The 54,504-nt window shown below is 66.4% G+C and carries 57 protein-coding genes (2 of these 57 cut by a window edge); 27 read left to right on the top strand and 30 right to left on the bottom strand.

The window, feature by feature from the left end; translation table 11 throughout:
• Positions 1 to 381, bottom strand: the 5' portion of a protein-coding gene (locus ACGLHS_RS02465; protein ID WP_394476520.1) for a sulfite exporter TauE/SafE family protein. The gene continues 372 nt to the left of window position 1, outside the view; only the first 381 of its 753 coding nucleotides appear in the window; it begins with the start codon at positions 379 to 381; its stop codon lies off the left edge, out of view.
• A gap of 51 nt (positions 382 to 432) precedes the next feature.
• Positions 433 to 1,683: an MFS transporter gene (locus ACGLHS_RS02460; RefSeq protein ID WP_394476518.1), complete on the bottom strand. Its 1,251-nt coding sequence runs from the start codon at positions 1,681 to 1,683 to the stop codon at positions 433 to 435.
• An 89-nt stretch (positions 1,684 to 1,772) separates the two neighbouring features.
• Here ACGLHS_RS02460 and ACGLHS_RS02455 point away from each other — a divergent pair, with 89 nt between their 5' ends.
• The 4 genes from ACGLHS_RS02455 to ACGLHS_RS02440 all read left to right on the top strand — a co-directional run bounded on the left by ACGLHS_RS02455 (position 1,773) and on the right by ACGLHS_RS02440 (position 5,006).
• Entirely contained in the window at positions 1,773 to 2,657 is an 885-nt protein-coding gene (locus tag ACGLHS_RS02455; protein WP_394476516.1) for an AraC family transcriptional regulator, read from the top strand.
• 52 nt (positions 2,658 to 2,709) lie between these two features.
• A complete protein-coding gene (locus ACGLHS_RS02450; protein ID WP_394476514.1) occupies positions 2,710 to 3,420 on the top strand; it encodes a phosphatase PAP2 family protein in 711 nt (236 codons plus the stop codon).
• A 114-nt stretch (positions 3,421 to 3,534) separates the two neighbouring features.
• Complete coding sequence (locus ACGLHS_RS02445) at positions 3,535 to 3,789, top strand: acyl carrier protein (protein ID WP_093237036.1); 255 nt, start codon at positions 3,535 to 3,537, stop codon at positions 3,787 to 3,789.
• The gene (locus tag ACGLHS_RS02440) at positions 3,786 to 5,006 is read left to right on the top strand and encodes a beta-ketoacyl-[acyl-carrier-protein] synthase family protein (protein WP_394476512.1); all 1,221 of its coding nucleotides are present in this window, start codon (positions 3,786 to 3,788) and stop codon (positions 5,004 to 5,006) included. Before ACGLHS_RS02445 ends, ACGLHS_RS02440 begins: the two co-directional genes overlap by 4 nt.
• Positions 5,007 to 5,014: 8 nt before the next feature.
• Here ACGLHS_RS02440 and ACGLHS_RS02435 read toward each other — a convergent pair whose 3' ends face one another.
• The gene (locus tag ACGLHS_RS02435; protein WP_394478149.1) at positions 5,015 to 5,926 is read right to left on the bottom strand and encodes a LysR substrate-binding domain-containing protein; all 912 of its coding nucleotides are present in this window, start codon (positions 5,924 to 5,926) and stop codon (positions 5,015 to 5,017) included.
• 154 nt (positions 5,927 to 6,080) lie between these two features.
• Here ACGLHS_RS02435 and ACGLHS_RS02430 point away from each other — a divergent pair, with 154 nt between their 5' ends.
• The 4 genes from ACGLHS_RS02430 (at position 6,081) to ACGLHS_RS02415 (ending at position 10,773) form a co-directional block, all read left to right on the top strand.
• Positions 6,081 to 7,436 carry a M20/M25/M40 family metallo-hydrolase gene (locus tag ACGLHS_RS02430; protein WP_394476510.1) on the top strand — a complete coding sequence of 452 codons (1,356 nt, stop codon included), beginning with the start codon at positions 6,081 to 6,083 and terminating at the stop codon, positions 7,434 to 7,436.
• Between the two features lie 91 nt (positions 7,437 to 7,527).
• Positions 7,528 to 7,983, top strand: coding sequence for a DUF2501 domain-containing protein (locus ACGLHS_RS02425; protein WP_394476508.1), 456 nt, complete (start codon positions 7,528 to 7,530; stop codon positions 7,981 to 7,983).
• 167 nt (positions 7,984 to 8,150) lie between these two features.
• On the top strand, positions 8,151 to 9,878 hold the full coding sequence (locus ACGLHS_RS02420; protein ID WP_093237032.1) for a SulP family inorganic anion transporter: 1,728 nt from the start codon (positions 8,151 to 8,153) through the stop codon (positions 9,876 to 9,878).
• Positions 9,879 to 9,888: 10 nt separating this feature from the next.
• Complete coding sequence (locus ACGLHS_RS02415) at positions 9,889 to 10,773, top strand: LysR substrate-binding domain-containing protein (protein WP_394476506.1); 885 nt, start codon at positions 9,889 to 9,891, stop codon at positions 10,771 to 10,773.
• 33 nt (positions 10,774 to 10,806) lie between these two features.
• Here the strand turns inward: ACGLHS_RS02415 and ACGLHS_RS02410 are convergent, their stop codons facing one another.
• The 5 genes from ACGLHS_RS02410 to clpB form a co-directional block, all read right to left on the bottom strand.
• Positions 10,807 to 11,385 carry a DUF3299 domain-containing protein gene (locus tag ACGLHS_RS02410; RefSeq protein WP_394476505.1) on the bottom strand — a complete coding sequence of 193 codons (579 nt, stop codon included), beginning with the start codon at positions 11,383 to 11,385 and terminating at the stop codon, positions 10,807 to 10,809.
• 25 nt (positions 11,386 to 11,410) lie between these two features.
• Positions 11,411 to 11,818 carry an alternative ribosome rescue aminoacyl-tRNA hydrolase ArfB gene (arfB, locus tag ACGLHS_RS02405; RefSeq protein ID WP_093237029.1) on the bottom strand — a complete coding sequence of 136 codons (408 nt, stop codon included), beginning with the start codon at positions 11,816 to 11,818 and terminating at the stop codon, positions 11,411 to 11,413.
• A 16-nt stretch (positions 11,819 to 11,834) separates the two neighbouring features.
• Positions 11,835 to 13,019 carry an acetyl-CoA C-acyltransferase family protein gene (locus ACGLHS_RS02400; RefSeq protein WP_062472956.1) on the bottom strand — a complete coding sequence of 395 codons (1,185 nt, stop codon included), beginning with the start codon at positions 13,017 to 13,019 and terminating at the stop codon, positions 11,835 to 11,837.
• Between the two features lie 126 nt (positions 13,020 to 13,145).
• A complete protein-coding gene (locus ACGLHS_RS02395; RefSeq protein WP_256327146.1) occupies positions 13,146 to 13,487 on the bottom strand; it encodes a hypothetical protein in 342 nt (113 codons plus the stop codon).
• Between the two features lie 9 nt (positions 13,488 to 13,496).
• Positions 13,497 to 16,118, bottom strand: coding sequence for an ATP-dependent chaperone ClpB (gene clpB, locus ACGLHS_RS02390; protein ID WP_394476502.1), 2,622 nt, complete (start codon positions 16,116 to 16,118; stop codon positions 13,497 to 13,499).
• A gap of 141 nt (positions 16,119 to 16,259) precedes the next feature.
• Between clpB and ACGLHS_RS02385 the strand changes: the two genes are divergently transcribed.
• Positions 16,260 to 17,255, top strand: a complete 996-nt coding sequence (locus tag ACGLHS_RS02385; protein WP_394476500.1) for a Bug family tripartite tricarboxylate transporter substrate binding protein — start codon at positions 16,260 to 16,262, stop codon at positions 17,253 to 17,255.
• A 121-nt stretch (positions 17,256 to 17,376) separates the two neighbouring features.
• Positions 17,377 to 18,228, top strand: a complete 852-nt coding sequence (locus tag ACGLHS_RS02380) for a phosphatase PAP2 family protein (RefSeq protein WP_394476498.1) — start codon at positions 17,377 to 17,379, stop codon at positions 18,226 to 18,228.
• Positions 18,229 to 18,249: 21 nt separating this feature from the next.
• Here the strand turns inward: ACGLHS_RS02380 and ACGLHS_RS02375 are convergent, their stop codons facing one another.
• The gene (locus ACGLHS_RS02375; protein WP_394476496.1) at positions 18,250 to 18,732 is read right to left on the bottom strand and encodes a molybdenum cofactor biosynthesis protein MoaE; all 483 of its coding nucleotides are present in this window, start codon (positions 18,730 to 18,732) and stop codon (positions 18,250 to 18,252) included.
• Positions 18,733 to 18,983: 251 nt separating this feature from the next.
• Here ACGLHS_RS02375 and dapA point away from each other — a divergent pair, with 251 nt between their 5' ends.
• A complete protein-coding gene (dapA, locus tag ACGLHS_RS02370; RefSeq protein WP_394476494.1) occupies positions 18,984 to 19,880 on the top strand; it encodes a 4-hydroxy-tetrahydrodipicolinate synthase in 897 nt (298 codons plus the stop codon).
• Here dapA and ACGLHS_RS02365 read toward each other — a convergent pair.
• The 7 genes from ACGLHS_RS02365 to ACGLHS_RS02335 form a co-directional block, all read right to left on the bottom strand.
• Entirely contained in the window at positions 19,867 to 20,118 is a 252-nt protein-coding gene (locus tag ACGLHS_RS02365; protein ID WP_394476492.1) for a MoaD/ThiS family protein, read from the bottom strand. The genes dapA and ACGLHS_RS02365 overlap by 14 nt on opposite strands.
• Positions 20,119 to 20,123: 5 nt before the next feature.
• Positions 20,124 to 21,410, bottom strand: a complete 1,287-nt coding sequence (gene glp, locus ACGLHS_RS02360) for a gephyrin-like molybdotransferase Glp (protein ID WP_394476490.1) — start codon at positions 21,408 to 21,410, stop codon at positions 20,124 to 20,126.
• Entirely contained in the window at positions 21,403 to 21,948 is a 546-nt protein-coding gene (gene mobB, locus ACGLHS_RS02355) for a molybdopterin-guanine dinucleotide biosynthesis protein B (RefSeq protein ID WP_093237019.1), read from the bottom strand. Before mobB ends, glp begins: the two co-directional genes overlap by 8 nt.
• 18 nt (positions 21,949 to 21,966) lie before the next feature.
• Positions 21,967 to 23,382, bottom strand: a complete 1,416-nt coding sequence (gene thrC, locus ACGLHS_RS02350) for a threonine synthase (protein ID WP_394476488.1) — start codon at positions 23,380 to 23,382, stop codon at positions 21,967 to 21,969.
• Between the two features lie 68 nt (positions 23,383 to 23,450).
• Positions 23,451 to 24,773: a homoserine dehydrogenase gene (locus tag ACGLHS_RS02345; protein WP_394476486.1), complete on the bottom strand. Its 1,323-nt coding sequence runs from the start codon at positions 24,771 to 24,773 to the stop codon at positions 23,451 to 23,453.
• 14 nt (positions 24,774 to 24,787) lie between these two features.
• Entirely contained in the window at positions 24,788 to 25,819 is a 1,032-nt protein-coding gene (locus ACGLHS_RS02340; RefSeq protein WP_394476484.1) for a DUF1176 domain-containing protein, read from the bottom strand.
• Positions 25,816 to 27,048, bottom strand: a complete 1,233-nt coding sequence (locus tag ACGLHS_RS02335) for a pyridoxal phosphate-dependent aminotransferase (RefSeq protein WP_093237015.1) — start codon at positions 27,046 to 27,048, stop codon at positions 25,816 to 25,818. The genes ACGLHS_RS02340 and ACGLHS_RS02335 overlap by 4 nt, the downstream gene beginning before the upstream one ends.
• Before the next feature lie 111 nt (positions 27,049 to 27,159).
• Between ACGLHS_RS02335 and ACGLHS_RS02330 the strand changes: the two genes are divergently transcribed.
• From ACGLHS_RS02330 to ACGLHS_RS02295, 8 genes are all read left to right on the top strand, one after another.
• Positions 27,160 to 27,543 carry an Mth938-like domain-containing protein gene (locus tag ACGLHS_RS02330; RefSeq protein WP_394476481.1) on the top strand — a complete coding sequence of 128 codons (384 nt, stop codon included), beginning with the start codon at positions 27,160 to 27,162 and terminating at the stop codon, positions 27,541 to 27,543.
• A gap of 144 nt (positions 27,544 to 27,687) precedes the next feature.
• Positions 27,688 to 28,164, top strand: a complete 477-nt coding sequence (locus ACGLHS_RS02325; protein ID WP_007830801.1) for a peroxiredoxin — start codon at positions 27,688 to 27,690, stop codon at positions 28,162 to 28,164.
• A gap of 212 nt (positions 28,165 to 28,376) precedes the next feature.
• Positions 28,377 to 30,167 carry a PhoH family protein gene (locus ACGLHS_RS02320; protein WP_394476479.1) on the top strand — a complete coding sequence of 597 codons (1,791 nt, stop codon included), beginning with the start codon at positions 28,377 to 28,379 and terminating at the stop codon, positions 30,165 to 30,167.
• Positions 30,168 to 30,316: 149 nt separating this feature from the next.
• On the top strand, positions 30,317 to 30,688 hold the full coding sequence (locus ACGLHS_RS02315) for a VOC family protein (RefSeq protein WP_394476477.1): 372 nt from the start codon (positions 30,317 to 30,319) through the stop codon (positions 30,686 to 30,688).
• Between the two features lie 6 nt (positions 30,689 to 30,694).
• On the top strand, positions 30,695 to 31,144 hold the full coding sequence (locus ACGLHS_RS02310; RefSeq protein WP_394476475.1) for an EVE domain-containing protein: 450 nt from the start codon (positions 30,695 to 30,697) through the stop codon (positions 31,142 to 31,144).
• 42 nt (positions 31,145 to 31,186) lie between these two features.
• Positions 31,187 to 31,636 (top strand): GyrI-like domain-containing protein, encoded by a 450-nt coding sequence (locus tag ACGLHS_RS02305; protein ID WP_093237010.1) that lies wholly within the window; start codon positions 31,187 to 31,189, stop codon positions 31,634 to 31,636.
• A complete protein-coding gene (locus ACGLHS_RS02300) occupies positions 31,633 to 32,100 on the top strand; it encodes an MGMT family protein (RefSeq protein WP_394476473.1) in 468 nt (155 codons plus the stop codon). Before ACGLHS_RS02305 ends, ACGLHS_RS02300 begins: the two co-directional genes overlap by 4 nt.
• Positions 32,100 to 32,813, top strand: a complete 714-nt coding sequence (locus ACGLHS_RS02295) for a helix-turn-helix transcriptional regulator (RefSeq protein WP_394476471.1) — start codon at positions 32,100 to 32,102, stop codon at positions 32,811 to 32,813. Before ACGLHS_RS02300 ends, ACGLHS_RS02295 begins: the two co-directional genes overlap by 1 nt.
• Positions 32,814 to 32,844: 31 nt before the next feature.
• On the opposite strand, the gene dnaB is transcribed toward ACGLHS_RS02295, so the two are convergent.
• The 7 genes from dnaB to ppsA all read right to left on the bottom strand — a co-directional run bounded on the left by dnaB (position 32,845) and on the right by ppsA (position 39,088).
• A complete protein-coding gene (gene dnaB / locus ACGLHS_RS02290; protein ID WP_093237007.1) occupies positions 32,845 to 34,251 on the bottom strand; it encodes a replicative DNA helicase in 1,407 nt (468 codons plus the stop codon).
• Positions 34,252 to 34,422: 171 nt separating this feature from the next.
• Positions 34,423 to 34,875, bottom strand: coding sequence for a 50S ribosomal protein L9 (gene rplI, locus ACGLHS_RS02285; RefSeq protein ID WP_093237006.1), 453 nt, complete (start codon positions 34,873 to 34,875; stop codon positions 34,423 to 34,425).
• Between the two features lie 12 nt (positions 34,876 to 34,887).
• Positions 34,888 to 35,169 carry a 30S ribosomal protein S18 gene (gene rpsR, locus ACGLHS_RS02280; RefSeq protein WP_007830781.1) on the bottom strand — a complete coding sequence of 94 codons (282 nt, stop codon included), beginning with the start codon at positions 35,167 to 35,169 and terminating at the stop codon, positions 34,888 to 34,890.
• Between the two features lie 21 nt (positions 35,170 to 35,190).
• Positions 35,191 to 35,505: a primosomal replication protein N gene (priB, locus tag ACGLHS_RS02275; protein ID WP_394476468.1), complete on the bottom strand. Its 315-nt coding sequence runs from the start codon at positions 35,503 to 35,505 to the stop codon at positions 35,191 to 35,193.
• A 4-nt stretch (positions 35,506 to 35,509) separates the two neighbouring features.
• Positions 35,510 to 35,884: a 30S ribosomal protein S6 gene (gene rpsF / locus ACGLHS_RS02270; RefSeq protein WP_093125029.1), complete on the bottom strand. Its 375-nt coding sequence runs from the start codon at positions 35,882 to 35,884 to the stop codon at positions 35,510 to 35,512.
• A 115-nt stretch (positions 35,885 to 35,999) separates the two neighbouring features.
• Entirely contained in the window at positions 36,000 to 36,479 is a 480-nt protein-coding gene (locus tag ACGLHS_RS02265; RefSeq protein WP_394476465.1) for a hypothetical protein, read from the bottom strand.
• 215 nt (positions 36,480 to 36,694) lie between these two features.
• Positions 36,695 to 39,088: a phosphoenolpyruvate synthase gene (gene ppsA / locus ACGLHS_RS02260; protein WP_093237003.1), complete on the bottom strand. Its 2,394-nt coding sequence runs from the start codon at positions 39,086 to 39,088 to the stop codon at positions 36,695 to 36,697.
• 188 nt (positions 39,089 to 39,276) lie between these two features.
• Here ppsA and ACGLHS_RS02255 point away from each other — a divergent pair, with 188 nt between their 5' ends.
• Positions 39,277 to 40,098 carry a pyruvate, water dikinase regulatory protein gene (locus tag ACGLHS_RS02255; RefSeq protein ID WP_093237002.1) on the top strand — a complete coding sequence of 274 codons (822 nt, stop codon included), beginning with the start codon at positions 39,277 to 39,279 and terminating at the stop codon, positions 40,096 to 40,098.
• Between the two features lie 63 nt (positions 40,099 to 40,161).
• On the opposite strand, the gene ACGLHS_RS02250 is transcribed toward ACGLHS_RS02255, so the two are convergent.
• From ACGLHS_RS02250 to ahpC, 7 genes are all read right to left on the bottom strand, one after another.
• Positions 40,162 to 40,959, bottom strand: a complete 798-nt coding sequence (locus ACGLHS_RS02250; RefSeq protein ID WP_394476463.1) for a heme ABC transporter ATP-binding protein — start codon at positions 40,957 to 40,959, stop codon at positions 40,162 to 40,164.
• A gap of 8 nt (positions 40,960 to 40,967) precedes the next feature.
• The gene (locus ACGLHS_RS02245) at positions 40,968 to 42,005 is read right to left on the bottom strand and encodes a FecCD family ABC transporter permease (protein ID WP_394476461.1); all 1,038 of its coding nucleotides are present in this window, start codon (positions 42,003 to 42,005) and stop codon (positions 40,968 to 40,970) included.
• The gene (locus ACGLHS_RS02240) at positions 42,002 to 42,898 is read right to left on the bottom strand and encodes a hemin ABC transporter substrate-binding protein (RefSeq protein ID WP_394476459.1); all 897 of its coding nucleotides are present in this window, start codon (positions 42,896 to 42,898) and stop codon (positions 42,002 to 42,004) included. The genes ACGLHS_RS02245 and ACGLHS_RS02240 overlap by 4 nt, the downstream gene beginning before the upstream one ends.
• Before the next feature lie 5 nt (positions 42,899 to 42,903).
• Complete coding sequence (locus ACGLHS_RS02235) at positions 42,904 to 44,001, bottom strand: hemin-degrading factor (RefSeq protein WP_394476457.1); 1,098 nt, start codon at positions 43,999 to 44,001, stop codon at positions 42,904 to 42,906.
• Positions 44,002 to 44,049: 48 nt separating this feature from the next.
• Positions 44,050 to 46,260: a TonB-dependent hemoglobin/transferrin/lactoferrin family receptor gene (locus ACGLHS_RS02230; RefSeq protein ID WP_394476455.1), complete on the bottom strand. Its 2,211-nt coding sequence runs from the start codon at positions 46,258 to 46,260 to the stop codon at positions 44,050 to 44,052.
• Positions 46,261 to 46,431: 171 nt separating this feature from the next.
• Positions 46,432 to 47,988 carry an alkyl hydroperoxide reductase subunit F gene (ahpF, locus tag ACGLHS_RS02225; RefSeq protein ID WP_394476453.1) on the bottom strand — a complete coding sequence of 519 codons (1,557 nt, stop codon included), beginning with the start codon at positions 47,986 to 47,988 and terminating at the stop codon, positions 46,432 to 46,434.
• Positions 47,989 to 48,079: 91 nt separating this feature from the next.
• The gene (gene ahpC, locus ACGLHS_RS02220) at positions 48,080 to 48,643 is read right to left on the bottom strand and encodes an alkyl hydroperoxide reductase subunit C (protein WP_028258851.1); all 564 of its coding nucleotides are present in this window, start codon (positions 48,641 to 48,643) and stop codon (positions 48,080 to 48,082) included.
• A gap of 259 nt (positions 48,644 to 48,902) precedes the next feature.
• Here ahpC and bfr point away from each other — a divergent pair, with 259 nt between their 5' ends.
• The 7 genes from bfr to ACGLHS_RS02185 form a co-directional block, all read left to right on the top strand.
• Positions 48,903 to 49,379, top strand: coding sequence for a bacterioferritin (bfr, locus tag ACGLHS_RS02215; RefSeq protein ID WP_081270476.1), 477 nt, complete (start codon positions 48,903 to 48,905; stop codon positions 49,377 to 49,379).
• A 135-nt stretch (positions 49,380 to 49,514) separates the two neighbouring features.
• Positions 49,515 to 50,159, top strand: coding sequence for a PepSY-associated TM helix domain-containing protein (locus ACGLHS_RS02210; protein ID WP_394476450.1), 645 nt, complete (start codon positions 49,515 to 49,517; stop codon positions 50,157 to 50,159).
• Positions 50,160 to 50,223: 64 nt separating this feature from the next.
• Positions 50,224 to 50,724, top strand: a complete 501-nt coding sequence (locus tag ACGLHS_RS02205) for a DUF2271 domain-containing protein (RefSeq protein WP_394478147.1) — start codon at positions 50,224 to 50,226, stop codon at positions 50,722 to 50,724.
• Between the two features lie 55 nt (positions 50,725 to 50,779).
• Positions 50,780 to 51,589 carry a DUF4198 domain-containing protein gene (locus ACGLHS_RS02200; RefSeq protein ID WP_394476448.1) on the top strand — a complete coding sequence of 270 codons (810 nt, stop codon included), beginning with the start codon at positions 50,780 to 50,782 and terminating at the stop codon, positions 51,587 to 51,589.
• A 13-nt stretch (positions 51,590 to 51,602) separates the two neighbouring features.
• A complete protein-coding gene (locus ACGLHS_RS02195; RefSeq protein WP_394476446.1) occupies positions 51,603 to 52,610 on the top strand; it encodes an FAD:protein FMN transferase in 1,008 nt (335 codons plus the stop codon).
• A complete protein-coding gene (locus ACGLHS_RS02190) occupies positions 52,607 to 53,974 on the top strand; it encodes a sulfite reductase subunit alpha (RefSeq protein ID WP_394476444.1) in 1,368 nt (455 codons plus the stop codon). Before ACGLHS_RS02195 ends, ACGLHS_RS02190 begins: the two co-directional genes overlap by 4 nt.
• 74 nt (positions 53,975 to 54,048) lie before the next feature.
• A protein-coding gene (locus ACGLHS_RS02185) for a Fe2+-dependent dioxygenase (RefSeq protein WP_394476442.1) crosses the window boundary here: on the top strand, positions 54,049 to 54,504 show its 5' portion. It continues 225 nt past the right edge of the window; 456 of the gene's 681 nt are visible here — the first part of the coding sequence; the start codon lies at positions 54,049 to 54,051; its stop codon lies beyond the right edge, outside the window.

Below are 54,504 nucleotides of genomic sequence, written 5' to 3'. Positions count from 1 at the left end.
CATGCGGCCACCGAAGGCGATCTTCGGCAGGTGCTGCGACATGAGCATCGCCGGGCACCACAGCACCAGCAGCACGCCAAGGCACAGTTTGAAGACGACAAGGTCGAGGTGCGGCAGCAGCCAGACACCGAACGGCACGCCGACCAATCCTCCGAGCACGAAGGGCCAGAGGATGCGTTTGTCGAAAGCGCGACGCACCGTGAGTGCGGCGATCACCTGGCCGGTGAGTGCGCCGAACAAGGCAAGCAGCGCGGCCAGTTGCGGCTCCAGTGTCCAGGCCCAGACCGACATCGCGACCAGTCCGAACGCAAAGCCCGACAGGCCCTGCACAAAACCCGCCAGCACGGCGCCGGCGATCACAGACACATACAAGGCTTGCATGCGGCCGATGATATCGGCCGCCCTGCGACGGCGAGCCCCCTCAGGCCGAGGTCAGGCCGAGGCCGGCACCAGCGCCGTGCGACGCACGCGGCGCACGTTGAAGGCGCTGGCGATCAGCACGCCCTGCACCAGCGCCAGGCCGACGATCACGCTCGTGTACTGGCCCGCGTCCATCAGGCGGCCGAACACGAGCGGCGCCACGGCCTGCCCGATGTCGAGGCCGGCATACACCACGCCGTACACGCGGCCGGTGGCATTGGGCGGGGTCGATTTCTTGACCAGCAGATCGCGCGACGGCCCGGCAATGCCCGAGACGAAGCCCATCGCGCCGAACAGCACCGGCACCATGATCGGCGGGAAATCGGCGAAGGCCAGGATCAACGCCAACGTGGCCGCAATGCCGAAGCCCGCGCCCACGATGCGCTCGCAGCGCGACGGGTCCGACGCGAGAAAACCGCCCACCACCATGCCGACCGCGCTGGCCACCATGTAGACCGTGAGGCACACCGCCACCACCGCGACCGGCACCGCATGCAGATGGCCGGCGGCCACCGGCGCGAAGGTCTGCACCACGCTGATGACCGCGGCATAGAAGAAGAAGAAACCGAAGCACATCCACACGGCCGGGATGCGCAGGAAGTCGAACTCGCCACCGACCGGTGCGTGCTCGCCCTGCCCCGTGGCCTTGTGCACGGCGGCCGCGTCGAGCGACAGCACACTGCGATAGACCCACAGGATCAGCAGCACCACGATGGCCACCGCGCCGGCCGAGGCCAGCGCCACGCGCCACGAAAAGGCAATGGCGATCGGCACCACGAAGGCCGGCGCCAGCGCCCAGCCCAGGCTGCCTGTGATGCCGTGCACGCTGTAGGCATGGCCCAGCCGGGTCGGCGCGACCTTGCGGTTGAACAGGGTGTAGTCGACCGGATGGAACACGCCGTTGCCGATGCCGCCGATCACCGCGCACAGCAGCAGCATCCAGTAGCTCTGCGCCATCGCATAGCCGAAGGCTGCCAGCCCCAGCGCGCCCAGGCCGACGAACAGCACCGGCCGCGGGCCCAGCTTGTCGACGATGAAGCCCGAGGCCGCCTGCACGATGCACGAGACCACGAAGAACACCGTGAGCACCGCGCCCAACTCGGTGTAGCTCACGTTGAACGCGTCCTTGAGCCACGGGAACAGCGGCGCCAGGATGAGCTGGCTGAAATGGCTGACCGCGTGGGCCAGGCCGACCAGCCCGATCAGCTTGGCGTCGGTGCGCAAGGTGGTGGCGGGAGTGGCGGTCGAGGAAGTGGAGGACATGGATTGCTACAAAAAACCGGGGCGGGCTCCGATGCTATGCCGCGCCGACGCGGCAGAATGGCGATACAGCGACAACATTTGTCGAAACCATGCCAAGCGCCGCCTTCCCCCCTTCAGAGAACGCCGCCCCCGCCAAGCCACGTGGTGGCGCGGCCAACGCGCCGGCGAACAGCGTCGGTCCGCTCACGCCGCACCTGTACGCGCCCGACGCGGTGCGGCCCCTGCGCGCCAAGGAACATTTCCTGAGCGCCGACACGCTGGTCGAGCTGCACGAGCATCCGTGGCCGCAGCTCACCTTCTCGACGCGTGGCGTGATCCGGCTCAGCACGCAGGACGGCAGCTACATCGTGCCGCCCTCGCGCGCGCTCTGGGTGCCGGCCAACATGCCGCACAGCATCACGCTGATCGAAGACGCGGAGCTGCGCACCGTGTACCTGCATGCCTGGCTCGCGCCCACCTGGGAGAAGTGCGAGGTGCTCGAAATCAGCCCGCTGTTGCGCGCGCTGATGCTGGCGCTCGACACCACGCCCGACGGCCTGCCGCCGGCCGACCCGCAGGCGCCGCAGCGCGAACGCATGATCGCGCCGCTGCTGGTGGACGAGGTCGAGCGCGCCACGCAGATCCGCATCGACGTGCCGCTGCCCACCGACAAGCGCCTGCGCCAGCTGTGCGAGACGCTGCTGCGCAACCCGGCCGACCGCGCCACGCTGGCCGAGCGCGCCGCCACCATCGGCGCCAGCGAGCGCACGGTGGCGCGGCTCTTTCGCGACCAGCTCGGCATGAGCTGGCAGCAATGGCGCCAGCAGGCCGTGATGGCGCACGCGCTGCCGCTGCTGGCGCGCGGCATGGCGGTGAGCCAGGTGGCCGCCGCGAGCGGCTACGCCACCGACAGCGCCTTCTGCGCGATGTTCAAGGCGGCCACCGGCCGCTCGCCGACTTCGTTCCAGCACCGAAAGCGCCCTGCCGCCACGTGAGGTTGCCGGGGTGGCCGTTCACGGCGCTCTGGCAAGATCGGCGACCGACACCATGCATTCACCGATCCCCCTGCACATGGCGCCCATCGCCGGGCCGCGAACGTGGACCGCCGACATCGGCCTGCGCATTCGCCGCCATTTCCTGCTGAAGGCGGTCGGCACCACGGTCTTTACGTGGCTGTTCTTCATCGGGTACTTCCACCTGCTGCGCAACCCGGCCTTTCCGGTCACGGTGATGCCGTTGACGGCGCTCGACCATCTCATTCCGTTCCAGCCGTACACGCTGGTCGCCTACCTGTCGCTCTGGGTGTACGTCGGCATCGCGCCGGGGCTGCAGCTGAGTTTTCGCGAACTGGTGGTGTATGGGCTGTGGATCGGCGCGTTGTGCATCAGCGGCCTGAGCCTCTTTTACTTCTGGCCGACCCAGATACCCCCTTTGGCCATCGACGTCTCGGGCTTCCCCGGTTTCGCGATGCTGCAGGGGGTGGACGCGGCGGGCAATGCCTGCCCGTCGATGCACGTGGCGGTGGCGATCTTCACCGCCATCCGCATCGAGCACGTGCTGCGCGAAGCCCGCACGCCCGCCCTGCTGCGGGTGCTCAACTGGGCCTGGTTTGCCGCCATTGCCTATTCGACGCTGGCCGTCAAGCAGCACGTGGTGCTGGACGTGCTGGCCGGCGCCCTGCACGGTATGGCGTTCGCACTACCCTCGCTGCGCTGGCGGCCGGACAGGCGTTTTCGCGGGGATGCCCCTGCCATCTGAGCGGATATCATTCGCCATCATTGACCACAGCCCGAAGAGGAACGATCGATCCATGGCATGCCCGACAAGGGTGGCAATCGGTCAGCGGCAGCACATGACGACAGGCATCGCACGATGAGTTCGCTGAAGGAATTGCAGGACCTGATCCACGAGAAGTACGGCATCGAACCGTCGAAGCTCGATCCCCACGCATCGATGCGCGAAACCGGCGGACTCGACTCGCTGGCCCTCGCCGAATTCCTCTTTGCCATCGAAGACCACTTCGGCATCACCATGCCCGACGAAGACGCGAACATCGACACGCTGGCCGACCTTGCGAAGCTGGTCGACAAGGTCGTAGCCGCGAAGGCTGCAAAGAAAGCCGCGTGAACCACGAAGTCGCCGTCACCGGACTGGGCGTCGTGGCGCCGCACGGCGACGAGCCCGGCGCCCTGTTCGATGCCTTGCTGCAGGGCCGTTCGGCCATCCAGCCCGTCTTTCCCGAATTGCCCAAGCCGGCCGCCGCGGCGACCGCGGCTTTCGACGAAACGCGCTGGTTCACCAAGCTGCAGCTCGCGGGCGTCGATCGTGTCAGCCAGCTGGCTGTGGCCGCCGCCGACCTCGCGATGCGCGACGCGGGCATCCAGACAGGCGATGCCGCCCCCGACGTCGACCCCGAACGCATCGGCGTCTTTGGCGGTTGCGGCATGGGCGGTGCCGCCGCGCTCGAAGCGGCCTATCGCGGCAACGGCCGCGTGTCGCCGCTCACCATTCCCGCCTTCATGCCGAACGCGCCCGCCGCCCATGTGGCGATGCGCCTGGGTGTGCAGGGCCCGGTGCTCACCTATTCCGTGGCCTGCGCCTCGTCGTCGGTCGCCATCGCCGAAGCGGCCAAGGCGGTGCAGCGCGGCGAGGTCGACATCGCCATCGCCGGCGGCAGCGAAGCGCTGATCGTGCCGGGTGTGGTGCTGGCCTGGCAGGCGATGCAGACGCTGGCCACCTTCCAGCCCGGCGAAGCGGCCAGCGCGGTGCGCCCCTTCGCCACCGACCGCAGCGGCTTCGTGCTGGGCGAAGGCGCGGCCTTCCTGGTGCTCGAATCCGCCGAACGCGCACGCCGCCGCGGCGCCCGCAGCTACGCCACCCTGGCCGGCTGGGGCCTGAGCAGCGACGCCACCCATCTCACCAAGCCCGACGCACCCGGCCAGGCACGCGCACTGCGCACCGCCTTGCGCCAGGCCGGGCTGCAGCCGCGCGACGTGGGCTACTGCAATGCGCACGGCACGGCCACGCGCATCGGCGATGTGGTCGAGTGCAATGCGCTGGCGCAGGTGTGGGGCAACGACCTCGACCTGCTGCGCGTCAGCTCGACCAAGGCGCTGCATGGTCACATGCTGGGCGCGGCGGGTGCGCTCGAAGCGCTCATCACCGTGCTCGCGCTGCACAACCGGCAACTGCCGCCCAACGCGCACTGCAACGAGATCGACCCGGCCTGCGGCCTGCACCTCGTGACGCAGGGCGACACGGCCGCGCCCGCGCTCGAAGCCGCCATCAGCAATTCATTCGCCTTCGGCGGCACGAACTCGGTGCTGCTCTTTCGCCGCGCCTGACGCGCAGGCTACGCCGGCACTTCCTGCGGCGCCTCGGCGGCTGCCGCACAGAGCCATGTCACGAAGGCGCCGACCAGCGCGTCGTCGGTCCGGCTCGGCGCCACGAACACGCTGTAGCCCCGGCTCGACGGCGCCCGGTGCGGGCAGGCCAACACCAGTTCTCCGGAACGCAATTCGCGCTCGACGTAATAGTGCGGAACCAGCCCGACACCCAGGTCCGCGCGCACGGCAGCAACCAGCGACGAGAACAGATCGAAGCGGTGCCCCGCCACGAGGTTCTCGGGCGGGCGCGCATGCGCCACCTGGCCGAACCACTCCTGCCACGCGCCCATCCGCGTGCGAAGCTGCAACAACGGCGCGGCACTGAAATCGCCGAGCGCCATCGCAGCCCGCCCCTTGGCATGCGGCGAACACACCGCCACGCAGAACTCGCCCATCAACGGCCGTGCATTGGCACCGGGCCACACCGCGTCGTCGTACTGCACGCCCACGTCGAAGGGCATGTCTTCCATGTAGAGATGCGTCGGAAACACCTGCAGGTGCAGGCTGCAGCCCGGATGCAGCGCGATGAAGCGAGGCAGCAGCGGCGTGAGCCAGCCCTCGGCCAGCACGGGCACCGCGCCCACCAGCAAGCGCAGGCCGTCGGCGCGTTGGGCCATCGCTTCGAGCGTGTGGTTCTGCAAGCGCAGCAGGTCGCCAGACACCTGGCCGTGATAGCGCCGGCCCGCCTCGGTGAGTTCGGTACCGCGCGCCGTGCGCTGCACCAGCCGCACGCCGATCTGCGATTCGAGCAGCCGCAGTTGCTGGCTGACGGCGCTGTGCGTGAGGCACAGCTCTTCTGCCGCCTTGCCGACGCCATGGTGGCGTGCCACGGCATCGAAGATCAACAATGCACGGGTGCTGGGAATGTGGCGACGCATGCCGGCCATGGAAGCTCGCTCGTTAGAAAAACTGACAACGCCAAAGATTAAACCAGAGCGGCCGCCTAGCACAGCCGCAAGAATCGCTGACGACGCCGCGTCAGCGGCGCCTGCCTGCCCTCGTTCTTTTTTCTTTCAAGGACATCCCCGCACCATGCCCCGCTCCGTGTCTTTCCGCCTCGCCCCGCTCGTGCTCGCCTTGGCGTGCGCCACTGCCGGCATTGCCCACGCCCAGAACGCCGCCGTCGCGGCCACGCCCGCGCAGGTGCGGCCTGAAGTGGACAAGGCCTACACGCAGCTGATGGCCTCGCCTGCAATCCAGAAACTGCTCGAATCCGTCAAGGACGATCACGCGCGCTCGGTCGAAGACCTGAAGATGCTCACCGAGATCGAGGCGCCGCCTTTCAAGGAGCAAAAACGCGCCGAGGCCTTCCTCGCACGCATGAAGGCGCTGGGCCTTTCCGACGCGAAGATCGACGCCGAAGGCAACGTGGTCGGCCTGCGCAAGGGCACGGGCAACGGGCCCAAGCTGCTGATCTCGGCCCACCTCGACACCGTGTTCCCCGCCGGCACCGACGTGAAGGTGAAGGAGCGCGACGGCAAGCTCTACGCACCCGGCATCTCGGACGACACGCGCGGGCTGTCGGTGCTGCTCTCGTGGATCAAGGTGCTCAACGACAACAAGATCCAGACCGTGGGCGACCTGCTCATCGTGGGCAACGTGGGCGAGGAAGAGCTGGGCAACCTGCGCGGCATCAAGGCGATCTTTCGCGACAACCTCGACATCGACGGCATGGTCGGCCTGGAGCCCGCGCCCGAAGGCACGGTGCTGATGCTGGGCACGGGCAGCCACCGCTACGAAGTGAACTTCAAGGGCCCGGGCGGCCACAGCTTCGGGGCCTTCGGCCAGGTGCCGAGCGCGATCCACGGCATGGGCCGCGCCATCGCCAAGATCGCGGAGATCCGCACGCCGAGCTTCCCCAAGACCACCTTCACCGTCGGCACCGTGGGCGGCGGCACATCGGTCAACACCATCGCACCCGATGCCCGCATGGCCGTGGACATCCGCTCGGATGAAATGGCGCCGCTGCTCGAAACCGAAAAGAAGATCCTCGCGGCCATCGACGAAGCCGTGGTCGAAGAGAACAAGCGCTGGAACGTGAACACGCTGAGCGTGAGCACGAAGCTGATCGGCGACCGTCCGGGCGGTCGCACGCAGTCCGACACGGTGATCGTCGAGGCGGCCACGCGCTCGAACGCGGCCTTCGGCCACAAGACGCTGCTGACCGGCGCGAGCACCGACGCCAACGTGCCGATGGCACTGGGCATCCCGGCCATCATCATCGGCGGCGGCGGCAAGACCGGCGGCTTCCATGCGCTGAGCGAGTGGATCGACGTGACCGACGGCTGGAAAGGCGCGCAGAACTCGCTGGTGACGGTGCTGGGCCTGGTCGGGGTGCAGGGTACGAGCACGCCGTTGCTCGAAAAGCGCCCGCCCCGCAAGAGCTAGGCACCAGGCGCGAGCCTCGAAGACTGCGCCCTCGGAAGTCTCCGGTATGCTGGTGGCCGCTTTCCACCATGCTCACCGACAGGAGGCCACCATGCACGCTCGCTCCACCCTCATCGCCCTGGCACTGCTTGCAGCGGGCGCCTCGGCGCAAGCCAACAACCTGCTCGACCAACTGAAGGAAAAAGCCGGCGAGGCGGCCAGCGCCAACACGCAGCAGGGCGGTGCCGGTGGCTCCGCGCTCGGCAGTCTCGGCAACAACCTCGGCTTCAAGATGCCCGCCATCGGCTCCAACACCATCGGCAACGCGGCCGGCGTGCTGCAGTACTGCGTGAAGAACAACTACCTGGGTGGCGATGCGGCTTCGGTCAAGGACAAGCTGCTCGCCAAGATCACCGGCCAGAAGCCGCAAGAGACCGGCTTCGCCAACGGTGCCAAGGGCCTGCTCAAGGGCGGCGACGGCCAGACGCTCAACTTCAAGGTCCTGTCGTCGAAGCTCAAGACCAAGGCCTGCGACTACGTGCTCAAGAACGCGACCTCGCTGATCTGACGCACGCCCCCATGCTTCGCGCACTGCGTGTCGCTTCGCACTCCCCCTCGCCGGGAGCAACGCCTGCGGCCCGGCAAAGCCGGTTCCGCGGCATTCCCCGACCGGCCGCGTAAGTTCTCCGCACCCGCCCAGCGACTCCGCGCCGCTGCGGGTGCCATCCGTCACTCATGAATCCGGCCACTCCCACCTCTTCCCTGCGCCAGCGCTTCGCGCGCTGGGTTCCCTGCCTCGCCTGGCCTCGTCCGTCCGCCGCACTGTTGCGCAACGAGGCGATGGCCGGCATCACGGTGGCGCTGATGGTCATCCCGCAAGGCGTGGCGTATGCGGCGCTGGCCGGCATGCCGCTGGTGACGGGCGTGTACGCGGCGCTGTTCCCGGCGTTGATCGCGGTGATGTTCAGTTCGTCGCAGCGGCTGTCGGTGGGGCCCACGGCGCTCACCAGCCTGCTGGTCGGCGCCTCGCTCGCGCCGCTCGCGGTTGCGGGCAGTGCCGAATGGGTGGCGATGGCCGTGTGGCTCACGCTGATGTCGGGCACGATCCAGATCGTGCTGGGCGGGGGGCGCTTCGGCTGGCTGCTGCGGCTGGTCAATTCGCCGGTACTGATCGGCTTCACGCAGGGCGCGGCGGTGCTGATCGCCATCTCGCAACTGCCGGCGTTGCTGGGCTTCACGGGCCGCACCATTCCGCAGGTGCTGCGGGGCGGGCCGCTGCCCGACCTCGTGGCCATCGCCTTCGGGCTCGGCAGCATCGCGGTGCTGTTCCTGGGCAAGCGCATGCTGCCGCGCTTTCCGACCACGATGGCGCTGGTGGCCGGCGCGGCCGCGATCAGCTGGGTGATCGACTACGCGCTGCAGGGCGGCGCGGTGGTGGGCAGCCTGCCTTCGGGCCTGCCGTCTTTCTACTGGCCCGGCCTGCTGCCGCTGGGCACGCTCGGTGCGCTGGTGCTGCCCGCGCTGATGATCACGCTGGTGAGCTTTCTTGAAACCGCATCGAGCGCCAAGGTCGACAACGCGCGTGCCGGCACGCTCTGGAACGAAAACCAGGACCTGATCGGCCAGGGCCTGGCCAAGCTGGCCTCGGGCTTCTCGGGCGCCTTCCCGACCAGCTCGTCGTTCTCGCGTTCGGCGATCACGCTCTATGCGGGCGCGCAGACCGGCTGGGCCACGCTCTTCAGCGTCGTGGTGGTGGCGGGCGCGCTGCTGTGGCTGATGCCGCTGCTGTACCACGTGCCGCAGGCGGTGCTGGCGGCGGTGGTGGTCACGGCCATCCTCGGGCTGGTGAAGCCCGCGAGCTTCAGCGCGCTGTGGCGCATCTCGCGCATCGAAGCTGGCATTGCCTTCGGCACCTTCGTGCTGACCATCGCGACCGCGCCCAGCATCTACTGGGGCGTGCTCGGCGGGCTGCTCGCGAGCCTGGCGCACTACATGTACCGCCACCTGCATCCGCGCATCATCGAAGTGGGCCTGCACCCCGACGGCAGCCTGCGCGACCGCAACCTCTGGAAGCTGCCGCCGTTGGCGCCACAGCTCTACGCGCTGCGCATGGACGCCGAACTCGACTTCGCCTCGGCCTCCACGCTGGAACGCGCGCTCACCGTCGCGCTGGCCGAGCGGCCCGAACTGACCGACGTGTGCCTGTTCGCGCAGCCCATCAACCGCATCGACATCACCGGCGCCGAGGTGTTCGGTTCGATCCGGCGAATGATGGAATCGAAAGGCATCCGCCTGCACCTGAGCGGCATGAAGCTGCCGGCGATGCAGGTGCTGGAGCGCGCGGGCCTGCTGGCCCCGGGGCCGATGCTCTTCAGCTACCGCACCGACGGCGAGGCGCTGGCGGCGCTGATGCCGCGCATCGACGCGCCCGTCGACGCAGCGCCGGCGGAAGCCGCGACCTGAACCTTCGCCCATGAAGACCACCATCGAAGAACTGGTCGCGTTCCGCGCCGTGGTGGACACCGGCTCGATCACCGCCGCGGCCGAGCAGCTCGGGCAAACGGTCTCGGGCATCAGCCGTGCGCTGAGCCGGCTCGAACAGAAGCTGGCCACCACCCTCCTCCGCCGCACCACGCGGCGGCTGGAACTCACCGAAGAAGGCGCAGCCTTTTTGCAGCGCACCCGCGCCATCCTCGATGCGATCGACGACGCGGAAGAGCAGCTGGCCGCGCGCCGGGAGCAACCCGCCGGGCGCCTGCGGGTGAATGCGGCCTCGCCTTTCATGCTGCACGCCATCGTGCCGCTGATGCCGGAGTTTCGCCGGCTGTATCCGCAGATCGACCTCGAACTCGACACCGACGACCTGCCCATCGACCTGCTGGAGCGGCGCACCGACATCGCCATCCGCATCGGCCCGCTGCGCGACTCCACGCTGCACGCGCGCCCGCTCGGCACGCACCGGCTGCGCGTGCTGGCCAGCCCGGCTTATCTCGAAGCGCATGGCAAGCCGCGCAAGGTGGCCGAACTGGCCGACCACGCACTGCTGGGCTTCACCCAGCCCGAATCGCTGAACCGCTGGCCCTTGCGCGGCGTGCATGGCGACGAATGGCCGATCACGCCGACGGTGGCCGCATCGAGTGGCGAAACGCTGCGCCAGCTGGCACTGGCGGGTGTCGGCATTGCGTGCCTTGCGGACTTCATGACGCATGCCGACCGCGCGAGCGGCACGCTGGTGCAGGTGCTGGCCAAAGAGACGCTGGACGTGCGCCAGCCCGTCAACGCGGTGTACTACCGCAACACGCAGCTGGCGGCGCGGATCACGTCTTTTCTGGACTTCCTCACGCAGCGCATGACCTGACGCGCGACGCGCGGATGCGTGCAGACGGCATCGTCAATCGCCAGCCGCGACGAAGCGCTCGACCGAAGCGCCCGTGATCTCGTAGCCGCTCACGCCCATGTCCGTCGACGCATAGCGCGCCGCCTTCAGCACGCCGCTGACCTTGACGGTGTCCATCGCGTGCAGGCCCTTGAAGGTCTCGCCCGCCACCACGTGCACGATCTGGTTGGCCGGCGGCGGCGGCGTGTGGATGCAGGCGCCGAAGTACGGCACCAGCAAGAACTCACGGATGCCGCCCTGCGTGTTGTCCAGCGGCACCACGAAGCCCGACAGCTTTGCGGCCGAGCCGTCGAGCGCCACGTTGATCGGCGCGTTGTCCCAGACGGCACGCATCTCGTCGAGCATCTGGATCGCGCGCGGATCGTTGTCGCGCAATGCCTCGAGGCTGATGTTGCGGTAGCGCTTGGTCGGGTCCCAGCCCTTGGGGATCAGCTCTTCCCACTTCAGCTCCGGCGCGGCGGCGGCATTCGCGTTCGCCGGGCTCTGCGATGCCGGTCCGCAGCCACTCAGGAAGGCGGCCGCCAGCGACAGAAGAAGCACGACGCCCAGGGCGCGCGGAAAGAAGCCTTTCATGGGAGCCGATTGTGCGCGCCGGGTGTCAGTCCCGCACCGGTCCGCGCAGGTTCTTGATCTGCGAGCGCTGGCTCTTGCCCTCGAGCCGGCGCTGCTTCGAGCCGTAGGTGGGCTTGGTCGCGCGCCGCGTGCGCGGCGGCGTTGCCACGCTATCGATCACCGCCTGCAGCCGCGCGAACGCATCGGCGCGGTTCATCTCCTGCGTGCGGTGCTGCTGGGCCTTGAGCACCAGCACGCCTTCTTGGGTGATGCGGCTGTCGCGCAGGGCGAGCAGCCGCTCTTTCACATCGTCGGGCAGCGAGCTGGCGGGAATGTCGTAGCGCAGGTGCACCGCGCTCGACACCTTGTTGACGTTCTGCCCGCCCGCCCCTTGCGCACGGATGGCGCTGATCTCGACTTCGTCGGGGTTGATCAGGAGGGGCGGTCTAAGCATGCAGGCGAGTGTGCCTTCAAACCCGCTCGAAGACGGCCGCGATGCCCTGCCCGCCGCCGATGCACATCGTGACCAGCGCATAGCGCCCGCCCGTGCGGTGCAGCTCGGCAATCGCCTTCGTCGTGATGATCGCGCCGGTCGCGCCCACCGGGTGCCCGAGCGAAATGCCCGAGCCGTTCGGGTTCACCTTGGCGGGGTCGAAGCCCAACTCCTTGATGACCGCGCAGGCCTGCGCCGCGAAGGCTTCGTTCGACTCGATCACGTCGAAGTCGCTCACCTTCAGGCCGGTGCGCTCGAGCACCTTGCGCGTGGCCGGCACCGGGCCGATGCCCATGTACGCGGGCTCGACGCCGGCATGCGCGTAGCCGACGAGGCGCGCGAGCGGCTTGAGGCCCAGCGCCTTCACGCGCCCGCCTTCGGCCAGCACCACGGCGGCAGCACCGTCGTTGATGCCCGAGGCGTTGCCCGCGGTGACGAGGCCGTCTTTCTTGAACGCCGGCTTCATCTTCGACAGCGTGTCGACGGTGGTGTCGGCGCGCACATGCTCGTCGGTGTCGAACAGCACGACGCCCTTGCGCGTCTTCACCTCGACCGGAACGATCTGCTCCTTGAAGCGGCCCGCCGCAATCGCCGCCGCCGCGCGCTGCTGGCTGGTCACGGCCAGCTCGTCCATCTGCTCGCGCGTGATGCCGTAGCGCGCCGCCACGTTCTCGGCCGTGATGCCCATGTGGATCTTCTCCCACGGGTCGTGCAGGATGCCGAGCATGTAGTCGACCAGCACCGCGTCGCCCATGCGGGCGCCGTAGCGTGCCGAGGTGTCGAAGTACGGGCCACGGCTCATCGATTCCGAACCGCCGCCGATGGCGATGTCGCAGTCGCCCAGCGCAATGGCCTGCGCCGCCGACACGATGGCCTGCAGGCCCGAACCGCACAGGCGGTTGACGTTGAAGGCCGGCGTCTCGATGGGGCAGCCCGCGTCGATGGCGGCCACACGGCTCAGGTAAGCGTCTTTCACGTCGGTCGGGATCACATTGCCCATGACCACATGGCCGATGGCATCTGCCGCCACGCCGCTGCGTTCGATGGCCGCCTTGACGGCGGTGGTGGCCAGTTGGGTGTTGGGCACGTCCTTCAGCGCGCCGCCGAAGGTGCCGATGGCGGTGCGGGCGGTGCCGACCACGAAGATGTCGCGTTGGGTCATGGAAATGTCGCTCCTGGATGAAAGCGCAAGCCGCCGACAGCGGCGGGCGCAGGAGGACGATTTTGACGGCGAACGGCGCAGGAGGCTGTCGCCTTCGGCATGCCGCCGCCGTTCAGCGGCGGCAGGTCAGCCGCGCGAGACCGATTTGGGCGAAACGTCGGTCACGTCGCTGGCGCTGCCACGGATGCGCTCCGGGCTGCGCACCGACTCGCCACGGGCGCGGGCGCTGACCACGTCGGCAGCCGTGGGTTCGGCCGGCGATGCCGCATTGCGAAACCGGTCGAAGCCCGAGCGCGGGTTGAAGCGCCCGCCCATCGAGGCAACCCAGGGCGTCACGGGCTTGCCCGTGAGACGCCCCCAGGCGTAGCGCACACCCCACACGGCCGCCAGCAGCATGACCGCCACGGCCAGGCTGGCCGCGAAGACCAGCCCCAGGAGCAGAAGAATGACGCGAAGAATAAAGTTCATCATCCGACTTTAGGCCGAAGCGGCCGCCGTTGGTTCCCCGCTCTTGCCGAACGAGAACTGGCCCGGCGACTGGATCGGGTCGGTGGTGACCTCGATCGTGTCCTTCGGCCCGAAGCTCCCGTCGAGCAGCAGCTTCGAGAGCGGGTTCTCGATGCGCTGCTGGATGGCGCGCTTGAGCGGACGCGCACCGAACACCGGGTCGAAGCCGACCTTGGCGATCTCGGCCAGCGCCGCGGGCGACACCTCCAGGCCCAGGTCCATCTTGGCCAGGCGCGCCTTCAGCACCTTCAGCTGGATCGCGGCGATCGATTCGATGTTCTTCGCGTCGAGCGCATGGAACACGACCGTCTCGTCGATGCGGTTCAGGAACTCGGGGCGGAAGTAGTTCTTCAGCTCGTCCCACACCGCTTCCTTGATCTCTTCGGAAGGCTTGCCCACCATGGCCTGGATGATGGGCGAGCCGATGTTGCTCGTCATCACGATCACAGTGTTCTTGAAGTCCACCGTACGGCCCTGGCCGTCGGTCAGGCGACCATCGTCGAGCACCTGCAGCAGCACATTGAACACGTCGGGGTGGGCCTTCTCGACCTCATCGAGCAGCACCACGCTGTAGGGCTTGCGGCGCACGGCCTCGGTAAGGTAGCCGCCCTCTTCGTAGCCCACGTAGCCCGGCGGCGCGCCGATGAGGCGCGCGACCGAATGCTTCTCCATGAACTCGCTCATGTCGATGCGGATGAGGTGGTCTTCGCTGTCGAACAGGAAGCCCGCGAGCGCCTTGCACAGCTCGGTCTTGCCCACGCCCGTGGGGCCGAGGAACAGGAACGAGCCCGTGGGGCGGTTCGGATCGGACAGGCCCGAGCGCGAACGGCGGATCGCATTGGCGACCGCACCGATGGCCTCGTCCTGGCCGACCACGCGCTCGTGCAGCTTGTCTTCCATCACGAGCAGCTTGTCGCGCTCGCCCTGCATCAGCTTGGCGACCGGAATGCCGGTGGCACGCGCCACGACCTCGGCGATTTCCTCGGCGCCGACCTGCGTGCGCAGCAACGTGGGCGCGCTCGACTTGCCCTTGCTCGCCTCGCTGGCCTCGGCTTCCTTCAGGCGCTTTTCGAGCGCGGGCAGTTGGCCGTATTGCAGCTCGGCGACCTTGTTGAAGTCGCCCTTGCGCTTCCATTCCTCGATCTGGAACTTGATCTTGTCGACGTCTTCGCGCACCTGCGCGCTGCCCTGGGCCAGGGCCTTTTCGGCCTGCCAGATTTCGTCGTAGTCGGCGATCTCCTTTTGCAGCTTGCCGATCTCGTCCTCGATCAGGCCGAAGCGCTTCTGCGAGGCTTCGTCTTTTTCGCGGCGCACGGCTTCGCGCTCGATCTGCAGCTGGATCAGGCGGCGGTCGAGGCGGTCCATGACCTCGGGCTTGGAGTCCATCTCGATCTTGATCTTGGCCGCGGCTTCATCGATCAGGTCGATGGCCTTGTCGGGCAGGAAGCGGTCGGTGATGTAGCGGTCAGACAACTCGGCCGCGGCCACGATGGCCGGGTCGGTGATCTGCACGCCATGGTGCACTTCGTATTTTTCCTGCAGGCCGCGCAGGATGGCGATGGTGGCTTCGACGCTCGGCTCGCCCACGATGATCTTCTGGAAGCGGCGCTCCAGCGCGGCATCTTTCTCGATGTACTTGCGATATTCGTCGAGCGTGGTCGCGCCCACGCAATGCAACTCGCCGCGCGCGAGCGCGGGCTTGAGCATGTTGCCCGCGTCCATCGCGCCTTCGGCCTTGCCGGCGCCGACCATGGTGTGCAGCTCGTCGATGAAGACGATGGTCTGGCCTTCGTCTTTCGCGAGTTCGTTGAGCACGGTCTTCAGGCGCTCTTCGAATTCACCGCGGAACTTGGCACCGGCCAGCAGCGCAGCCATGTCGAGCGACAACACCCTTTTGCCCTTGAGCGAATCGGGCACCTCGCCCGCGACGATGCGCTGCGCAAGGCCTTCGACGATGGCGGTCTTGCCCACGCCGGGTTCGCCGATGAGCACGGGGTTGTTCTTGGTGCGGCGTTGCAGCACCTGGATGGCACGGCGGATTTCTTCGTCGCGGCCGATGACGGGGTCGAGCTTGCCGAGACGCGCGCGCTCGGTCAGGTCGAGGGTGTATTTCTTGAGGGCTTCGCGCTGGCCTTCGGCGTCGGCGCTGTTCACGCCCTGCCCGCCGCGCACGGCATCGATGGCCGATTCGAGCGACTTGCGGCTCAGGCCATTTTCTTTCGCGATCTTGCCGATGTCGGACTTGCTGTCGGCCACGGCCAGCAGGAAGAGTTCGCCGGCAATGAACTGGTCATTGCGCTTGATGGCTTCCTTCTCGGTGGCCTGCAGCAGCTTGCCCAGCTCGGGGCCGACCTGCACGATGTCGTGGCCCTGCACCTGCGGCAGCTTCTTGATGGCGGCCTCGGCCGCCTGCACGAGGCCCTGCACGTTGACGCCCGCACGCTCCATCAGCGCGCGGGGGCCGTCGTCCTGCCGCAGCATCGCAACCAGCAGGTGGGCCGGTTCGATGTAGGCGTTGTCGTTGCCGAGCGCCAGCGTCTGGGCGTCGCTCAGTGCTTCCTGAAATTTGGTTGTGAGTTTGTCTTGTCGCATGGTGGTATTCCTGCATCCAAAATAGGGCCGTTCGGGCACGATTCAAGGCTGCCGGCCACGCCGGCGCCCTGGGCATGGGTATTGCACGAGATCCTTCTTTTTGCCCGCGGGCATTTTTCTCTCTCTCGAATGGAGTCGATCATGGTTTTTTCAACGCAGCACGTTCAACCGGTGCGCCGGGCGATCAGTGCGGGCCTGTTCCTGGCCGCTATGGGCCTGTCGGGCCTTGCGCAAGCGCAAAGCGGCACGCCCATCCGCCTGCTCGTGGGGTTCCCGGCCGGTGCCGGCACGGACGCCATTGCACGCACGCTGGGCGAAAAACTCAAGGACGTGCTGGGCGCGCCGGTGGTGGTCGAGAACCGCGCCGGCGCGGGCGGACAGATCGCGGCCACGGTGCTGAAGTCGTCGCCGGCCGATGGCCACACGCTGTTCCTGTCGCATGACCACACCATATCGATCCTGCCGCAGGTGGTCAAAAATCCCGGCTTCAATCCCGCCACCGACTTCGTGCCCGTGGCCGGCTTCGCCACCTTCGCCAACGTGCTGGCCGTCTCGGGCGGCACGCCGGCCAAGAACATCGACGAGTACGTGAAGTGGGTCCGCACCGCGAAGGGCGGCAAGGAGACCATCGGCATTCCGGCGCCGGCGTCGATCCCCGAGTTCCTCGTGAAGATGATCTCGGACAAGTACAAGATCGACGTGCAGCCCGCCCCCTACCGCGGCAGCGCCCCCATGACGGCCGACATGCTGGGCAACCAGATCACGGCGGGCATCGCCTCGGTGCCGGACTTCATCGAGAACCACAAGGCGGGCAAGGTGCGCATCGTGGCCTCCCTCGGCGCCAAGCGCCAGGCCGTGCTGCCGAACGTGCCGACCTTCACCGAACTGGGTTTTGCGAACCTGGAAGACCTGCCCTACTACGGCATCTTCGCGCCGGTAGGCACGCCGCAGCCGATCATCGACAAGTACGGCGATGCGCTGCAGAAGGTGCTGGCCATGCCCGACGTGAAGCAGAAGCTCACGACGATGGGGTTGACGGTCGGCTACGAATCGCAGGGCCAGTTCGCCGGCCGCGTGCGCACGTACACGCAGACCTGGGAGCGGATCATCCAGGCGAGCGGCTTCAAGCCGCTGTAAACGAGCGGAATGGGTGAGGCGGGCACGGTGCGAGGCCCGCCCCGTCACCTGCGTGCCACTTCGAGCCAGTGAGGTGCCTCTACGATGGCACTTCACCGACACGAAGAAGCAGGAGACACCCATGCAATCCACCACCCTCGCCGCCGCGCTGGCCGCCACATTGCTGCTCGGCGCCTGCGGCACCACGGCACCGCGCGTGGCCGCCCCCACCTCACCTGCCGAGGTAGGCGAACTGCGCGCAGGCTCGGGCTACCTCAAGGGCTACCTGCCCGCCGCCGATCTGCCCGACAGCCTCGCGCTGCTGCCGGCGCCCCCGGCCACAGGTTCGGCCGCGTTGGCCGCCGACGGCGCGACCTTCCGCACGCTCACCGCCCTGCAGGGGACGCCGCGCGGCGCGCTGGCCGCGCAGGACGCCAACCTGAAATTCCCGAAGGCGGCCGAAGTGTTCTCGTGCGCGCTCGGCATGCCCATCTCGGAAGAAGCCACGCCGAACCTGAACATGCTGCTTCGCCGCACGCTGGCCGATGCCGGCAGTGCCACCTACAAGGCCAAGAACAGGTACGAACGCACGCGGCCGTTCGTGGTATTCAAGGCCCGCAGCTGCACCCCGGGCGAAGAGGCCGAACTGGCCAAGGACGGCTCTTACCCCTCCGGCCACTCGGCCGTGGGCTGGGCCTGGGCACTCGTGCTGTCGGAGATCGCCCCTGACCGCGGCAATGCGCTGCTGCAGCGCGGCCGCGCCTTTTCGCAGAGCCGCGCCATCTGCGGCGTGCATTGGCAAAGCGACATCGAGAACGGCCGCCTGATCGGCGCGGCGACAGTGGCGAAGCTGCACGCCAACCCGGTGTTCCAGGCACAGATGGCGGCGGCGCAGGCAGAGATCGCCAAGGCGCGCGCCACAGGTGCCGTGCCCACGCGGGATTGCGGTGCGGAAGCCAAGGCACTGGCAACCTCGGAACTGATCGCGCCCTGAGCAGCGCGTGGCTGGGGCCCGTCAGGCCGTGGTGTTCGAAGCCGCGATGCCCCAGCGCGCCAGCGCCGCGTCATCGGCCACGCGCGCATCGACCCAGCGTGCGCCTTCGGGCGTCTGTTCCTTTTTCCAGAACGGCGCCTGGGTCTTCAGGTAGTCCATCAGGAACTCGCAGGCCTCGAAGCTCTGGCCGCGATGGGCCGAGACCACGGCCACCATCATGATCTGGTCGAGGGGCTGCAAGAGGCCCACGCGGTGGATCACGCGCGCGCCGAGGATGTCGAAGCGCTTGTGCGCCTCGTCGATCATGGCCTCGATGGCCTTCTCGGTCATGCCGGGGTAGTGCTCCAGCTCCATCGATGCGATGGTGCTGCCGTCATTGCGATCGCGCACGGTGCCGACGAAGCTGCAGACGGCACCCACGCGTTTGTCGTCGGCACGCAACGCGGCGACCTCTTCGGAGAGATCGAAATCGGCCGTCTGGATCGAAACACGCGCAACGCTCATGTCTGAATTGTGGCATCGCGCTAGACTGCTGCAATGCCTTGTCTCGCCACGTTCTCCCCGGTGCTTTCGCACCCCGAGAGCCGTTGCGCGTGCCAAAGCAGCAAAGCCAAAAAACCAAAGCTCGTCTGACCGGAGCCGAGGTTCCGTCGTCGGATGAGCGACGGAACCTGCCAAGGCTTTGGCCCCTCATGGGTTGCGCGTGCATCGGACGGTGGTTCTTTCCATCGGTCGATTCCTGAAAGGAAGCCTGCGTGCCACAACAACCCACCACCGCCCTCACCCCAGATTTTTCGGGCCTCTGGATTCCGCTCGTCACCCCGTTCCGCGATGGCGCGGTCGATCACGCCGCGCTCGCCGCATTGACCCGCCGCCTCGCCGGCGATGGCGTGGCCGGCTTCGTGGTCTGCGGCTCGACCGGCGAAGCCGCCGCGCTCGACGAGGCGGAGCAACTGGCCTCGCTCGATACCGTGCAAGCCGCCGCCGGTGGCCTGCCCATCGTCATGGGCCTCTCGGGCTATCACCTGGGCAAGACGACGGCCTGGGTGCGCAAGCTCGCGGAGCGCCCGCTGGCGGCCCTGCTGGTGCCCGCGCCGCACTACATCCGCCCCTCGCAGGCCGGCCTGCTCGAATGGTTCCGCGCCATCGCCGACGCGAGCGCGGTGCCGGTGCTGGTCTACGACATTCCCTACCGCACCGGCGCGACGCTTGCGCGCGAGACGCTGCTGGCGCTGGCCGACCACCCGCGCATCCGCGGCATCAAGGACTGCGGCGGCGACATGGCCAAGACGCGCGCCGTGATCGCCGATGGGCGGCTGCAGGTGCTGTCGGGTGAAGACCACCAGATCTTCAGCACGGTGGCCGAAGGTGGCGTGGGCGCCATCGCGGCCAGCGGGCATGTGCAGACGCGGCGCTTCGTGCAGGTGCTGCGCCTGCTGGCCGACAATCGCATGGCCGAGGCGCGCGCCGAATGGCAACCGCTGCAGCCGCTGGTCGAGATGCTGTTTGCCGAGTCGAACCCGGGGCCGCTGAAGGCACTGCTGGCGCACCAGGGCGCGATGCACGACGAGCTGCGCTCGCCGATGACTCGCGCATCCGATGGCCTGCGCGAGCGCCTCGTTGCGCTCGACGCCCGGCTCAGCCGCCCGTAACCGGCGGGAAAAAAGCGACTTCGCAGCCTTCGTGAAGGGCTGCGGCTTCGTCGCTCATGACCTGGTCGAGCGCCATGCGCACGGCCTTGCCGCGTGCCAGCGCGATGGCGTGCGCGCCGCCACGGGCGATGAGTTCGTCGCGCAGCGCGGCCAGCGTCTGCACCTTCGTCTCGACGGTTTCGCCGCTGCTCGACAGCGCCTCGCGCACCGACGCGAAATAACGGATCTGTACCTTCATGCGATTCAGGACAGCAGCGAGGCGAAGGGAATGAAGTTCACCGTGTCGCCCGAGCGGATCGTGTGACCCGCGGGGTTGTCGACCACGCCGTCGCCCCAGACCATCGACGTGAGCACGCCCGAACTCTGGTTGCCGAACAGTTCGAGCCCACCGGCCGCGTTGCGCCGCGCGCGCAGGAACTCGCGACGCTTGTCGGCGCGCAGCCAATCGAAGTCGGCGCGCATCTGCACGGGCTCGGGCGTCACGCGCGTGGCGCCCTGCAAGGTCAGCAGGAAGGGCCGCACGAGCATCAGGAATGTCAGGAAGCTGGACACCGGGTTGCCGGGCAGCCCCGTCACGTGGCAGTGGCCCTGTCCGCCGCTGCGCGCGATGGAGCCATAGGCGAAAGGCTTGCCGGGCTTCATCGACAGCGACCACAACTGCAACTCGCCCAGCGACTGCAGCGCGGCGCGGATGTGGTCTTCTTCGCCGACCGACACGCCACCGGTGGTGATGATCAGGTCGCTGGTCTCGGCCGCGTGGCGCAAGGCCTCGATGGTCGCGTCGCGGTTGTCGGGCACGATGCCCAGGTCGTTCACCTCGCAGCCCAGCCGGTGCAGCAAGGCGCGCATGAAGAAGCGGTTGGAGTTGTAGATCGCGCCGGGCTTCATGGCGTCTGGCGCCACGTCGCCGGGCATGACCAGTTCGTCACCGGTGGACAGCATGGCCACGCGCGGCTTGCGCGCGACCTGCAACTTGTGGAAGCCAACGCTGGCCGCAAGGCCCAATGCGGCGGGCGTGAGGCGCTCGCCCTGCTTGAGCACCACGTCGCCCGAAGCCACGTCTTCGCCCGCACGGCGCACCCACTGCCCCGCGGCGGGAACGATGGCGATGCGCACCGAGCCCAGGCCGCCTTCCTGCGGCATGGCGGTGGTGTCTTCCTGCATCACGACGGCATCGGCGCCTTCGGGAATCTGCGCGCCGGTGAAGATGCGCGCGGCAGTACCGGCTGCGAGCGGCGTGCCGACGGTGCCTGCGGGAATGCGCTGCGCCACCACCAGCTCGGCGCCGGGCGCGGCGCAATCGGCCACGCGCACCGCATAGCCGTCCATCGCGCTGTTGTCGCGCGGCGGCACGGTCAGGCCGGAGACGAGGTCTTGCGCCAGCACGCGGCCATCGGCCTCGAAGGTGACGACGCTTTCCGCGGGCAGCTTTGGTTCGGCCTTTGCGAGAAGCACGGTGATGGCCTCGTCGAGCGGCATCAGTGGCGGACGCGAGGACGAGGCGGCGAAGGGAACGGGGGAATCAGCCATGGTGTTCCGGGTTGTACTCGAAGCGGTCGCCGCTGGCGATCAGCCATTGCGCGATGGCCTCGGCGTCATTGAGGTCGAACAGCGGGCGCTCGGTGGGCGACGGCAGGCTGGACGGCGCATCGGTGGCGATGGCGGTCACGAACGGGTCGTCGGTGTACAGCACCGGGCGCGAAGGCTGGCCGTCTTCGGGCAGGCGCCAGACTTCGATCTTGAGCACGTCGCTGTGCCGGAAGCCTTCGACCAGCACCCAGTCGGCGGCGGGATGCAGTTCGGCCAGCAACTGGTGCACCGACAACTCGACCGGCGTCTCGAACTCGCGCATCACGGCCAGCCGCTTGTCGGAGGCCACAACCACCTCGAAGGCGCCCGCCTCCCGGTGGCGGTACGTGTCCTTGCCCGGATGGTCGATGTCGAACTTGTGGTGCGCGTGCTTGACCACCGAAACGCGCTGGCCCAGCCGCTTGAGCACCGGGATCAGTCGCTCGACCAGCGTGGTCTTGCCCGCGCCCGAATAGCCGGCGAAGCCGACGACTTTCATGACGGGGCCCGACCGGGGTCAGTCACAGTTCTGCGCGATGTAGGCCTTCACGGCTTCCGCATCGGCGGGGAGCTTGACCACGCGCTTGGGCAGCGCCTCGATGCCCTCGAACTTCTTCGGGCGCGCGGGTTCTTCGCCCAGCGCTTCGACCAGCGTCTCGGCGAACTTGATTGGCAATGCGGTTTCGAGCACCACCATCGGCACGCCCGGCGCGAGGGACTCGCGCGCGGCCTTGAGGCCGTCGGCCGTGTGCGGATCGACCAGCGTGGCAAAGCGCTTGTCGGTGTCGCGGATGGTGGCAAGGCGGTCGGCGTGCGTGCTGCGGCTGCTCTTGAAGCCGAAGCGTTCGGCGGCATCCTTGAAGGCCGGGTCGACGCTCAGGTCGAAGCGGCCTTCGAGGCCCAGGTCGTCCACGAACAGCTTGCGCAGCTTGGCGGCATCGCGGCCGACCAGGTCGAACACGAAGCGCTCGAAATTGCTGGCCTTGCTGATGTCCATCGACGGGCTCGATGTCTCGTGCGTATCGACGGCCGCGCGCACGCGGTAGACGCCGGTGCGGAAGAACTCGTCGAGCACATCGTTCTCGTTGGTGGCGACCACCAGCGTCTGGATCGGCAGGCCCATCATGCGCGCCACATGGCCCGCGCAGACGTTGCCGAAATTGCCCGAGGGCACGGTGAAGCTGACGGGCTTGTCGTTGCTCGCCGTGGCCTGGAAATAGCCGGCGAAGTAGTAGACGACCTGCGCCAGCAGGCGCGCCCAGTTGATCGAGTTGACCGTGCCGATGCGGTACTTGCGCTTGAAGCCCAGGTCGTTCGACACCGCCTTCACGATGTCCTGGCAGTCGTCGAACACGCCGGTGATGGCGATGTTGTGGATGTTCGCGTCCTGCAGGCTGAACATCTGCGCCTGCTGGAACGGGCTCATGCGGCCGTCGGGCGAGGTCATGAAGACGCGCACGCCCTTCTTGCCGCGCATGGCGTATTCGGCCGCGCTGCCGGTGTCGCCACTGGTGGCGCCCAGGATGTTGAGCTCGGCGCCGCGGCGGGCCAGTTCGTACTCGAACAGATTGCCCAACAGCTGCATCGCCATGTCCTTGAAGGCCAGCGTGGGGCCGTTGGACAGGGCTTCGAGGTACACGCCGTCTTCGAGTTCGCGCAGCGGCACGATCTCATCGGTACCGAACACTTCAGCGGTGTAGGTCTTGGCGCAGATCGCCTTCAGGTCGGCCGGCGGAATGTCGTCGATGTAGAGCGAGAGGATCTCGAAGGCCAGCTCGGCGTACGGCAGGTCGCGCCATTTCGCGAGCGTGGCGGTGTCGATCTTCGGGTACTGCTCGGGCAGGTAAAGGCCGCCATCGGGCGCGAGGCCTTCAAGGAGGATGTCGCAAAAGCGCTTGCGGTCGGGGTGGCCGCGGGTGCTCAGGTAGTTCACGGGAGGGTCCTGTCGTACCGGTTCGTTCAATGTCTTGCTTGCTTGCTTGCGTGCGCGGGCGCCGCCCCTCAGGACAGCTCTTCCTTGCGGATGCGCACGATCGGCTGCAACACGGTGGGCAGCGCCTGCAGCTCGGCCAGCACGTCGTTGACGGTGCCTTCGCGCGCATCGTGCGTGAGGATGATGAGGTCGGTCTGCGTCGAGCCTTCGCCGCCCACTTCGTCGGCTTCGCGCTGCAGCACGGCGTCGATGCTGATGCCGGCGGTGGCGAGCAGGCCCGTCACCTTGGCGAGCACGCCGGCCTGGTCGGCCACGCGCAGACGCAGGTAGTAGCTGGTGACGACCTCGGCCATCGGCAGCACCTTCAGGTCGCTCATCGCGTCGGGGTGGAAGGCCAGGTGCGGCACGCGGTGTGCGGTGTCGGCCGTGTGCAGGCGCGTGATGTCGACCAGGTCGGCGATGACGGCGCTGGCGGTGGGCTCGCTGCCGGCGCCCTTGCCGTAGTAGAGCGTGGTGCCGACGGCGTCGCCATGCACGACCACGGCGTTCATCGCGCCTTCGACATTGGCCAGCAGGCGCTTGGACGGCACCAGCGACGGATGCACGCGCAGCTCGATGCCCTGCGCCGTGCGCTTGGTGATGCCCAGCAGCTTGATGCGGTAGCCGAGCTGCTCGGCGTACTTGATGTCCTGCGCGGCCAGCTTGGTGATGCCTTCGATGTGCGCCTTGTCGAACTGCACCGGGATGCCGAACGCGATGGCGCTCATCAGCGTGACCTTGTGGCCGGCGTCCACGCCTTCGATGTCGAAGGTCGGGTCGGCTTCGGCGTAGCCCAGGCGCTGCGCCTCCTTGAGCACGGTGGCGAAGTCCAGGCCCTTGTCGCGCATCTCGGACAGGATGAAGTTGGTCGTGCCGTTGATGATGCCGGCCAGCCACTGGATGCTGTTGGCCGTGAGGCCTTCGCGCAGCGCCTTGATGATCGGGATGCCACCGGCCACCGCCGCCTCGAAGGCCACCATCACGCCCTTGGCATGCGCAGCCGCGAAGATCTCGGTGCCGTGCACCGCGAGCAGTGCCTTGTTGGCCGTGACCACGTGCTTGCCTGCCGCGATGGCTTCGAGCACGAGCTGCTTCGCGATGCCGTAGCCGCCGATCAGCTCGATGACGATGTCGATGTCGGGGTTGGCGATGACTTCGCGCGCATCGCTCACCACCTTGACGCCCTCGCCGGCCACTTCGCGGGCACGGGCGGTGTCGAGGTCGGCCACCATGGTGATCTCGATGCCGCGGCCGGCGCGGCGCTTGATTTCTTCCTGGTTGCGCTGGAGCACCTTGAAGGTGCCGCTGCCGACCGTGCCTGCGCCGAGCAGGCCTACTTGGATGGGTTTCATTGGGAGAGTCGCGTTCATGGTTTGGATGGGGTGGTGGACGATGCGCCCACGATGCGGCTGACGTAGCGGGGCAAGGACCAGGCGCCGCCGGGGAAGCCGCGGCACATGCTGTCCATCGTTGCGCTGGTGCGCACGAAGTCCTTGCCGTTGAAGTGCCAGGTCTCGACCGACATGCAGTCGCCGATGCCCCGGGTCTTCATGGTGGAGGTGACGCTGGCGTCCTTGCCGTCGTAATCGCCGCTTGCATCGATGGCCACCGGCGCATAGGGCGGCTTGTCGTTGGCGATCCAGAGCAGGCTCGTGGAGTTATATGCACCGACGTCGCAACCGAGCGACAGCAGCACCTTGCTGTCGCTCAGGCGGTCGACCTGCACTGATGTCGCATCCACCTTGTCCGTGCTGTTGCACAGGCTCTGGGCATCGTTCAGGTTGAGAGCTGGAAAGATGCGCGCGGCCAATGCGTCGTCGCCGGGGTGCTTCTTCGGCGGTGTGATCGTGTGCACGACGGGCATCGGTACCGACGGCAATACGGAAGACTCGGGATTGCTGCCGCGGCGCACCAGCGCGCCGGGGGTGCCGATGCGGCCCTGGGCTTCGTCCATCTTCAGCAGCACGGCGTTGAGGCCGGCAAGCGAGAGAGCCCATTTCCTGCCGCCGCCGGCAGTGACGGTGGCTTCGTCGCTCTTGAGCAGTTCGGGGAGGATCGTGCGGACCTGGCCGGCATCGAGCTCGGAGTCGCTTCCCTGGAGCCCCGAAATGCTGGCCTTGCCGACCTTGAGGCGGACGGCACCCTTGACGTCGCTCTCGCCGCCAAGCTGGAGCTGAATCTCGATTGCCGTCGCCGGGCCCGCGGCGCGGGTGATCAGCATCGACACCGGTGCCGAGTCGCCGCGGTCAACCTGGTAGCCCGCCGCGCGGCAGGTGCGCGTGTTGTCGCAGACGATCTCCCAGTCGTTGTGCGAGAACGCCACCGGGTCCTTGCCTGCGGCTGCCACGGACAGCGCGGCAAGCGACAGCGCCGCAGCGGCGATGCACGCGGATTTCATGGCTCCGTCTTGCGGCGCACGCGGTACTGCTCCAGGAACTTCGCGATGCGGTTGATGGCCTCGCGCAGATCGTCTTCATGGGGCAGGAACACGATGCGGAAATGGTCGGGCGTGGCCCAGTTGAAGCCGGTGCCCTGCACCAGCATCACGCGAGTTTCTTTCAGCAGCTCGAGGAAGAACTGGCGGTCGTCCTTGATGGGATAGACCTCGGGGTCGAGCTTGGGGAACATGTAGAGCGCGGCGCTGGGCTTGACGCAGCTCACGCCCGGAATGGCGGTGATCAACTCGTAGGCCAGATCGCGCTGGCGGCGCAGGCGACCGCCTTCGCACACGAGGTCGTTGATGCTCTGGTAGCCACCGAGCGCCGTCTGGATGGCCCATTGGCCCGGCACGTTGGCGCACAAGCGCATGTTCGAGAGCATGTTCAGGCCCTCGATGTAGTCCTGGGCAGCGCGCTTGTCGCCCGACACCACGAGCCAGCCGGCGCGGTAGCCGCACGAACGGTAGCTCTTGGACAGCGAGTTGAAGGTGAGCGTGAGCACGTCGGTCGACAGGCTGGCGATGGCGGTGTGCTTGACGCCGTCGTACAGCACCTTGTCGTAGACCTCGTCGGCAAAGATCACGAGGCCATGCTCGCGCGCGATGGCCACGATGCTTTTGAGCAGGTCGTCGGAATACAGCGCGCCGGTCGGGTTGTTCGGGTTGATGACCACGATGCCCTTGGTGCGGGGCGTGATCTTGGCGCGGATGTCGTCCAGGTTGGGCATCCAGCCATTGGCTTCGTCGCACAGGTAGTGCACCGGCGTGCCGCCCGACAAGCTCGAGGAGGCGGTCCACAGGGGGTAATCGGGGGCCGGCAGCAACATTTCGTCGCCGTCGTTGAGCAGCGCGTTCGTGGCCATGGCGATCAGTTCGCTGGCGCCGTTGCCAAGATAGATGTCGTCGAGGGTGACGCCCGCAATGCCCTGCTTCTGGGTCTCGTGCATCACGGCCTTGCGCGCGGCGAAGACGCCCTTGCTGTCCGAGTAGCCCGCCGAGGTCGGCAGGTTGCGGATCATGTCCTGCTGGATTTCTTCGGGTGCATCGAAGCCGAACACGGCGAGATTGCCGATGTTGAGCTTGATGATCTTCTGGCCGTCCTCTTCCATCTGCTTGGCGGCGTCCATGATGGGACCGCGGATGTCATAGAGAACGTTGGCCAGCTTGGCCGATTTCTTGAGCTGCTTCAAAGGGCCCTCCCGGGCGCGGAGTTGGTGGGTTCTTACTCGAAGTCAAAGGCCCTTGCGAGCCCCGTGGCACTAGGGAAAACCTATAATTTGACCACAGTTCCCAGCGCACCGATGAAGCTCCAGCCCGACAAATCCGACGCCCAGTCCCTCACCGCACACGGCCCTGGCTGGGTGGCAATCAACAACGAGAAGGTCGAGGGCAGCGTGGTGGTAGGTTCGCGCGGCGAACGCTTCGAATGGAGCTGCGCCCGCTTCGAAGAGCTCGGCCCCGAGCATTTCGCGCAGCTTGCGTCGCTAGGTGCGGAATTGATCATTTTCGGCAGCGGAAAGCGCATCCGCTTCCCCCAGCCCGCCTGGCTCCAGCCCCTGATGGCCAAGCGCACCGGCGTCGAGACCATGGACACCGCGGCGGCTTGCCGGACCTACAACATCCTGGCCGGCGAAGGCAGGCACGTGATTGCCGCTCTGCTGGTCGAGAGCCCCGACCCTGACTGAGAGAGGTCTTTTCGGGGTAAAATACCGGGTTGCGAACAGGCCAGCTACCCAAAGTTAGCAACGACCAATCCTCCATTCATCGAGCAAGCCCGAAAAAGGCTGAGAGGGCTCGAAGAGCGGAATCTAACGGAGAAAACAAGTTTCATGGCGATCGTTGTCAACAAACCCATTCCTGAATTCGACGCCAACGCCACGGGCGGCCTCAAGGTCTCGAATACCTCGCATCTCGGCCACGTGCTGGTCATGTATTTTTACCCGAAAGATAACACTCCGGGTTGCACAACCGAAGCCATGCAGTTTCGCGACCGCTACAAGGACTTCGAAAAGGCCGGCGCCACCGTCTTCGGCGTCTCCCGCGACAACATGAAGTCGCACGACGAATTCAAGGCCAAGCTCGAGCTGCCCTTCGAACTGATCGCCGACACCGAAGAAAAAATGTGCCACATGTTCGGCGTGGTCAAGAACAAGATCATGTACGGCAAGAAGGTCAAGGGCATCGAACGCAGCACCTTCCTGATTGGCGCTGACGGCATCCTGAAGGCCGAATGGCGCGGGCTCAAGGTTCCGGGCCACGTCGACGACGTGCTCAAAGCCGTCAAGGCGCTCAAGAAAGCCGCCTGATAGCCACACTGGCCGCCGGGTTTGCGCTTTTGCACCGCTGCGTGGGGAATGCCCAACGCAACGCGCCAATGAGCAGCCGGCGTGTCATCTGCGGTGTGCATAATGGCTCCATGCCGTTGAGCTCCACGACCGCATCCCCCGAACAAAGCCGCCTTGGTCTTCAGGCGGCTTTTTCGTTTTCTGGTTCCCACTTCCTGCCAGCGATCTGACACATGCCACTGCCTCCCGCCCCCACGAAACGCGCCGCATTGCTCTCGCCGGACGCGCTCGATGCGCCTGCCCGGTCTTCGCACCGGGGTTCGCGCCGCTCCGGCGACCAGCGGGCCGACGAAACCACCGCGCGCAGCCCGCAGCCCCTGGAACTGTTCGACAGCCTCGGCACCGAGGGTGCCGGCGGCGCCGATACCGCACGCCCGCCTCGCCGGACCAAGGCGAAAACCGCCACCCCAAAGCCGGCGAGCGCTCCGCAACAACAACCGCAGCAGCCCCAGGCCCTCGTGCAGGTCGAGACGAAAGTCCAGCCTGCTGCAGCCGCGCCGGCTCCCACCCCGGCACCGCAGGCACCCGTGCGCGCCAAGCGCAAGTCCACCGGCCCGGCCAAGCTGTTCGTGCTCGACACGAACGTGCTGCTGCACGACCCGATGTGCCTGTTCCGCTTTGAAGAGCACGACATCTTCCTGCCGATGATCGTGCTGGAAGAGCTCGACGGCCACAAGAAAGGCACGACCGAAGTCGCGCGCAACGGCCGCCAGACCAGCCGCACGCTCGACGCGCTCGCCGCCGCGCAAGGCGCCGACATTGCCAAGGGCCTGAAGCTCGACACCACCGGCCACCGCGAGGCCGGCGGCAAGCTGTTCTTCCAGACCGCGCCGCTCGACTACTCGCTGCCGCTGAGCCTGCCGCAAGGCAAGGCCGACAACCAGATCCTCGGCGTGGTGCAGGCACTGCGCGACCAGTACGCCAAGGACCAGCCCGACCATCCAAAACAGGAAGTGGTGCTGGTGTCGAAAGACATCAACATGCGCGTCAAGGCGCGCGCGCTGGGCCTGGCAGCCGACGACTACCAGAACGACAAGACGCTCGAAGACGGCGACCTGCTCTACGCCGGCTCGCTGGCGCTGCCGCCCGATTTCTGGACCCGCCAGAGCAAGACGGTCGAGAGCTGGCAGAGCGGCAGCAACACCTTCTACCGGATCAGCGGCCCGCTGGTGCCCAACCTCTACATCAACCAGTTCGTCTACTTCGAGGCGCCCGGCGAGCCGAGCATGTATGCCCGCGTCACCGAAATCCGCGACAAGACCGCAGTGCTCAAGACGCTCAAGGACTACAGCTCGGGCAAGAACGCGGTGTGGGGCGTGAACACGCGCAACCGCGAGCAGAACTTCGCGATGAACCTGCTGATGGACCCGGAGATCGACTTCGTCACGCTGACCGGCACCGCCGGCACCGGCAAGACCCTGATGGCACTGGCCTCCGGCCTCACGCAGGTGCTCGACGACCGCCGCTACACCGAAATCATCATGACCCGCGCGACTGTGAGCGTGGGCGAAGACATCGGCTTCCTGCCAGGCACCGAGGAAGAAAAGATGGGCCCCTGGATGGGCGCCCTGGACGACAACCTCGAGTTCCTGGCCAAGGGCGATGGCGGCGGCGCCGGCGAGTGGGGCCGCGCGGCCACCAACGAGCTGATCCGCAGCCGCATCAAGGTCAAGAGCATGAACTTCATGCGCGGACGCACCTTCCTGAACAAGTACGTGATCATCGACGAGGCGCAGAACCTCACGCCCAAGCAGATGAAGACGCTGATCACCCGCGCGGGCCCGGGCACCAAGATCATCTGCATGGGCAACCTCGCGCAGATCGACACGCCGTACCTGACGGAAGGCTCCTCGGGCCTGACCTTCGCGGTCGACAAGTTCAAGGGCTGGCCGCACGGCGGACACATCACGCTGGCACGCGGCGAGCGCTCGCGCCTAGCCGATTTCGCGAGCGACGTGCTCTAAGCCCTCCCCAGCCCCCCAAAGCCCGCGCTGGCCTTCATCGGTCTGCGCGGGCTTTTTTACGCCCGCAGTGACAGGCTCCTGACAAGACGCTGTCAGGAGGCCAGCCGCACCATCGCGGCTCCCTTCAACGACACAAAGAGAGCCCCGAAATGCAAAACGCCATCAGCTGGTTCGAGATCCCGGTGACCGACATGGACCGTGCCCAGGCCTTCTACGAAACCGTTCTGGCCCGCAAACTGCGCCGCGAGAATTTCGGCGGAGACACGCTGGCCGTGTTCCCCCACGACAAACCCGCCACGGGCGGCGCACTGCAGGCAGGCGCGAATGCCAGCGCACGCGCCGGCAGCGGCATCCGCATCTACCTCGACTGCATGCCCAGCATCGATGCCGCACTCGCGCGGGTCGAAGCGGCCGGCGGGCAGATCGTGGGCCCCAAGTCCGCATTACCACCGGGCATGGGCTTCATCGCCTATTTGCGCGACACCGAAGGCAACGAAGTCGGCCTTCATTCGCTGGAGTGATTCGCCATGGCACCGCGCAACTGGATCGCCGTCGCAAGCGCCGAGCACGCACGGCGCGGTCGCGACCACCGGCCGCTCGGCTTCATGCAGGTGGGCCACGGCAAGCACGCGCCGCTCAAGCGGCTCGCCGCCGGCGACCGCGTGGCCTACTACTCGCCGGCCACAGTGTTCGGCGGCACGGACAAGCTGCAGAGCTTCGTGTCGATCGGCGTCGTGCAGGCGGGCGAGCCCTACGAGTTCGACATGGGCCAGGGCTTCGTCCCATGGCGCCGCGACGTGGCCTACGCCGCCGCGCACGAAGCATCGATCGCCCCGCTGATCGAGCGCCTCGCTTTCATCGAAAAACCCCAGCAATGGGGCTATAAATTCCGCTTCGGGCTGTTCGACGTCACCGACGCCGACATTGCACTGATCGCCCGGACCATGCAAGCCGACCTGAAGGCGCTCGCCCTCTGAGCGCCGCCCTCATCCAATCATCAACACAAGGAGAAGAATCCAATGGAACCCGTTCGCCAGCACCATGACGCCTTCCGCGTTGCAGGCCCCACGATCCGCACGACCAACCGCGAGGAAAACACGCCCGCCACCGCCCGCATCGGCGCGCTCTGGAGAAGTTTCTTCGACGAGCAGATGCCTCGCTTGATGCCTCGCCGCACGAGCGACGCCCGCATCTTCGGCGTCTACTCGGCCTACGAATCGGATGCCCAGGGCGCCTTCGACGTGACGGCCGGCTTGGCCGTCGCTGGCGGCGAAGACAGCGTGGCCATCGAGGCCGGCAACTACCTCGTGTTCAACGGCCAGGGAGAAATGCCGCACATGGTGATCGCCACCTGGCAGCGCATCTGGCAGTATTTCGAGGCGCATCCCGAAGTCGCGCGCCGCTACCGCAGCGATTTCGAAGCCTACGAAGGGCCAGACAAGGTGGCGATCCACATCGGTATTGCATGAGCACAAAAAAGAGCTGGCACGACCGGCTCGCAAGCTACCCTCACCTGCCGAGCGTCAAGGAGATCCCCGTCGCCATGCGCGCTCGCCATGGCGAAGGCACCATCGCCACGCCATCGCCGCAAGAGGTCGAGGCCGCCATGCGCAGCATTCCGGAAGGCCGGCTCGCCACGGTCATGGGCATCGGCGAAGACATCGCGGTGCGCCATGGCACGACCATCGGCTGCACGGTGACCACGGCGATCTTTGCGCACATGGTGGCGCATGCGGCCGAAGAGGCGCCGAAGCCCGAGGGCCAGACGCCCTGGTGGCGCACGCTCAAGGTCGGCGGCGAACTCAATCCCAAGTACCCCGGCGGCATCGAGGCGCAAATGACGAAGCTGGAAGCCGAAGGGCACACGGTCGTGCAACGCGGCAAGCGCTACTTCGTCGAAGACTTCGCGAAGAAGCTCACAGGAACGCACTGATGCGACGCGCCGACCGCCTGTTCCAGCTCGTGCAGCTCATCCGTGGGCGCCGGCTCACCACCGCCGCCTTCCTGGCGCAGCGCCTTGAAGTATCGGAACGCACGGTGTACCGCGACGTGGCCGACCTTCAGCACCAGGGCGTGCCCATCGAAGGCGAGGCCGGCGTGGGCTACAGGTTGGGCGCGGGCTTCGAACTTCCGCCGCTGATGTTCACGCAGGACGAAGCCTCGGCACTCGTGGCGGCTGCGCGGCTCGCCCAGAGCTGGGTCGATCCGGCGATGGCGCGAGACATCGAAACGGGGCTGGGCAAGATCCTTTCCGTGCTGCCGCCCGCGGCACGCGTCTCGGCCGAGGCTCTGGCACTCTACGCACCCGCGCTGGGCCTGGACGACGCCCTGCGCGCGCGGCTGCAGACATTGAGAGAGGCGGTGCAGTCGCACAACAAGCTGCGCCTGGACTACCGCGACGTGTCGGGCGACGCCAGCACGCGCACGGTGCGGCCGCTTGGCTGCTTCTATTGGGGCAAGGTCTGGACGCTGTCGACCTGGTGCGAACTGCGCAACGACTTCCGCGGCTTTCGCCTCGACCGCATGGACGCCATCGCGGTGCTGCCAGAGCGCTTTCGCGACGAGCCGGGCAAGACGCTGGCCGACCTGCTGCGGCAGGTGAAGGTCGAAACGGTCCAGGGCAAGGTGGTGCCGCAAAAGCCGTAGCCTCTCTGCGCGGCGCCTTGCGCGCGAGGCATCAGTACTCTTCGTTGTGGCTGTAGCTGGCCAGGTTCTCGAACTTGGTGATCGGCTTCAGGAAAGCCAGCTTGACGGTGCCGGTCGGGCCGTTCCGGTGCTTGCTGATTATCACCTCGGCCACGCCCGGCTCCTTGCTGTTCTTGTCGTAGTAGTCGTCGCGGTAGATGAACATGATGATGTCCGCGTCCTGCTCGATGGCGCCCGATTCACGCAAGTCACTCATCATGGGACGCTTGTCGGTCCGGCTTTCCACGCCGCGGCTGAGCTGCGACAGCGCAATCACCGGGCACTTGAGTTCCTTGGCCAGCATCTTCAGGCCGCGCGAGATTTCGCCCACGGCCGTCGCACGGTTCTCGTCGCCCGAACTGCTGGTCGACATGAGCTGCAGGTAGTCGACCACGATCAGGCCGAGGCGCCCGTACTGGCGCGCCAGGCGACGCGCATTGGCGCGCAGTTCGCTGGTGGACAGACCCGGCGTTTCGTCGATGTGCAGCGACACGGTGCGCAGCTTCTCGATGGCCTCGGTCAGGCGCGGCCACTCTTCGTCGCTGAGCTTGCCCGTGCGCAGGTGACCCTGGTCGATGCGGCCAATCGAGCCCACGATACGCACCGCGAGCTGCGAGGCGCCCATTTCCATCGAGAACACCGCCACCGGCAGCCCCTCTTCGAGTGCCACGTGCTCGGCGATGTTGATCGCGAGCGAGGTCTTGCCCATCGACGGACGCGCAGCCAGCACGATCATGTCGCCGGGCTGCAGGCCCGAAGTCATCTTGTCGAAGTCGTGAAAGCCGGTGCGAATGCCCGTGATGTCGTTCGGGTTCTCGGCCATCTCGGTCACGCGGTCGAGCAGTTCGACCACCAGGGCATCCATGCTCTGGAAGCCCTGCTTCATCCGCGTGCCTTCTTCGCCGATGTTGAAGATCTTCTGCTCGGCCTCGTCGAGGATCTTGTCGACCTGCTTGCCCTGCGGGTTGAAGGCCTGCGTCGCGATCTCGTCGGCGGCGGACACCAGCTTTCGCAGGATCGATCGCTCGCGCACGATCTCGGCGTAGCGCCGGATGTTGCTCGCGCTCGGCACGTACTGCGCCAGCGAATTCAGGTAGACCAACCCGCCGATCTCGTCGGCCTTGCCAAGGTTCTGCAGCTGCTCGTAGACCGTGATCACGTCAGCGGGCTTGGTCGCATTGATCAACCCGCCGATGGCGGCGTAGATCAGCTTGTGTTCGTGGCGGTAGAAGTCGCCATCGACCAGCAGGTCGCCCATGCGGTCCCAGGCGCCGTTGTCGAGCAGCAGGCCGCCGAGCACGCTCGATTCAGCCTCGATGGAGTGAGGCGGAATGCGCAGTTGGGCGATCTGGCGGTCGGCCGACGGATCATTGTCGGCATAGGAGAAAACGGCGGACATGGACTTCCCTTGCAACCCTGCATGCTAAGCCGCGCACGCTGCTGCGTGTGTGGACAAGGTTGTGAATAAACAGTGATCTTCCGGTGCAATACGCTGGAGAACTTCGGTCGCGGAAAAACAAAAGCCGCCCGAAGGCGGCTTTTTCAACAGCGCACGAGGCGCCGTTCGGGATCAGGCGGTTTCGCCGTAGACCGTGACGGTGATGTCGACCACCACGTCGGTGTGCAGCGCAACGCTCACGGTGCTGTCGCCGACGACCTTGATCGGGCCGTTGGGCAGGCGCACTTGCGACTTGGCAACCTTGTAGCCTTGCTTGCCCAGCTCTTCGGCGATGTCGCCGTTGGTGACCGAGCCGAACAGACGGCCGTCCACGCCAGCCTTTTGCGTCAGCTTGATGGTCGTGCCACCGAGCTTTTCGCCTTGAGCTTGCGATTCAGCCAGCTTGGCGGCCGCAGCCTTTTCGAGTTCGGCGCGCTTGGCTTCGAATTCGGCCTTGTTGGCGGCGGTGGCGCGGCGTGCGCGGCCCGACGGAATCAGGAAGTTGCGTGCGTAGCCGTCCTTGACCTTGACGATATCGCCCAGGGCACCGACGTTGACAACCTTGTCCAGAAGAATGATTTGCATGGTGTCGACTCCTTAGACGCGGTGCTGGTCGCTGTACGGCACCATGGCCAGGAAGCGAGCGCGCTTGATCGCGGTGTTCAGCTGGCGTTGGTAGATCGCGCGCGTGCCGGTCAGGCGTGCGGGGATGATCTTGCCGTTTTCGCTGATGAAGTCACGCAGCGTGTCGATGTCCTTGTAGTCGATCTCTTCGACGCCAGCGACGGTGAAGCGGCAGAAGCGCTTGCGCTTGAACAGCAGCGACTGGGTGTTGCGCTTCGGGCGCTTGTCTTTGTTGAATTTCTTGAACGTGGCCATTTGGGGACCTCTTGTCGAAAATTAATCTTGCTGAAAATCCTGGATGTGCAGGACCGGATGCTTGCCGTTGCCCGGTGTCGCGAGAAAGCCCTGAAAACGCCAGAGACTTCCCATCGACTGCGTTGCGAGCCGTTCGGCGATGGCGCCGAAGGCAATGGCCTTGAGGGCCGTCTTCACCTGCCTGGGCTTTCCCGCCTCCTGGAGCGTCGACTCGTGTTCGAGCTTCAGGTCGATGGCGGGCAAGCCGGCTGGCGTGAATCGCAAGGCTCCGAGTTCGGCAACGGAGGCGGACAGCAGAAGCTGGTTGACCCCGGTTGCCGCAGCGGCAGCAGTCACGCCATCAGTTGTTGTTGGCGGCGTATTCGGCCTGCTGGGCCTTGCGAGCCTCTTCGCGCTCGACCGTCTTCATCATCGACGAAGGACCGGTGTCGGCCTTCTTCTTCTGAACGGTCAGGTGGCGCAGCACGGCGTCGTTGAACTTGAACGCGTGTTCGAGTTCGCCCATCACGGCTTGTTCAGCTTCAATGTTGACGCACAGGTAGTGGGCCTTGTTGAGCTTGTTGATCTGGTAAGCCAGCTGACGGCGGCCCCAGTCTTCAACGCGGTGGATCTTGCCGCCGCCGGCCGTGATCAGGCCCTTGTAGCGCTCCAGCATGGCCGGAACTTGTTCGCTCTGATCCGGGTGGATCAGCAAAATGATTTCGTAGTGACGCATGGCACTCCTTGTGGATTCTTCCGAAGAAGAGGAAAAGCCACCTGCAGCGTCGGGCGCAGTGTGGCAAGGCAAAGCCGGTGATTATAGCCCTGCAATTGCGAATCCGACAAGGCGCTCAGTCGTTCAGGGCCTTGTCGAGGGCTGCAGCCCTCTCCGCGCCGACCGCTGCACGGATCTTGGGTGCCAGCGCCAGCAGGTCGTCGTAGCTCGCCGTGCCCTCGACCTGCAGGTTGAGCCGGAATCCCATCAAACCCAGGCTGCCGGTCAGTTGGGTCGCGATGGGGTAGGCGTCTTTATAGCGCTGCTGCTTGCTGCGGCCGGAAGGCGGCGGCACGGCCTGCGCGGCCGGTTTGGCGCCCTCGGTGGATGCATCGCCCGCCGCTGGCGAGGCTGGCTGCCCGCCCACGGGCTCCAGCACGCCCAGCGCGATCATCTGGTCGATGTCTTCGCGTGCAATGCCCATACCGGCGGCAAGCACATCGTCGACCGAGCGCTTGCCGTCGAACAGGATGAAGGCCGAGCGCTGGCGCGGTGACAGCGGCACCGAACGGTCTTTCAGGGCCTGATGGCCCGCTTCCGTCTTGACAAGAATCATGGTGGTCTCCCGCGAGGTACTGGCAGATCGCCGCGGCGACCGAGATCGCCTCAGGCTGGTTGCCAGGATGCGCCGCCCTGTGAATTGTCACAAGTCTGACACCAGAAACACACTTTGATTCAAAGACACGAAGCCGATACGGGAAATCCCCCGACGGGGATTCCCGCAGCTTGCCGCTCGGCGGGCACCAGATGCCCGCCGCCGGAAGGGCCGGGTCAGCGCTTGGCCAGCTGCTGCCAGGTGTCGATCACGCTGTCGGGGTTCAGCGAGATCGATTCGATGCCCTGCTCCGCCAGCCAGAGCGCGAAGTCCGGGTGGTCGCTGGGGCCCTGGCCGCAGATGCCGACGTACTTGCCCTGTGCCTTGCAGGCCTTGATGGCGCGGCTCAGCATGGCCTTGACGGCCGGGTCGCGCTCGTCAAAGTCGGCTGCCAGCAACTCGAGGCCCGAGTCGCGGTCCAGGCCCAGCGTGAGCTGGGTCAGGTCGTTCGAGCCGATCGAGAAGCCGTCGAAGAACTGCAGGAACTCATCGGCCAGGATGGCGTTGCTGGGCACCTCGCACATCATGATCAGCTTGAGCTCGTTTTCGCCACGCTTGAGGCCATGCTCGCCGAGCAGGCCGGTCACGCGCTCGGCCTGGCCCAGCGTGCGCACGAAGGGCACCATGATCTGCACGTTGGTGAGGCCCATGTCGTTGCGCACGCGCTTCAAGGCCTCGCATTCCATCGCGAAGGCTTCGCCGAAGTCGGCGCTCAGGTAGCGCGCGGCACCACGGAAGCCGAGCATCGGGTTTTCTTCTTCGGGCTCGTAGCGGCTGCCGCCGATGAGCTTGCGGTACTCGTTCGACTTGAAGTCCGACAGTCGCACGATCACCGGCTTGGGCCAGAAAGCAGCCGCGATGGTCGCAATGCCTTCCGCCACCTTGTCGACGTAGAAGGCACGCGGCGAGGCGTGGCCGCGGGCCACCGATTCGACGGCTTTCTTCAGGTCGTTGTCGACGTTCGGATAGTCGAGGATCGCCTTCGGGTGCACGCCGATGTTGTTGTTGATGATGAACTCGAGCCGCGCCAGGCCCACGCCGTGGTTCGGCAGCTGCGCGAAGTCGAAGGCGAGCTGCGGGTTGCCCACGTTCATCATGATCTTCAGGTCGACTTCGGGCATCACGCCGCGCTGCACTTCGGTCACTTCGGTTTCGAGCAGGCCGTCGTAGATGAAGCCGGTGTCGCCCTCGGCGCAGCTCACGGTGACCAGCGTGCCGTCTTTCAGGAGGTCGGTGGCGTCGCCGCAGCCGACCACGGCCGGAATGCCGAGTTCGCGCGCAATGATGGCCGCGTGGCAGGTGCGCCCGCCGCGGTTGGTGACGATGGCGGCGGCGCGCTTCATCACCGGTTCCCAGTTCGGGTCGGTCATGTCGGTGACGAGCACGTCGCCGGCCTGCACCTTGTCCATTTCGCTGATGTTGTGCACGAGGCGCACGGGGCCGGTGCCGATCTTCTGGCCGATGGCACGGCCTTCGGCGAGCACCGCGCCCTTGCCCAGCAGCTTGTAGCGCTGCTCGGCCTTGCCCTGTTGCTGGCTCTTCACCGTCTCGGGGCGCGCCTGCAGGATGTAGAGATGGCCGTCGGTGCCGTCCTTGCCCCACTCGATGTCCATCGGACGGCCGTAGTGTTCTTCGATGACCAGCGCGTACTTGGCCAGTTGCTCCACGTCGGCGTCGCTCAGCGAATAGCGGTTGCGCTGCTCGGCCTTGACGTCGGTGGTCTTGACCAGCTTGCCGCTGGCCTTTTTCTCTTCGGCCGTCGCGAATTCCATCTGGATCAGCTTGGAGCCGAGGTTGCGGCGGATCACCGCGCGCTTGCCGGCGCGCAGCGTCGGCTTGTGGACGTAGAACTCGTCGGGGTTCACGGCGCCCTGCACCACCGTCTCGCCCAGGCCGTAGCTCGAGGTGATGAACACCACGTCTTCGAAGCCCGATTCGGTGTCGATGGTGAACATCACGCCGGCGGCGCCGAGGTCGGAGCGCACCATGCGCTGCACACCGGCCGAGAGCGCGACCACGTCGTGCTCGAAGCCCTTGTGCACGCGGTAGCTGATGGCACGGTCGTTGTAGAGGGAGGCGAACACCTCCTTCATCTTGTGCAGCACGTCGTCGATGCCAACCACGTTCAGGAAGGTCTCTTGCTGGCCGGCGAACGAGGCGTCGGGCAGGTCTTCGGCGGTGGCCGAGGAACGCACGGCGAACGAGGCGGACGGGTTGCCAGCGCTCAGCGTGGCGAAGGCTTCGCCGATGGCCTTCTGCAGGTCGGCCGGGAAAGGCTGGGCCTCGACCATGGCGCGGATCTCGGCGCCGGCCACGGCCAGCGCGCGCACGTCTTCGGTGTCCAGCGCGGCGAGCCGCTTGCTGATCTTGTCGGCCAGGCCGTCATGGGCCAGGAACTGGCGGAACGCGTGGGCCGTGGTCGCGAAACCCGTCGGCACCCGCACGCCCTGCGGCAGCTGCGAGATCATTTCGCCGAGGCTGGCGTTTTTGCCGCCAACCGCCTCGACGTCGGTCATTCTCAGGTTTTCAAACGGTACGACCAGGGCGGTCGCGTCGAAAAGTGCAGACATGGGGAAGCTCCAGAAGTTGAAACCGGTGCTGCATGCAGACGGCGCGGCACGATCGTTGTCGTTGCTTTGGGTGCGGTCGCGGTGTGCATGGAAAGAATGGGGTGGGAAAGCGGATTCCCGATAATGGCCCGGATTGTAGGCGTGGCAAGGTCGCGCGCGCCGCAGGACAAGGCCGCAAGGGCAACACCATGCACACACGCACTGTTTTCTTCATTTCCGACGGCACCGGCATCACCGCCGAGACTTTCGGCAACGCCGTGCTCGCCCAGTTCGAGATGAAGCCGCGCCACGTCCGGCTGCCTTTCACCGACACGGTCGACAAGGCGCACCAGGCGGTGCGGCACATCAACCACACCGCCGAACTGGAGGGCGTGCGCCCCATCGTCTTCACCACGCTGGCCAACATGGACGTGCTGGAGGTGATCGAAACCGGCTGCAAGGGCATGCTGCTCGACATGTTCGGCACCTTCGTGCGCCCGCTGGAAATCGAGCTGGCCGTGAAGTCGAACCACCGCATCGGCCGCTTCAGCGACGTCAGCAAGAGCAAGGAATACAACGCCCGCATTGCAGCCATCGACTTCAGCCTGGCGCACGACGACGGCCAGAGCAACCGCGACCTGCAGGGTGCCGACGTGATCCTGGTGGGCGTCAGCCGCAGCGGCAAGACGCCCACGTCGCTCTACCTGGCGATGCAGCATGGCCTGAAGGCGGCCAACTACCCGCTGATTCCGGAAGATTTCGACCGCCGCCAGCTCCCCCCTGCCCTGCTGCCGCACCGCAAGAAGATCTTTGGCCTGACGATCCAGCCCGAGCGGCTCAGCGAGATCCGCAACGAACGCCGACCCGATTCGCGCTATGCCAGCCTCGAAAACTGCCGCCACGAAGTGAGCGAGGCCGAGGCGATGATGCGGCGCGCCGGCATCCGCTGGCTGTCGACCACCACCAAGTCGATCGAGGAAATCGCCACGACGATCCTGCAGGAGCTGCGGCCCGAGCGGCTGACGTACTGACTTTTGCTATCTTTTAAATAGCGCCTGATGGCCATTTGGCGGCCGTCAGGCGCTATTTTCATTTCAGCCGAACAGGTATTGCACCGTGCCGTCGGCGCTCGTCACAGGCTGGCAGGGCATTCCCCAGACCGATTCGATCAGGGCCGGCTCGAGCACTTCGGCCGCCGCGCCCTGCCGCACGCCGCCTGACGCACCGCCCAGCACCACCACTTCGTCGGCATAGCGACGCGCCAGGTTCAGGTCGTGCAGCACCGCGACCACGCCCACGCCGCGCGCTGCCCAGGCGCGCAGCAGGCGCATCGCCGAGTGCTGGTGCGCCAGATCGAGCGCCGCGGTCGGTTCGTCGAGCAGCAGCCAGCGGGTCGCGCCATCGGTCCGCGGATGCCACAACTGCGCCAGCGCCCGCGCCATGTGCGCCCGGGATTTTTCCCCGCCCGACAGCGTGTTGAGCACGCGCGACGCCAGCGCCGACACGTCGGTCAGCGCCATCGACTCGGCAATGATCGCGTCTTCGTCGTGCCCTGGCGCCCGGCGATGCGGGTAGCGGCCCAGCGCGACGATCTCCTGCGCGGTGAAGTCGAAGGCGACCGCGCTTTCCTGCGGCATCAGCGCCCGGCGCAATGCGAGCGCCGGCATGCCGTGGTCCGAAAGCGGACGACCGTCGAGCGTCACCCGCCCTCGCGTCGGCACGCGCTGGCCGGCCAGTACCGACAACAAGGTCGACTTGCCCGCACCGTTCGGGCCGAGGATGGCCGTCATCCGGCCCGGCGCCAGGCTGACACTCGCATCCGCCAGCAGCATCTTCGCTCCGACGCGGACCTCGACGCCTTCGCAACACAGCGCCATCGGATCGCGCTTCATGCCCCCCGTCATATGCGCCCCTTGAAGTGCCGCAGCATCAGCAGGAACACCGGCACGCCGATGAACGCGGTGAGCACGCCCAGCGGCAGCTCGGCCGGCGCCATCACGGTGCGCGCCACGGTGTCGGCCGCGAGCACCAGCGCCGCGCCCAGAAGGGCCGAGGCCGGCAGCACCACGCGGTGATCGGGCCCGGCCATCATGCGCACCCAGTGCGGCGCGATCAGCCCGATGAAACCGATGATCCCGGTCGTGGCCGTCACCGCCCCCACGGCCACGGCCGTGATCACGATGGCCCGCCGCTTGGTGCGCTCCACATCGACGCCGAGCAGTGCTGCCTGCGCTTCGCCGAGCGCGATGGCGTTCAGCGGCGAAGCGAGCGACCGCGCCGCAAGGCATGACAGGAGCACAGCCACGCCGACCAGCAACACCGCGCTCCACCGCGCACCGCCAAGGCTGCCGAGCAGCCAGAACTGCAGGCTGCGCAGCTGCTCGTCGGTCGCGATCACGCTGAGAAAGCCCAGCCCCGCCCCCGCGAGCGCATTGACCGCGATGCCCGCGAGCAGCATCAGCGCCATGCGCGTGCCGCCTTCGCTGCGCGAGAGGCCGTAGATCAGCAAGGTCACCGACAAACCACCACCGAAAGCCATGAGCACGAGCGTCCAGCTGCCGAGCGTGCGAGGAAGCACCGGCCAGAGCCACGCCCCGAGCACGATCGTGACGCCCGCCGCCAGCGCCGCGCCGCTGCTGATGCCCACCAGCCCCGGGTCGGCCAGCGGGTTGCGAAACAGGCCCTGCATCAAGGTGCCCGCCATGCCAAGCCCCGCACCCGCCGCCACGCCAAGTACCAGGCGCGGCAGACGGATGTTGAGAAAGACGAGGTGCTCGGGCGACTTGTCGGCACCGCCCTGCCCCAGCGACGTCAGCACATTCCAGAGCTGCGAAAGACTGATGGCGTAGGCGCCGGACACCGCCCCCACCACGAAGGCCGCGACGAGCAGCAGCGCGCTGCCGCCCAGTACGGCACGCGCCGTGAACCTCTGGCTCATGCAACCGCAGCCAGGAACTTGTCGTGCAAGTCGGCGATGGACGCCGGCGTGCGCGGCCCGAAGCCCAGCAGCAGCAAGGCGTCTTGCGTGATCAGCGCGCGCTTCTTGAACGCGGGCGTGAGCGCCAGTTCAGGCCGCTGCCAGAACTTGTCGACGCCGCCGTGGGCCTCGATGCTCTGCGCGCTGGTGAGAATGATGTCGGGCGCCGCGCTGGCCATGGCTTCGGCCGTCATCGGCCGGTAGCCCTGGAAGCCGCCCAGCGCATTGGTGCCGCCGGCATAGCCGATCACCGAGTGCGCGGCCGTCTTCTCGCCCGAGACCTGCGGGCTTGCGCTGTGCGACAGCACGAACAGCACGCGGGGCTTGCGCCCCTTGGCCGTCGCCACGCGCTGCTGGACAACGGCCCATTCGGCATCGAGCCTGGCCTGCAGCTCGCGTGCCTGCGCTTCCTTTGCGGCTGCGCGGCCGACGGCCTGCACCTTGCGCTGCACTTCGCCCCAGCTGTGGTCGGCATCGATGATCTCGACCTTCACGCCCGCGCTGCGGACCTGATCGAGCACGACCGGCGGGCCCGATTCATTGGTGGCGATGATGGCATCGGGCTTCAGCGACAGCAGCCCTTCTGCCGACAGCTGCCGCATGTAGCCGACCTTGGGCGTGCTGCGTGCCGCCGCCGGATACAAGCTGGTGGTGTCGGTGCCCACGAGTTGCCCTTCGGCGCCGAGCAGGTAGACGACCTCGGTGATCGCGCCGCTCACCGTCACGAGCCTCGGCAGGCGTTGTGCCTGCGCGAATGCAGGCAACACGCCCACCGCCAGCGAAGAAGCGGACAGCAGCCGCAGCACGTCGCGGCGGCGTGGCGCCGGGGCATCGGTTCGTTCGAAATCGCTCATGGACTTCACGCCTCCTGTGTCGCAGCCAGACGCGGAAGACCGCGCACGATGTGGCGCCACTCCTCGCGTTCGGGTACGCCGGGTTTGCGTGCGCCGAAGAACATGGCCATGAGTTCGCCCGTGCCGTCGAAGGCCTCGACCGAAGTCACGACCCCGTCGCTCGTCGGCTTCTCGACGATCCAGACGCTGGCGATGCGGTCTTCACGCAGGTGCAGGTTGAAGCCGGGGTCGAGCACGTTGAGCCAGCGGATCGGCGGCGCGTTCTCGTCGGGTCCGCGCATTTCCATCGGCTCGATGCGCTTCACCGGTCCGCTGTGGATCTGGATGCAGCCGGGGCTACCGACGAACACCATGATCGGCGTGCCGTCGAATGCGGCTTCGTTCAGCAGATCGCGAACGGCGCTCAGCGCGGCGCGTTGCGTGAACTTGCCTTCGGTCAGGCGAAAGCTCTGCTGGCGCTCGACATCGAACTTGTTCAACAGGCCGAAGAACTCGTGCGTGTCCTGCATGCCGCCCCAGGCCTCGGAGAGGCCGGCCGCATCGATGGCACCGTCGTCGCGCGGCGCGGCCTTGGCTTCGGCCGGCACGAACACGACCGGCTCGTCGGCGGCGGTGTGGGTGTCGATGACCGACTGCAGCGCATCGCGGTCGGTGGCATCGCGAACAAAGATCTTGTGCACCGCGAGGCCGCTCGTATCGAAGAACTGCAGGCTCAGCGATGGTGGAACGCCCGGATTGGCGGCCGCCTCGCTCACGGCAAAGCCCGCATGCCAGCGGCTGAAGAAGAGCCGCAGGTCGATGGCCTCGCCCAGCGCAAGCCCCATCTTGTCGTTGCCCGAGACCTTCTCGTAGATGCCGGTCTTCTCGTGCACCGTGGTCTCGTTGCGCGTCAACGCGAGCACCGGGCCGCAGAGCTCGAGCGATTGCAGCAGCTCGACCCACGGCCCCTTGAGGCGCGTCGCGCGCAGGCCTTTGTCGTGCGCGCCGGTGTGCGCGGCAATCGCGGCACCTTCGGACAGGCCCATCGCAGCGGCGGCGTCCTTGTGGCGCATGCCCTTGGCACGCAGCGCGGCAAAACGATCGCGGGTTTCTTCGGCGTTCATCGGGTTTCCTTTTTGAGGTGAGGTGTTCCTGGGATCAGGTGTCGGGCGTCAGAAATCGGCAACGAGCGAGACGTTGAAGCTGCGCCCCGGCTGGGTGTACGCATCGCGCAGGATCGACGTGGTGGTGACACCGCGCACGTCGCTCCAGTTCCAGTAGCGCTTGTTGGTGAGGTTGGTCACCGATGCGTTCAGGCGCAGGTCCTTGCGGATGCGCCACTGCGCACTCACGTCGAGCGTGGTGGCTGCGGGCGTGAGGAACTGGGTGCCGGTCGTGACCTCGGTGCGGTCCACGTCGGACCACTTCTTGCGCGCGTGGTTGGTGACGTCCAGGCGCACGCTCCAGACCGGCGCCTGGTACTTGATGCCGACGCTGGCCTTGCGCGGGTCGATCGAGTTGAGCGGCCGGTTGTTGGTGCGATCGGTCCCGCGCGTCTGGCCATAGGCAAAGGGCACGGAGAAGCCATTGCCCTTGTCGGTGAAGTCGAGCTCGCCCTTGAACTCGAAGCCGCTGATGCGCGCACGCCCGATGTTGACCGACTGGTAGATCAGCGGATCGATGCGCGGGATGCCGCGGCCGCCCACGAGGCGGTCGTTCTCGATGAGGTTCTTGTAGTCGCCGGTGAAGGCCGCTACGTCGAAGCTCAGCACGCCGGTCTTGCCGCGCACGCCGATCTCGATGTTCTGGCTCTTCTCGGGCTTGAGGTTCGGATTGGGGATGGTCTTGTACCCCTGGATCACGTTCTCGAAGAAGTTGTTGACCTGGAAGGCATTCGGCGCCTTGAAGCCTGAGGCGTAGTTGCCGTAGACGCTGAACTGCGGCGTTGCACGGAACAGCACGCCCAGCTTGGGCGACACCGCCGAGCCCGACAGCGACACGGCCTGCGCGTTGAAACCCCGCTGACTGGCGTCGAGCGAGAAGCGGTCGAAGCGGATGCCCGGCGTAATGCTCCAACGGTCGTGGATGAATTCGTCCTGCACGTAGAACGCCGACGAGGTCTCGCGGGTGTCGGGGAAGCGCTTGAGCGGATAGGTTTCGCCGGTGGGCGGCACCAGGCCGGTCTGCAAGTTCTCGACGTTGGTGCGCGTGTAGTCGAAGCCGTAGGTGATCTTCTGCGCCCAGTCGCCCATGCGGATCGTCTTGTCGGCTTGCAGACCGAGCTGCCAGGTGTTCTCGTCGTAGGTGACGTCGCGCGTGCGGTCGGCGGCGGTGAAGCGGTCTTCGAGGATGAACTCGCGCGACCTGGACTTCTGGTAGCTCACCACACCGAGCAGGTTGTCGGCCACGGCACTGTTAAGGCGCAGGCGCCCTTCGTAGGTGAAGCGGTCGCGCTGCAGGTCGGTCTTGGCATTCAAGCCGACGACGGAAGTCGAGACGAAAGGCGGCTTGGAAATGCCTGAGAGCAGGTCGTAGCGGCTGGTCTTCTCGATGTGCTCGAACGTGAAGCTGTGGCGCTGGTCGGCGTCGGGCGTGAGGATGACCTTGGCGAGCACGGCCGCGTTCTTGTCGCGCTGCGGGTTGGGTGTGGTGCGGTCGACGTTGGCCACGTTGTAGCGGCCCATGTTCTCGAGCTCGTGCGCACGGCCCAGGCTGGCCGAGACGAGCCATTGCATCGCGTCGTTGGGCTTGCCCGCCAGCGTGACGCCTGCGCGCTTGCCGCCGTCGTCGCCGCTGTAGCCGACGCTCGCGCTGCCACCGAAGGTCTTGCCATCGCGCAGGTACGACGAAGGCTCGCGCGTGATGAAGTTGACCAGGCCCGCGAGGCCGTCCGAGCCATAGAGCGCCGACGCCGGGCCCTTGATGATCTCGATGCGCTCGATGAGGCTGATGTCGAAATAGTCGCGTCCGAATGCATTGGCGCTGAACACGTAGCTGCGCGGCGTGCGAATGCCATCGGTCAGCAGCAGCACGCGGTTGCCGTCGAGGCCGCGAACGTTGAAGCCCGCGTTGCTGTCGCGGCCGGTGTTGCCCTGTGCCAGCCCGAAGCGCGCCGGCGCACGCTTGACCGAGATGTTCGGCAGGTCGCGCACCGCGTCGCGGATGTCGTTGATCTGCTTGGACTCGATGTCGTCGCGGGTGATGACCTCCGCGCTCATGGGCAGATCCTGCCGGGCCTGCTCCGAGCGCGAGCCGCTCACCACCACCTCGTTGAGCGCGATCTGCTGCGACCAGGCAGGCACGGCGATGCCGAAGCCGGAGGCGATCAGCAGTGGCAGGAGAGCAAGGCGGTGAGGATGGGAGCGGAGGGTTTTGGCGGCCACGAAAAAGGTCCAGAAACAGTTGAACAACTGCTTGCTGGACCTTGGGCGCAAAGCTCTGCGCGCTTGACCTGGCTGGCAACGGCGGGCGTGTTTGCCCGGGCCGTTTATTGTATGAGAATAATTCTCATCTGATACAACTTGTGCCTTACTTCCGCGGGGTCAAACCACGCGTCAGGCCGGTGCCGACGTGCGGATCAGGTGGTCGAACGCGCCGAGCGCCGCCTTCGCGCCGTCGCCGGCCGCGATGATGATCTGCTTGAACGGCACCGTGGTTGCATCACCGGCCGCGAACACGCCGGGCACCGAGGTCTGGCCACGCGCGTCGACGATGATTTCGCCGTGCTTCGACAACTCGACCGTGCCCTTGAGCCAGTCGGTGTTGGGCACGAGGCCGATCTGGATGAACACGCCTTCGAGCTCGACCTTTTTCAGTTCGCCCGTCGCGCGGTCCTTGTAGACCAGGCCGTTGACCTTCTGGTCGCCGGTGATCTCGGTGGTCTGCGCGTTGGTGAACACGTCGACGTTCTTCAGGCTCTTGAGCTTGCGTTGCAGCACGGCGTCGGCACGCAGCTGCGTGTCGAACTCGATCAGCGTGACATGGCCCACGATGCCGGCCAGGTCGATCGCCGCTTCGACGCCCGAGTTGCCGCCGCCGATGACCGCCACGCGCTTGCCCTTGAACAGCGGGCCGTCGCAGTGCGGGCAATAGGCCACGCCCTTGTTCTTGAACTCATGTTCGCCGGGCACGTTGATGTTGCGCCAGCGCGCGCCGGTCGAAATGATGACCGACTTGCTCTTGAGCGAGGCACCGCTTTCGAGCTGCACTTCGATCAGATCCTTGCCCGGCACGAGTGCCTTGGCGCGCTGCAGATTCATGATGTCGACGTCGTAGTCGCGCACATGCTCTTCGAGTGCGTGGGCGAACTTCGGTCCTTCGGTTTCCTTGATCGAGATGAAGTTCTCGATGCCGAGCGTGTCGAGCACCTGGCCACCAAAGCGCTCCGACGCAACACCGGTGCGGATGCCCTTGCGCGCGGCGTACACGGCGGCTGCGGCACCGGCGGGGCCGCCACCGACGATCAGCACGTCGAACGCGTCCTTGCCGGCGATCTTCTTCGCTTCACGCTCGACGCCGCTGGTGTCGATCTTGGCGAGGATTTCTTCGAGGCTCATGCGGCCCTGGCCGAACTCGGTGCCGTTGAGGAACACGGTCGGCACGGCCATGATCTGGCGTTCCTTCACTTCGTCCTGGAAGGTGCCGCCTTCGATCATCGTGGTGCGGATGCGCGGGTTCTGGATGGCCATCAGGTTCAGCGCCTGAACGACATCGGGGCAGTTGTGGCAAGTGAGCGAGACGTAGATCTCGAACTCGAAGTCGCCGTCGAGCGCCTTGATCTGGTCGAGCACGGCCTGCTCGACCTTGGGTGGGTAGCCGCCGATCTGCAGCAGCGCAAGGATCAGCGAGGTGAATTCATGGCCCATCGGCAGGCCGGCAAAACGCGGGCCGTGGTTTTCGCTCGGGCGATTGACCGAGAACGAAGGCTTGCGATGGTTGTCGTCGCGGCTTTCGGTCAGCTTGACCAGCGGGGACGATTCAGCGACGTCCTTCAGCAGCGACAACATTTCGCCCGACGCCTTGCTGTCATCGAGCGAGGCGACGATCTCGATCGGCTGCGTGGCGCGTTCGAGGTAACTCTTCAATTGGGCTTTGGTGCTGTCGTCAAGCATGGCGGACTCACTTTCGATATCTGAAAACTATCAACTGGGAACAAAAAAAGCCCGGGGCCTCGTGAGCGCCCGGGCTTTCGCGCGGGAGCGCTTAGATCTTGCCGACGAGGTCGAACGACGGGGCGATCGTCTTGTCGCCTTCATTCCACTTGGCCGGGCAGACTTCGTTCGGGTGGGCGGCGGTGTAGACCGCTGCCTTGAGCTTGCGCAGGGTTTCCTTGACGTCGCGAGCGATTTCGTTGGAGTGCACTTCGGCGGTCTTGATGATGCCTTCGGGGTTGATCACGAAGGTGCCGCGCAGCGCCAGGCCTTCTTCAGGGATGTGCACGCCGAAAGCGTTGGTCAGCGTGTGGGTCGGGTCGCCAACCAGGGGGAACTTGGCCTTGCCGACGGCCGGCGACGTGTCGTGCCAGACCTTGTGCGAGAAGTGCGTGTCGGTGGTCACGATGTAGACCTCGGCACCCAGCTTCTGGAACTCGGGGTAGTTGTCGGCCGCGTCTTCGACTTCGGTCGGGCAGTTGAAGGTGAAAGCCGCCGGCATGAAGATCAGCACGGACCACTTGCCCTTGAGCGTCTCGTCGGACACATCGATGAACTTGCCGTTGAGGTAGGCCTGGGTCTTGAAGGGCAGGACTTGGGTGTTGATCAGGGACATGAAGATTCCTTGGATGCTGCAGGTGGAAAAAATAATTGCGAGCCATGAGTATAACTACCAATCCCATTCTTTTAATAGTCATGAGCTATTAAAAGTATTGGAGCTTGCTATGTTTGCGATGGGTTCGCGATGGGTTCGCAGCGGCTCAATGCGAACGTGTATCGCCATCACACGCATGCAGACCGGCGGAGCATGGGATTGCTTGCAAGTGCTCGTCCGCTCCTCTGACAATCACCGCTTTTAGAACAAGGGAAAAACCATGAAGGGCGACCCCAAGGTCATCGAACATCTGCAGGCGCAGCTCAAGAACGAGCTCACCGCGATCAACCAGTACTTCCTCCACTACCGCATGCTCAAGCACTGGGGTCTGGACAAGCTGGCAAAGAAGGAATACGAGGAATCGATCGGCGAGATGAAGCACGCCGACAAGCTGATGGACCGCATCTTCATGCTCGACGGCCTGCCGAACCTGCAGGACCTGGGCAAGCTGAACATCGGCGAAGACGTGCCCGAACTGCTGCGCTGCGACCTCGGTGCCGAAACCGGCGCGCAAGCAACGATCAAGGACGGCATCGCGCATTGCGAATCGGTGCGTGACTATGTCTCGCGCGACCTGCTCCAAGAAATCCTCGACGACACCGAAGAGCACATCGACTTCCTCGAAACCCAGATCGACCTGATCGACAAGGTCGGACTGCAGAACTACCTGCAATCGCAAATGGGCGAGCTCGAGTAATCGCTTCTGGCCAGCGCGCCAGTTACTGGCGAAACGACAAACGGGACTTCGGTCCCGTTTTTTATTGCTTTACGTAACTTCATTCGGATCAAATAGCAGTCATTCTCATCTGCGCAGATACAATCCGCGCCTTCGATGACCGCTGCCCGCCCTGATAACCGCCGACGTGCCTACTGGCTCAAGACCCTGCACGAATGGCACTGGGTGAGTTCCGCGATCTGCCTGATCGGCATGATCCTGTTCAGCGTCACCGGCTTCACGCTGAATCACTCGGCCCAGATCGAAGCCAGGCCGGCCATCACGAAGTTGAATGGCTCGGTGGACGAATCCCTTCGCGCGCAACTCGAAAAGCAGTTGCCAGTCGCCAAGGCCCAGAAAGGCAAGGCGCCCCTGCCCACCGAGCTCCAGCACTGGGTGCAGAAGAACTGGGACGTCGACACCGCCGGCCGACAAGCTGAATGGTCGGACGACGAAATCTATCTCTCGCTCCCCCGCCCCGGCGGCGACGCCTGGCTGCGCCTGAACCTGGCCGACGGCGAGATCGAGTACGAGCGCACCGACCGCGGCTGGCTCTCCTATTTCAACGACCTGCACAAGGGCCGCAACACCGGCACGGCCTGGAGCTGGTTCATCGACATCTTCGCGGGCGCCGCGCTGGTCTTCTCGATCACCGGCCTGTTCATTCTCAAGATGCACGCGGGCAACCGGCCCTTCACGTGGCCGATGGTCGGCATGGGACTCGTCGTGCCGGTGCTGCTCGCGCTGTTGTTCATTCATTGATTGACCGATCGATTCAGGAAAGAGGTTTCAAGTGCACGCTCGCTATTCACTCGCGCCGATTGCCATGTCGGCACTGTTCGCTGCCCCCGCCTTCGCGGCGGGCCTTGCGGTCAACATCGAGATTCCCCGGCTGAACGTCTCCGAGTACCACCGCCCCTATGTGGCGACCTGGATCGAGCGCGCCGACAACACCGTGGCCGGCACGCTGGCCGTCTGGTACGACGTGCGCACCAAGACCAACAACCCCGAGGGCGAAGGCACCAAGTGGCTCAAGGACATGCGCCAGTGGTGGCGTCGCGGTGGCCGTGAACTGACGGTGCCAGTCGATGGCGTGACCGGCGCGACCAAGCCGGCCGGCAAGCACCAGTTGAGCTTCACCGAAGGTACGGGTGCCATGCCCAAGCTGGCGCCCGGTGCGTACAAGCTGGTGGTCGAGGCCGCGCGCGAAGTCGGTGGTCGCGAGGTCGTGAGCATCCCCTTCCAGTGGCCTCCCACAGCGGCTGCGCAGCCGAGCGCCTCCGGCAAGGAAGAGCTTGGCGAGATCAAGCTCGAACTCAAGCCCTGACCGCCACCGAACCGCTTCGCCCTTCATCGACAGCCCGTCACCCCAAGGACTTCCCATGACCCGATTCACCCTGCGCGCCGCCAGCTTCGCCGTTGCCCTGTCCGCCATCGCTTCCATCGCCCAGGCACACAACGCCTGGCTGCTGCCCTCTTCCACCGTGTTCTCCAAGGCCGACACGGTCACGGTCGATGCGGCTGTGTCGAACGACCTGTTCGTCGCCAACCACGCGCCGCTGCGGCTCGACGGCCTGCAGATCACGGCGCCCGACGGCAGCGCAGTCAAGCCCGAGACCGAAGCCAAGCTCAAGTTCCGCAACGTGTTCGACGTGAACGTCGCGCAGTCGGGCACCTACCGCGTCGCGGTGGTCAACGGCGGTGCGTTCGCAAGCTGGAAAGACAAGGCCACGGGCCAGAACAAGCGTGCGCGCGGCACCCCGGAAACCCTGTCCAAGGAGATCCCGGCTGACGCGCAAGAACTCACGATCACGCAATCGTCCGGCCGCATCGAGACCTTCGTGACGGTTGGCAAGCCCTCGACGCTCAAGCCCATCGGCCAGGGCCTCGAGCTGATTGCCAACGGCAGCCCGACCGACCTGGTCAAGGGCGAGAAGGCCACCTTCGCGCTCCACCTCGACGGCCAGCCCGCCAAGGGCCTCGAAGTGACCGTGACGGCCGGCAACACGCAGTACCGCGACAAGCTCGAAGAGGTCACGCTCAAGACCGACGACAAGGGCCAGTTCAGCGTCACTTGGCCAACGGCCGGCATGTACTGGCTCGAAGCCACCACCAAGGACAACAAGACCACGTTGCCGCAAGCCAAGGAGCGCCGCCTGAGCTACGCGGCCACCCTTGAAGTGATGCCCTGACACGGCGCCTGCCTTGGGCCTTTCGTTCAGCACCACTTGGCGCGCCGGCGGTTACGCCAACGCCGCCGTCCCACGTCGCGCCGATCCCGCCAGCCTGCAGCAGTTGGGCGGGCAGACCATGGGCACCACCTGGTCGTTGCGCTTCGACAACCCGCGGATGTTGCCGCTCGCGCAAGTGCGCGAAGCGGTCGACACCGCGCTCGGCCGCGTGGTCGCGCAGATGAGTCACTGGGAGGTGGATTCGAACATCAGCCGCTTCAACCGCGCACCCGCCGGATCGCGCCACGTCTTGCCGCCGGAGTTCGCCGAAGTCATGGCTTGCGCCCTTCGGTGGGCGGAAGCCAGCGATGGCGCCATCGATCCGACGGTCGGCCCGCTGGTGGCCTGCTGGGGCTTCGGCCCCGAGGCACAAGACGGCGGTTTGCCTGCGGCGGGCGCCGTCGCCGACGCGCGTGCGCGCACCGGATGGCAACGGCTGGCTTTCGATGCGGCGGAAGGCTCGCTGTTGCAACCAGGCGGCATCGCGCTCGACCTCTCGGGCATCGCCAAGGGCTTTGCGGTCGATCACGGTGTCGAGGCCTTGCGCGCGCTCGGCCTTGCCGATCTTCTGTTTGAAGTCGGGGGTGAACTGCGAGGCATCGGCCGACGACCCGGTGGACAGCCGTGGCAAGTGCAGATCGACAGCGAGCCGGCAACCGCACGGCGCATCGCGCTCACCGACATGGCGGTCGCCACCTCAGGGGATCGTTGGCATCAGCGGGCCAGCGAAGGGCGTCGTTGGTCGCACACCATCGATCCGCGCACCGGCGAGCCGACGACGCACGCGCTGGCCAGCGTCACCGTGTTGCACGCCGAGTGCATGCAGGCCGACGCCCTGGCCACCGTGCTGACCGTGCTGGGGCCGGACGAAGGCTTCGACTTTGCAGAGCGGCACGATGTCGCCGCGCTCTTCGTGCGTCACGACGAACCTTCGTCCATGGCAAGAACCACACGCGCCTGGCGCGAGCAGACCGAGGAATGAGCGAGGCTGCGTGGCGCGCGCTCGGCGCGGGCTTCACCGTGGCGGCCTATGCGGCGCTGTGCGCGGCGATCTACCTTCGCGCGCGAAGGCAAAAGGCAGTCACCGCACGCGATGCAGCGGCGCTCTCGGCCGTTGGCGACGAGCCCCCCGCCCTCGTGCTGTTCGCCAGCCAGACAGGCCAGGCCGAAGCCATCGCCTGGCAAACCGCGCGATGGCTGCGTGCTGCCGGCACGCCAGCGCAGGTGATGGAACTGAACGCGCTCGATGCCAAGACCTTGGGGACTGCGCGTCGCGCCCTCTTCGTGGCAAGCACCTACGGCGAAGGCGACGCGCCTGACGGCGCCAGCGTGTTCACCGAACGCGTGATGGGGTCGCCGCTGTCGCTGAAGTCACTGCGCTACGCCGTGCTGGCGCTTGGCGACCGCCAATACGCCAACTTCTGCGGCTTCGGCCGCATGCTGGACGAATGGCTGCTGGCCGCAGGTGCCGCCCGCGAGTTCGAGCGCATCGAAGTCGACAACAGCGACCCGGGCGCGCTGGCCGAATGGCAGGCCCGGTGGAGCGACAGTGCGGACGCCGAGCCCGGCGCGGAAGATCCGGCAGCGGCGTTCGCGCAGTGGCGGCTTGCCACGCGCGAACTGCTCAACCCCGGAAGCACTGGCGCCCCGGTCTTTCATCTGGGCTTGGTGCCCTTGGCCGGCGCGATGCCGCACTGGGTGTCCGGCGACTTGGCGCAGATCGCCGTTGCAAGCGACCCGGCGCATCCGCGCGACTATTCAATTTCGTCGCTGCACGCCGACGGCGAGCTGCAACTGTTGGTCCGGCAGGCGCAGCATCCCGACGGCACCCTGGGCGGCGCATCGGGCCTGCTCACATCGACCCTCGCGGTCGGCGACAGCGTGGCGTTGCGACTGCGCCCGCACCGGGGTTTTCGTCTCGACGGCAACGAAACTCGCCCGCTGATCCTCATTGGCAACGGCACCGGGCTGGCCGGGCTGCGCGCCCATCTGCGTGCCCGCGCCAGCGCCGGCAGGCACGACAACTGGCTGGTGTTCGGTGAACGCCAGGCGGCGCACGATTTTCTGTACCGCGAAGAAATCGAGGCCTGGCAGACCCACGGCGTGCTGCAAAGACTCGACATGGTGTTCTCGCGCGACCAGCCAGAACGCTTCTACGTTCAGCACCGGCTGCTGCAGTCGGCCGACACCCTGCTCGAATGGCTGCACAACGGCGCGGCCGTTTATGTCTGTGGAAGCTTGCGAGGCATGGCGTCGGGCGTGGATTCGGCATTGCGCCAGGTCGCCGGCGGAACGCTTCTGGGCGAGATGCTGGCGAGCGGGCGCTATCGCCGCGACGTTTACTGAGCACGGCCCCACGCGGTGCGACACTCGAAACCCGGCCTGCGCCGGCGCTTTTCTCTTTGCGGAGTCCCTGAAAAATGATGCTGCATGTGCCTGACGTGCTGAATTCCACCCAGGTGCGCGACATGCGCGCGGCGCTCGATGCCACGAACTGGATCGATGGACGGGAAACCGTCGGCGACCAGGGCGCGCAGGTCAAGCGCAACCGCCAGTTGCCGGAGCACTCGGCTGTTGGGCGCGAACTCGGCGATGTGGTGCTCGCAGCACTCGCCCGGCACGCGCTGTTTTTCTCGGCAGCGCTGCCCTCGCGCTTTGTTCCGCCGCTGTTCAATCGCTACGAGGAGGGCGAACACTACGGTGTTCACGTCGACGGCGCGGTGCGCTCGCTGCCTGGAAGCGGCCAGCAACTGCGAACCGACCTGTCTTGCACGCTGTTCCTGTGCGATCCGGACGACTATGAAGGCGGCGAACTGGAGGTGATCGACACCTACGGATCGCATGAAGTGAAGCTTCCGGCCGGCGACCTCATTCTT

It is taken from the genome of Variovorax sp. VaC1 (assembly GCF_043658315.1).
GTDB lineage: Bacteria > Pseudomonadota > Gammaproteobacteria > Burkholderiales > Burkholderiaceae_C > Variovorax.
Note: the sequence above shows the minus strand (reverse complement) of the source record. Positions and strands in the feature narration are given on the sequence as shown.

Excerpts from the sequence above, each read along its gene's own strand:
- rpsF (WP_093125029.1), bottom strand. The coding sequence starts at position 35,884 with ATGCGTCACTACGAAATCATTTTGCTGATCCACCCGGATCAGAGCGAA.
- ACGLHS_RS02445 (WP_093237036.1), top strand. The coding sequence starts at position 3,535 with ATGAGTTCGCTGAAGGAATTGCAGGACCTGATCCACGAGAAGTACGGC.
- ACGLHS_RS02210 (WP_394476450.1), top strand. The coding sequence starts at position 49,515 with ATGACCGCTGCCCGCCCTGATAACCGCCGACGTGCCTACTGGCTCAAG.
- ACGLHS_RS02395 (WP_256327146.1), bottom strand. The coding sequence starts at position 13,487 with ATGAACTTTATTCTTCGCGTCATTCTTCTGCTCCTGGGGCTGGTCTTC.
- ACGLHS_RS02305 (WP_093237010.1), top strand. The coding sequence starts at position 31,187 with ATGGAACCCGTTCGCCAGCACCATGACGCCTTCCGCGTTGCAGGCCCC.
- ACGLHS_RS02310 (WP_394476475.1), top strand. The coding sequence starts at position 30,695 with ATGGCACCGCGCAACTGGATCGCCGTCGCAAGCGCCGAGCACGCACGG.
- ACGLHS_RS02330 (WP_394476481.1), top strand. The coding sequence starts at position 27,160 with ATGAAGCTCCAGCCCGACAAATCCGACGCCCAGTCCCTCACCGCACAC.
- arfB (WP_093237029.1), bottom strand. The coding sequence starts at position 11,818 with ATGCTTAGACCGCCCCTCCTGATCAACCCCGACGAAGTCGAGATCAGC.
- ACGLHS_RS02380 (WP_394476498.1), top strand. The coding sequence starts at position 17,377 with ATGCAATCCACCACCCTCGCCGCCGCGCTGGCCGCCACATTGCTGCTC.
- ACGLHS_RS02255 (WP_093237002.1), top strand. The coding sequence starts at position 39,277 with ATGCACACACGCACTGTTTTCTTCATTTCCGACGGCACCGGCATCACC.
- ACGLHS_RS02340 (WP_394476484.1), bottom strand. The coding sequence starts at position 25,819 with ATGAAATCCGCGTGCATCGCCGCTGCGGCGCTGTCGCTTGCCGCGCTG.
- ACGLHS_RS02250 (WP_394476463.1), bottom strand. The coding sequence starts at position 40,959 with ATGAAGCGCGATCCGATGGCGCTGTGTTGCGAAGGCGTCGAGGTCCGC.
- ACGLHS_RS02415 (WP_394476506.1), top strand. The coding sequence starts at position 9,889 with ATGAAGACCACCATCGAAGAACTGGTCGCGTTCCGCGCCGTGGTGGAC.
- ACGLHS_RS02435 (WP_394478149.1), bottom strand. The coding sequence starts at position 5,926 with ATGCGTCGCCACATTCCCAGCACCCGTGCATTGTTGATCTTCGATGCC.
- ACGLHS_RS02245 (WP_394476461.1), bottom strand. The coding sequence starts at position 42,005 with ATGAGCCAGAGGTTCACGGCGCGTGCCGTACTGGGCGGCAGCGCGCTG.
- ACGLHS_RS02345 (WP_394476486.1), bottom strand. The coding sequence starts at position 24,773 with ATGAAACCCATCCAAGTAGGCCTGCTCGGCGCAGGCACGGTCGGCAGC.
- ACGLHS_RS02375 (WP_394476496.1), bottom strand. The coding sequence starts at position 18,732 with ATGAGCGTTGCGCGTGTTTCGATCCAGACGGCCGATTTCGATCTCTCC.
- mobB (WP_093237019.1), bottom strand. The coding sequence starts at position 21,948 with ATGAAAGTCGTCGGCTTCGCCGGCTATTCGGGCGCGGGCAAGACCACG.
- ACGLHS_RS02315 (WP_394476477.1), top strand. The coding sequence starts at position 30,317 with ATGCAAAACGCCATCAGCTGGTTCGAGATCCCGGTGACCGACATGGAC.
- ACGLHS_RS02385 (WP_394476500.1), top strand. The coding sequence starts at position 16,260 with ATGGTTTTTTCAACGCAGCACGTTCAACCGGTGCGCCGGGCGATCAGT.
- ahpF (WP_394476453.1), bottom strand. The coding sequence starts at position 47,988 with ATGCTTGACGACAGCACCAAAGCCCAATTGAAGAGTTACCTCGAACGC.
- ACGLHS_RS02320 (WP_394476479.1), top strand. The coding sequence starts at position 28,377 with ATGCCACTGCCTCCCGCCCCCACGAAACGCGCCGCATTGCTCTCGCCG.
- ACGLHS_RS02450 (WP_394476514.1), top strand. The coding sequence starts at position 2,710 with ATGCATTCACCGATCCCCCTGCACATGGCGCCCATCGCCGGGCCGCGA.
- ACGLHS_RS02365 (WP_394476492.1), bottom strand. The coding sequence starts at position 20,118 with ATGAAGGTACAGATCCGTTATTTCGCGTCGGTGCGCGAGGCGCTGTCG.
- clpB (WP_394476502.1), bottom strand. The coding sequence starts at position 16,118 with ATGCGACAAGACAAACTCACAACCAAATTTCAGGAAGCACTGAGCGAC.
- ACGLHS_RS02460 (WP_394476518.1), bottom strand. The coding sequence starts at position 1,683 with ATGTCCTCCACTTCCTCGACCGCCACTCCCGCCACCACCTTGCGCACC.
- ACGLHS_RS02200 (WP_394476448.1), top strand. The coding sequence starts at position 50,780 with ATGACCCGATTCACCCTGCGCGCCGCCAGCTTCGCCGTTGCCCTGTCC.
- ACGLHS_RS02325 (WP_007830801.1), top strand. The coding sequence starts at position 27,688 with ATGGCGATCGTTGTCAACAAACCCATTCCTGAATTCGACGCCAACGCC.
- ACGLHS_RS02400 (WP_062472956.1), bottom strand. The coding sequence starts at position 13,019 with ATGACCCAACGCGACATCTTCGTGGTCGGCACCGCCCGCACCGCCATC.
- ACGLHS_RS02420 (WP_093237032.1), top strand. The coding sequence starts at position 8,151 with ATGAATCCGGCCACTCCCACCTCTTCCCTGCGCCAGCGCTTCGCGCGC.
- ahpC (WP_028258851.1), bottom strand. The coding sequence starts at position 48,643 with ATGTCCCTGATCAACACCCAAGTCCTGCCCTTCAAGACCCAGGCCTAC.
- ACGLHS_RS02265 (WP_394476465.1), bottom strand. The coding sequence starts at position 36,479 with ATGATTCTTGTCAAGACGGAAGCGGGCCATCAGGCCCTGAAAGACCGT.
- ACGLHS_RS02300 (WP_394476473.1), top strand. The coding sequence starts at position 31,633 with ATGAGCACAAAAAAGAGCTGGCACGACCGGCTCGCAAGCTACCCTCAC.
- ACGLHS_RS02430 (WP_394476510.1), top strand. The coding sequence starts at position 6,081 with ATGCCCCGCTCCGTGTCTTTCCGCCTCGCCCCGCTCGTGCTCGCCTTG.
- glp (WP_394476490.1), bottom strand. The coding sequence starts at position 21,410 with ATGGCTGATTCCCCCGTTCCCTTCGCCGCCTCGTCCTCGCGTCCGCCA.
- dnaB (WP_093237007.1), bottom strand. The coding sequence starts at position 34,251 with ATGTCCGCCGTTTTCTCCTATGCCGACAATGATCCGTCGGCCGACCGC.
- ACGLHS_RS02190 (WP_394476444.1), top strand. The coding sequence starts at position 52,607 with ATGAGCGAGGCTGCGTGGCGCGCGCTCGGCGCGGGCTTCACCGTGGCG.
- bfr (WP_081270476.1), top strand. The coding sequence starts at position 48,903 with ATGAAGGGCGACCCCAAGGTCATCGAACATCTGCAGGCGCAGCTCAAG.
- rplI (WP_093237006.1), bottom strand. The coding sequence starts at position 34,875 with ATGCAAATCATTCTTCTGGACAAGGTTGTCAACGTCGGTGCCCTGGGC.
- ACGLHS_RS02205 (WP_394478147.1), top strand. The coding sequence starts at position 50,224 with ATGTCGGCACTGTTCGCTGCCCCCGCCTTCGCGGCGGGCCTTGCGGTC.
- rpsR (WP_007830781.1), bottom strand. The coding sequence starts at position 35,169 with ATGGCCACGTTCAAGAAATTCAACAAAGACAAGCGCCCGAAGCGCAAC.
- ACGLHS_RS02425 (WP_394476508.1), top strand. The coding sequence starts at position 7,528 with ATGCACGCTCGCTCCACCCTCATCGCCCTGGCACTGCTTGCAGCGGGC.
- ACGLHS_RS02235 (WP_394476457.1), bottom strand. The coding sequence starts at position 44,001 with ATGAACGCCGAAGAAACCCGCGATCGTTTTGCCGCGCTGCGTGCCAAG.
- ppsA (WP_093237003.1), bottom strand. The coding sequence starts at position 39,088 with ATGTCTGCACTTTTCGACGCGACCGCCCTGGTCGTACCGTTTGAAAAC.
- ACGLHS_RS02295 (WP_394476471.1), top strand. The coding sequence starts at position 32,100 with ATGCGACGCGCCGACCGCCTGTTCCAGCTCGTGCAGCTCATCCGTGGG.
- ACGLHS_RS02455 (WP_394476516.1), top strand. The coding sequence starts at position 1,773 with ATGCCAAGCGCCGCCTTCCCCCCTTCAGAGAACGCCGCCCCCGCCAAG.
- ACGLHS_RS02410 (WP_394476505.1), bottom strand. The coding sequence starts at position 11,385 with ATGAAAGGCTTCTTTCCGCGCGCCCTGGGCGTCGTGCTTCTTCTGTCG.
- ACGLHS_RS02240 (WP_394476459.1), bottom strand. The coding sequence starts at position 42,898 with ATGAGCGATTTCGAACGAACCGATGCCCCGGCGCCACGCCGCCGCGAC.